The sequence below is a fragment of the Actinosynnema sp. NPDC020468 genome (assembly GCF_040642015.1).
Lineage (GTDB): Bacteria > Actinomycetota > Actinomycetes > Mycobacteriales > Pseudonocardiaceae > Actinosynnema.
Window position 1 is genome coordinate 1 of the sequence record NZ_JBFAEO010000042.1, and the last position, 56,045, is coordinate 56,045.

Genomic DNA, 56,045 nt, shown 5'->3' on the forward strand with positions numbered 1-56,045 from the left:
TTGACCTGCTTTCCGTCCCCGTCGTTTTTGTGATCTCGGGTGGGGAACCGGCGGGGTTGGGGGCGTCTTTCGTCGTGGTAATCCCCGGCCTGCGTAACCCGGCCTGCCTATGGTCGGCCTGCGAGTGCCTGACCTGCGAGTGCCCGACCTGCACTCCGAACTCCGTGTGCCCGGTGTGCCTGGCATGCCTGGCGTGCGCGACATACCCGACCTACCCGATGTGCGCGGTCAGGCGGGGACGGGCTCGTGGTGGGTGGGGTTCAGGAGAGGTGGGGTGCTGGGGGCGTTCAGGATGTCGTCGTCGATCAGGTTCTCGGTCCTGGCCACCACGACCGGCACGGTGATCTGGCCCGCCACGTTGGTGGCGGTGCGGACCATGTCCAGGATCGGGTCGATGGCGTAGACGACGGCCACGCCCGCCGCGATGGCCTCCGGGGGGAGGTTCACCGCTCCCAGGGTCAGCGTCAGCATCGTGTACCAGCCCGTCGTGCCCGCCGTCGCCAGCGCGCCGAACACCGCGACCGCCACGATCGCGACGTACTGCCACGCGCCCAGCTGCACCCCGAACAGGTTGGCGATGAAGATCGTCGCCACGGCCGGGTACACCGCCGCGCAGCCGTCCATCTTCGTCGTCGTGCCCAGCGGCACGGCGAAGCTCGCGTAGTCGTTGTCCACGCCCAGGTTCGCCGCCGTCTGCCGGCTCAACGGCAGCGTCGCGCCCGAGCTCCGCGACACGAACGCGAACTGGATGGCCGTCCACGCCTTCGCGAAGAACGTCACCGGGCTGACCTTGCCGACCGTGCGCAGCAGGATCGGGTACACCACGAACAGCACCAGCAGCGACCCCGCGTACACCACGGCGATCAGCGAGAACAGCGGTCGCACGAACGAGTTGCCGTACGTCGCGAACGCGTTCCCGATCAACCCGAACACACCGATCGGCGCCAGCAGCACGATCCAGCCGACGATCTTCTGGATGATGTCGAACACCGACCGCGTCAACCGCACGAACGGCTCCGCCCGCTCACCGAGCGCGTAAGCCGCGAACCCCACCAGGATCGACACGAACACGACCTGGAGCACCTCGCCCTCGGTGAAGGCGCTGAACAGGTTCGACGGGATCAACGTGTCGAGCAGCGTGCTCCACGACCCGCCCGGCCGGTCGGCGAGCTTCTTCAGCACGCTCTCCGCGGGCGTCACCTGCACGCCGCGCCCCGGCTGGAAGATCGACGCCAGCGCCAACCCGATCACCGACGCGATGAACGACGTGATCGCGAACCACAGCAGGGTTTTGCCGCCGAGCCGGGCCGCCTTCGTGGAACCGAGGCGGCGCAGGCTGGTGATGCCCACGACGATCGCGGTGAACACCAGCGGGATGACGGTGAACTGCAACAGGCTGGTGAACGCGCCGCCGATCTCGGACAGCGTGGTCGCCAACCACTTCAGGCCGGCCGACTTGGCCAGGTACCCGGCCAGCGCGCCCAGCACGAGGGCGGCCAGGACGGTGATCCCGAACACCTTCGGTTTCGTGTATGTGCGGACGAAGGACACGTGCTTCTCCTAACGGGTGCAGGGAAGGGCAGACTGGTCACCCGGAGTGACAAGCTGCGTTCGTCCTGCGCCCGTAGTCGATGTGCCTGCGGCGCGTGAGCAGTTCGTTCATCGGCTCCCCCAACGCTTACTGCCTGTAGGGAGCTTCCCGGATCAGGTGAATTGTGACAACGACTACCACAGGTCGGACACGGACACGTCCACCCGGCCCAGCAGCCTCCGGGTCAGCGGCAGGCTGATCCCGATCACGCTGGACGGGTCGCCGTCGACGCCGTCCACGAACCACCCGCCGAGCCCGTCGAGCGTGAAGCCGCCCGCGACCTCGAGCGGTTCGCCGCTGTCCAGGTACGCCTCGAGCTCCGCCTCGCCGGGCGTGCCGAACCGGACCCGGGTCTCCTCGTGGCCGACCGCGCGCAGTTCGCGCCCGTCGACCTTCCGGATCACCGCGTGCCCGGTGAGCAGCACCCCGGTCGTGCCCGCCATCCGCCGCCACCGCTCGCGCGCGACGTCCTTCGAGTGCGGCTTGCCCTGCAACTGCCCGTCGGCGGTGAACAGCATCGAGTCGCACCCCACGACCACGGCGTCGTCCTCGTCCGCCGCCACCACCTCGGCCTTGGCCAGGGCGAGCGCCGTCACCACCGAGGCGGGCGGCACGTCGCCGAGCCGCGCCGTCACCGCGTCCTCGTCCACCCCGGACACCCGGACCACGGCCGACACCCCCGCGGCCGTCAGCACGGCCAACCGGGCGGGGGACTGGGAAGCCAACACGAATCGCACGCCCCGCACCCTAATTACCCCTGTCTCGAGGCGTACCGCCGGTGGGTGCGTAGTACTACCGATGTGGCCCCGGCGACCGCGCGGGACGCTCGTGGGGTGGAGCGCAGGGCCTTGGTGGTCCGCCGGGTCGAGGCCGGGCGGAACCGGCGGCGGTGGTGGTGGTGGTGCGGTGCGGTGGCGGCGGTGGTCGGCTGCGCCGCGGTGGTGGGGGTGGTCGAAACCGATCCCGTGGCCTACGGCGTGGACTTCTGGCCCATCGCCGGCCGGGACGACGTGGTCGAGGGCCGGGCCATGGGCGTGGTGGAGGACGCGGCCCGCTCGGTCGCCGACCTGAACCGGGTGCCGGACGTGGTGGCCTCGGACGGGGTCCAGGTCGCCGACGCGAAGGTCGACGCCGGCCAGGGCGCGGTGTGGATGGTGGTGCGGGTGCCGGTGCCCGGCGGCGTCCGGTGCCGGGCGGTGATGGTGCTCGGCAGCGGCGGGGTGCAGGTCAACAGCCGACGGGTCGAGTGCTGACCGGCTAGCGGGGCAGGGTCGAGGCCCGCCACGCGCCCGGACCGGGCCGGAGCACGCCGCGGACCGCGCGCGAGCGGTCCGACCAGGTCGAACGGGCGGTCGTCGCGGGTTCGACGGCACCGGTCGAGCCCACCGCGGCGACCACGGCGGTCAGCGCGGCGAGTTCGACATCGGTCGGGTTGCCCCGGACCACGCGCAGGTACGGCCTCTCCGACGCGGCGCTCACAGCGGGATGTTCCCGTGCTTCTTGGGCGGCAGGGCCTCGCGCTTGTCGCGCAGCACCGCCAGCGCCCGCGCCACGTGCGCGCGGGTGTGCGACGGCGGGATCACCGCGTCCACGTACCCGCGCTCGGCGGCCACGTACGGGTTGCACAGCGCGTCCTCGTACTCCTGCTGCAACCGCGCCCGCAGCGCGTCCACGTCCTCGCCCGCCGACACCGCGTTCGCCAACGTCTTGCGGTGCACGATGTTCGCCGCGCCCTGCGCGCCCATGACCGCGATCTGCGCCGTCGGCCACGCGAGGTTCACGTCCGCGCCGAGGTGCTTGGACCCCATCACGTCGTACGCGCCGCCGTAGGCCTTGCGGGTGATCACGGTGACCAGCGGGACGGTCGCCTCGGCGTAGGCGTAGATCAGCTTCGCGCCGCGCCGGATGATGCCGTTCCACTCCTGGTCGGTGCCCGGCAGGAAGCCCGGCACGTCCACGAACGTCAGCACCGGGACGTTGAACGCGTCGCAGGTGCGCACGAACCGCGCCGCCTTCTCCGAGGCGTCGATGTCCAGGCAGCCCGCGAAGTGCGACGGCTGGTTCGCCACCACGCCGACCGACTGGCCGGCGACCCGGCCGAACCCGACCAGGATGTTGGGCGCGAACAGCGGCTGGACCTCGAGGAACTCGCCGTCGTCGAGGACTCGGGTGATCACCTCGTGCATGTCGTACGGCTGGTTCGCCGAGTCCGGCACCAGCGTGTCGAGCTCCAGGTCCTCGGCCGTCACCGAGTCCTCGATCGAGCCGTGCAGGACGTCGTCGGGCGCGTCCAGGACCGGCGCCTCGGACAGGTTGTTCGGCGGCAGGTAGGACAGCAGCTCCTTGACGTAGGAGATCGCGTCGTCCTCGTCGGCGCCCAGGTAGTGCGCGTTGCCGGACTTGGTGTTGTGCGTGCGACCGCCGCCCAGCTCCTCGAAGCCGACGTCCTCGCCCGTCACGGTCCGGATCACGTCCGGGCCGGTGATGAACATGTGCGAGGTCTGGTCGACCATCACCACGAAGTCGGTCAGCGCGGGCGAGTACACGTGGCCGCCCGCGTTCGCGCCCATGATCAGCGAGATCTGCGGGATCACGCCGGACGCGGCCACGTTGCGGCGGAAGATCTCGCCGTAGAGGCCGAGCGAGACGACGCCCTCCTGGATGCGCGCGCCGCCACCCTCGTTGATGCCGACGATCGGCCGGCCGGTCTTGAGCGCCAGGTCCATGACCTTGACGATCTTCTCGCCGTAGACCTCGCCGAGCGAGCCGCCGAACACCGTGACGTCCTGGGAGAACACGCACACCGGACGGCCGTCGACGGTGCCGTGCCCGGCCACCACGCCGTCGCCGTACGGGCGGTTGCGCTCCTGGCCGAAGTTGGTCGAGCGGTGCCGCGCGAACGCGTCCAGCTCCACGAACGAGCCCGGGTCCAGCAGCAGGTCGATGCGCTCGCGGGCGGTCTTCTTGCCCTTCGCGTGCTGCTTCTCGACCATCCGCGCGGAGCCGGCGTGCACCGCCTCGTCGGTGCGTCGGCGCAGGTCGGCGAGCTTGCCGGCCGTGGTGTGGACGTCCGGTTCCTCGCCGATCGGTGCCGTCGCGCTGCTCATAGCGAGGCAGCTTAACCAGACCGGACCGATCCGGATCGGAACGAGTAGCCCAGGTCACTGGACGCGGAGTTGACCTCCACCGCGCTGGAGGTTGCAACCTTGCACCCGAGCGGCCCGTCCCGCGTCCACACCCGCTCCGACAGCGAGCGGGACGGGTCGCTCCTACGCTGCACGGCGTGACACTGGACGCAGCGAAGCTCCGCGGCCGGCTGCCCGGCTACCCGCGGGTGGACGTGGTGGCGAGCACCGGATCGACCAACACCGACCTCGCGACGGCCGCCCGGGACGGCGCGCCGGACCGCACCGCGCTGGTCGCGGGCGAGCAGACGGCCGGTCAGGGCAGGCGGGGGCGCGAATGGCGCTCGCCGGGCGGCGGCCTCTACGTGAGCGTGCTGTTCCGGCCGGTGGGCGTGCCGGCGGGCCGGATACCGTGGTTGACCCTGATCGCCGGGCTCGCGCTGGTCCGCACCGCGCGGTCGGTCGGCGTCGAGGCCGCGCTGAAGTGGCCCAACGACCTGCTGATCGGGGACGACAAGGCGGCCGGCGTGCTGGCCGAGATCGCCGCGCCCGAGGCCGTCGTGGTCGGCATGGGGCTCAACGTGGCCCGGCTGCCCGCCGACGTGCGGCCCGGTCCGGGCGGGTTGGCGCCGACGAGCCTCGCGGAGCACGCGGGCGAGGTGGACCGGGAGGACCTGGCCGTCACGCTGCTGACCGAGTTGGACGCGATCGAGTCCGACTGGCGGTACGGGCACGGCGTCGTGGACGAGGTGCGGGCGGAGTACGTGCGGCACTGCGCGACGATCGGCGCGCCGGTCCGGGTCGAGTTGGCCAAGGGCGCGCCGCTGCTCGGCACGGCCGTCGACGTCACCGCCGACGGCACGTTGCTGGTGCGTGACGAGTCGGGGAACGACCACGTGGTTTCCGCCGGGGACGTGGTGCACCTGCGAGTACGGTGATCCCGACACCAGCCGGTTTGGCGAAAGGTACCGCCGTGGCCTACCCGGACGACCTGCTCAGCCCGAGCGAGCACGTCGTTATCCACAAGCACCCGCACTGGAAGATGCTCCTCGTCCCGGTGCTGGTCTTCCTCGTCGTGGTGGCCGGCGGCACGTACGCCGCCGCGCTGCTCTCCGACCAGTCGTGGCACGCGATCGCCTGGATCGTGCTGGCCGCCGTCGGACTGGCCCTCGTCCTGTGGCTGACCCTCGCGCCCGTGGTGCGCTGGCGCACCACGCACTTCATCGTCACCAGCGACCGCGTCATGTACCGCGAGGGCGTGCTCAAGCGCACCGGCCTCGACATCCCGCTGACCCGGATCAACAGCGTCCGGTTCGAGCACAGCCTGCTCGACCGGGTCCTGGGCTGCGGCACCCTCGTGATCGAGTCCGCGTCCGACGAGCCGCTGGAGTTCGACGACATCCCGGGTGTCGAGCGGGTCCACTCGCTGCTCTACCGCGAGATCAACGACAACCCCGAGGACGACTTCCACCCGGAGGGCAGGGCGATCGATGAGCGCGCGTGAGAACGGCCTGCCGGACGTGGTGACAGCGCCGAACCTGCCGGACCGCGTCACGATCTGGGAGGTCGGCCCGCGCGACGGCCTCCAGAACGAGGACTCCGTCGTGCCGGTGGAGGTGAAGCTCGAGTTCCTCGACCGGCTCGCCGACGCCGGCCTCACCGTGCTGGAGGCGACGAGCTTCGTGCACCCCAGGTGGGTGCCGCAGCTGGCCGACGCCGAGCAGCTGCTGGCCGGACTGGCCAAGCGGCCCGGTGTGGCGTACCCGGTGCTGGTGCCCAACGAGCGCGGACTCGATCGGGCGCTCGCGGCGGGCGTCGAGCACATCGCGATCTTCGCCTCGGCGACGGCGACGTTCGCCAGCCGCAACCTCAACAACACCCTGGACGACCAGTTCGGCATGTTCGAGCCCGTGGTGTCCCGGGCCAAGGCCGAGGGTCTCGCGGTGCGCGGCTACGTGTCGATGTGCTTCGGCGACCCGTGGGAGGGCGCCGTCCCGCGCGACCAGGTGATCGGCGTCGGCAAGAGGTTGCTGGACATGGGCTGCGACCAGCTCTCGCTCGGCGACACGATCGGCGTCGCGACCCCCGGCCAGGTGACCGCCCTGCTCGCCGGCTTCGACGACGTCGACCGGCTGGCCGTGCACTTCCACGACACCTACGGCCAGGCGCTGGCCAACACGCTGGCCGCGCTCCAGGCGGGCGTGCGCACGGTCGACTCGTCGGCGGGCGGCCTCGGCGGCTGCCCCTACGCCGAGTCCGCGACCGGCAACCTCGCCACCGAGGACCTGGTGTGGATGCTCGACGGCCTGGGCGTCGAGCACGGCGTGGACCTGGACAGGCTGTGCGACACGAGCGCCTGGATGGCCGACCGCCTGGGCCGCCCCAGCCCGTCGCGGGTGGTGCGGGCGCTGCGCGGCTGACCGACACCCGCCGGGGCACGTGTCCCGGCGGGCTCGAACGCGAGCCGGACTCGGGGTAGCGGGCCGGCGCCGCGTCCGGAAACCGCCCTGCGGTGGGATTTCCCGGGCAGACGGGTGGGTCCCGCGGTGCTCGTGCGGCATCCGCCCGAACCCTTCGTCGCGACGACTCGCCCGAACGGTCCGCGGACGCGATTCGCCGCGGAATTCCGGTGGAGCGAGCGGGAACCGGGCCGGTCGTCGTAACGTCCAACGCGCGACCGACGACCCTGTGCGGCGACGGCGAAGACCGGAGGTGGCCGTGACGACCGATCACCGCGCCCAGGTGGACGAGCTGCTCGCCGATTACCGGCGCAGCCGCGACCAGCTGGCGTCCGTGCACCGCGACCTCGCGCGGATCAGCGCGTCGGCGACGAGCCCGGACGGTTCGGTGACCGCGGTCGTGGGTCCGCAGGGCGGGTTGACCGACCTGGAGCTGACCCCCGACGCGTACCGGATGCGGCCCGAGCAGCTGGCCCAGGTGATCGTGCGGGTCACCCAGGAGGCCGCGGCGAAGGCCGCCGAACGCGCCTACAAGACGCTGACACCGGTGCTGCCCGCGGGCACCGACCCGGCGGCGCTGGTCAAGGGCACCGCCGACCTGCGTCCCGAGGAGATCGCGCCGCCCGCGCCCACCCGGGCCCGTCCGGTCGACGACGAGGACTTCGAACAGCGCGACTGGCTGAACGTCGAGGCCACCCCGAGGAGATCGAGATGAGCGGCTTCCAGTCCGACCTCAACAGGCTCACCCAGGGCGCCGGCGACTTCGACGCGTTCGCCGGGCGCGCCGGGAGGATCACCACCGAGCTGAGCACCTCGCTCGACGCCCTCGGCGAGTGCTGGGGCGACGACGCGGTCGGGCGCAGTTTCGCCGCCGGGCACGTGAAGCCGGCCGCGGACGCGCTCGGCGGCCTCGACGCGGTGCACCGGGGCTTCGGCGGGGTGAGCCGCAGGTTCGCCGAGACCGAGCGCACCTACCGGGGTGTCGAAGAGGGCAACACCACCGCGTTCGGTCAGATCTGACACAGGGGGCCGTCATGGGGATCGAGCTGCCGGCGGAACTCGCCGAGGTCGCCGCGAAAGCAGGCGTGACGTGGCCGAAGGCCGATGAGGACAAGCTCCGCGCGTCCGCCGTGGCGTGGCGCGAGGCGGGCACCAAGCTCACCACGCTGGCCGGCGAGTCGGACGGGTCCGCGGGCAAGGCCTTGAACGCCATGCACGGCTCCACCGCCGACGCCGCGCGCGGCCACTGGAACACGTTCGTCGCGCCGGACGGCCACCTGACCCGCGCCGCGCGCGGCTGCGCCGCCGCCGCCGACCGGCTCGACCACGCGGCCACCCAGGTGGGCGCGACGAAGGTCGAGCTGGTGCGCGAGCTGGTCAACCTGGCCAAGAACTCCGACGCCGCGAACCAGGCGGCGTCCGCCGGGCACCCGAACGCCTTGCTGGGCTTGGAAACCGCGATCCGCGGCGCGGCGGCGAACGCCACCCACCTGACCGACACGCTGACGTCGTCGGTGCGGCTGGACAGCGGCCTCGACGTGGGCGGCGTGCGTCCGCCGGTCGACGCGAACCCCGGCGCGCACGGCCACCACGGCTCGGTCCTGCCGGTGCCGGCCGGTCAGCACGGGTCCGGCCTGCCCGTCCTCGGTGGGCACGGGTCCGGCCTGCCGGTGTTGGTCGGCGGTTCGCCGACCGGGCTGCCGGTGGTGGACGGAGTGGTCGGCGGTCACCACGACGGTGGCGTGCCGACCGGTCAGCACGACACCGGCCAGGGCAACGGCGGTCAGGCACCGGGGCACGGTCCGGCGCAGGGCAACGGCGGGCGCACGCCCGGCGGCGGCCTGCTCGACGGCCTGCTTCCCGGTCAGGACTCCGGGTCCGGCCAGGGGCAGGGCCACGGTCAGGGCCAAGGTCAAGGGCAGGGTCAGGGCCAAGGGCAGGGCCAGGCGCCGGGCGGCAAGGCGCCTGGTGGAGGGTTGCTCGACCCGTTGCTGGGCGGCGGTCACGACGGTGGTCGGGACAGCGGTCCGGGTGCCGGGCAGGACACCGGCCAGGGTTCGGGGCAGGGCTCCGGCTCGGGGTCCGGTCAGCAGAAGAGCGGTGGGCTGCCGCTGATCCCGGCCGTGGTGGGCTCGGCCGAGCAGGCCGTCGGGAACGTCACCCACCAGGTGGTGGACCGGGTCGGCGACCTCGGTGGTCAGCAGCCGCACCCGTCCGCGCCGCAGCCCCAGGTCGGGCCGCAGGTCGTGGACCCCGGGCTGCGGCACGACGTCACCGCGCCGACGCCGAACCTGGTCGACCGGCTCACCGGCGTCACCCCGCAGGTCGTGACCGGGCACGTGGAGCCCCTGGTGCCGCACGCCGACACCACGGCCGCGTCGTCGGCCGCCGTGCTGGACCGGCCGGTGCTCCCCGTCGAGACCGCGCACGCCGCGCCCGCCCCGGTGGCCACCCCGACGGCACCGAGCGCTCCCGCGTTCGGCAACCAGACCGCCGCGCCCTCGGCGCCGGTGTCCTCGGCGCCGAGCGTGTCGACGCCGTCGGTGACCCCGGCCCCGTCCGCGCCGGCCGCGGCGCCGGCCGCGCAGGCGCAGGCCCAGGCGCAGGCTCAGCAGGCGGCGGCCGCGCAGGGTGCCCGCGGGCCGGAAAGCGTTGCGGGACAACGCACCGACGCGCCGCGCGGTGGTGCGCCGCTGCCCGGGACGCAGTCCGGTACCCCGGCCGGTTCGCCGACCGGCGGTCAGCCCGGCTCGTCGGGCCAGGGCGTGGCGTCCGGGCAGGGCCAGTCCGCCGGTCAGTCGTCCGGTCAGCCGTCCGGGCAGAACCCCGCCGGGCAGAACTCCGGCCAGCAGTCGTCGGGGCAGCAGTCGAGCCAGCAGCCGGGCCAGCCGGCCAAGGACGCGGGCGCACCGGGCAAGGACGCAGGCGCGCAGGCCAAGGAGGCCGTGCCCACCAAGGACGCCGCGGCGGCCAAGGACGCGAAGGCCAAGCAGGACGGCGTCTACGGGTTCGCGGTGCTGCCGCTGGGTTCCGGTGGTCGGGACACCCTGGTCAGGGACGGCCACCAGGTCGTCGGGCCGCTGATGTCCGGTCCGACCTCCGCCGTGGTGCCGACCGAGGTCGTTGACCGGGCGCCGGTGCGCGCCGCGTCGACCGCGCGGCCCTCGGACGAGACGACGGCGCTGTTCCTGATCGGCATGTTCCCCGGCGGCACGCTGCCCGAGCCCGCGTCCGCGCCGGCCCGCCAGCTGCCGCCCCGGTCGGCGGAGGAGGACTTCGCGGCCGGGTTGCGGTTCGAGCCGCAGGGTCACCCCGAGGGCGCGCTGGTCGACGCCTCCGCCGCCGAACGGCCCCGCTACCGGCACGGCGCGGGCGGCGACCCGGCCGCGCTGCTCGCCGGGTACGACCCGCAGGCGGGCATGCACGAGCGCGACTGGGACCGCCGGTTCCTGGTGCGGGAGAACCCGCCCGCCTACGCCTACCCGCCCGCCGAGATGTTCCCCGAGGGCGGTTACGAGGCCGGTCAGCCGGGCGTGCTGGGCGCGGGCACCGAGATCGACCGGTTCGGCGGCCCGGAGGGTCGGGTGCTGTCCGAGGCGGGCACCGCGTTCACCGCGCGCTCGCTGCCGCCGGCGCTGGCGTCGGCCGGCTACCACCGCTACCGCGTGGTCCGCGACCTGCCGGTGTGGTTCACGCTGTCCGCCGAGTGGTTCGGCCAGGCCGGTGGCGGCGTGCGCTACCGCACGACGTACCCGGTGGCCGAGCTGGTCGTGCTGGGCTACCTGGAGGAGATCCGTTGAACACCGAGTCGATCCAGGGGTGGCTGCTCGCCGTCGGCGTGCCGGCGGAGGTGGTGTCGTTCAACGAGGAGGTCGACAACACCTGGTGCCTGCGCGCGGACGCCGAGGGCTTCGAGGTCTTCTGGCTGGAGCAGGGCAACCGCTACGACTGGGCCAGGTTCACCAGCGAGGACGTGGCGTGCCACTACCTCTTCGGCCGCCTGGTCTGGTCGCAGGTGGTGCGCGGCGTGGTGGGCGTCCTGCCGACCGCGCCCGCCACCCCGGACCCGGCCACCGCGCCGCTCCCGGTCCCGACCGCCCCGACCCCGGAACTGGCGCCGGACCCGCTGGCCGTGCGACCGAACCAGGCGCCCGACCCGTCGGCCGTGCGACCGACCGCCGGACTTCCGGGTCGGGCCACGCAGCGCAGCGCGCCGCCCGGATCCTCGGGCCAGGTACCGGATTCGTCGGGCGCGGCGGCCGGACTTCCCGGCCGGGCACCGGATTCGCCGGTCGGGCAGCCGAGCGCTGTCGCCGGGGTCCCGGCCCAGGCGACCGATCCCGCGGCGCCCGCGCCGAAGTAGCCGCGGCTAGCGCGGGGTGACGTCCGGGCGCCAGGTCACGCCCACCACGTCCTCCGCCTTCGGCACGGGGAGGAAGACGGCGAAGGTCGCGGGGCGGGCGGCGGAGAGTTCCAGCCGGCCGCCGTCGGCGTCCACCAGGGCGCGGGCCAGGGCCAGACCCACGCCCGTCGAGCCGCCGCCCGACACGCCGCGTTCGAAGATGTGCCCGGCGAGTTCGTCCGGCACGCCCGAACCGGCGTCCGCGACCTCCACCACGACCGTGCCCTCGTCGCTGCGGGCCGACACGACCACCTGGCCCTCGCCGTGCCGGGCCGCGTTGTCCAGCAGCACCCCGATCGCCTCGCGCAACCGGGCGGGCGTCGCCCTGGCGAGCAGACCCTCCGGCACCCGGACCCGGATCGACCGGCCCTGGCTGCGCAGCGGTTCGCGCCACTCCTCGGCGATCGAGGTCAGCTCCACGGCCAGGTCCAGCGGTTCCGCGCCGACCGCACGGGCCGCGCGGGCCGCCGCCAGCAGTTCGTTCAGCACCTCGGCCAGGCGCTCGGCCTGCTCCAGCGCGGCACGGGCCTCGGCCGCGGTTTCCGGTTCGGGGTGCTCGGCCAGCGCCTCCAACCGCAGCTGCAACGCCGTCAGCCGGGACCTCAGCTGGTGCGACACGTCGCCCACCAGCTCCCGCTCCCGCTGCACGAGCTGCGCCAGCGCGCCCGCCGACCGGTCGAGCGCGTCCGCGACCAGGTCCAGCTCGGGCACGCCGTGCCGCCGCTCGTCGTGCCGGAAGTCGCCCGCGCCCAACCGCGCCGACCGCGCCGCCACGTGCCGCAGCGGACGGGCCAGCTTGCGCGCCGTCACGGTCGCCACGATCGTCCCGGTGCCCACCGACAGCGCGATCAGCAGCACCACCAGCGCCGCGACCTGGTACTGCGAGGTCCGCATGGGCGCCGACGACACCTCCAGCCGCACGGTGCCCTGCTGCGCGATCGGCACCTCCACCGACAGCGCGTCCTCGCCGGGCGACTGGCCGAGCTCGTGCGTGCCGTCCGCCGCCGTCACGACCAGGTGCCCGCCCACCGGCACACCCACCTCGACCGGGTCGAGGTCGATGGCCTGGCCGCCCGCGATCTGGTCGTCGATCGACGCCGCGATCCGCTGCGCGCGGGACGCCAGGTCGCCGCGCGCGCCGTCGTCCACCAGCCGCAGCGCCGCGTACCCCAGCGGGATGCCGAGGACGAACCCCGTGACGGCCACCGCGAGCAGGATGGCGCGCAGGATCCGGGAGCGCATCAGTCCGCGGTGTTGAAGCGGAAGCCGACGCCGCGCACCGTCGCGATGCGGCGTTCGACCGAGCGCACGTCGCCGAGCTTGCGGCGCAACCAGGACATGTGCATGTCCAACGTCTTGCTGCTCTTGAGCTCCGGGTCGTTCCACACCTCGGACAGGATCTCGTCCCGGTTCACCACCTGGCCCGCCCGTTGGATCAGCACGCGCAGCAGCTCGAACTCCTTGTTCGCCAACTGCACCTCCTGGCCGTCGACGGTGACCCGGCGCGCCGCGAGGTCCATCCGGACGCCGTTCACCTCCAGCGTGCCGGGTGCGCGGCGGCGCAGCAGGGCGCGGATCCGGGCCATCAGCTCGGCCAGCCGGAACGGCTTGGCCACGTAGTCGTCCGCGCCGGCGTCCAGCCCGACCACGAAGTCCACCTCGTCGGACCGGGCGGTCAGCATCAGCACGGGCACGCCGCGCCCGCCCGCGCGCAACCGCCGGCACACCTCCAGCCCGTCCATGCCGGGCAGCCCGAGGTCGAGCACGAGGAGGTCGATCCCTCCGTGCGCGGTGGCTTCGAGCGCGCCGGGGCCGTCACCGACCACCTGCACCTGGTAGCCCTCGCGCTGCAACGCGCGCGACAGCGGCTCCGCGATCGCCGGATCGTCCTCGGCCAGCAACACCACGCTCACGGGACCCAGCGTAGGCGTGGCACGATCCCCGCGTGTCCACGCCTGACCTCTCGCTCGCACTCCGCCTCGCCGACGCCGCCGACGCGATCACCACGGCCCGCTTCCTGGCCCGTGATCTCCGCGTCGAGCGCAAGCCCGACCGGACCCCCGTGACCGACGCCGACGTGGCCGTCGAGGACGCCATCCGGGCCGTGCTGGCAGCCGAACGCCCCGCCGACGAGGTCGCGGGCGAGGAGCGCGGCGGCACCGTCGGCGCAGGTAGGACGTGGGTCCTCGACCCGATCGACGGCACCAAGAACTTCCTGCGCGGCGTTCCGGTGTGGGCGACGCTGATCGCCCTGGTGGTCGACGGCACGCCGGTCGTCGGCGCGGTGAGCGCGCCCGCGCTCGGTCGCCGGTGGTGGGCCGCGAGCGGTGAGGGCGCGTTCACGTCCGACCCGAACGGCACGCGCCGGATCACCGTGTCGGGTGTGCACGAATTGGGTGATGCGTACCTTTCGACCACCCACCTGGGCTCGTGGGTCGAGCACCACTCGCGCGAGGCGTACCTGAAACTGGCCGACGCGGTGTGGGAGAACCGGGCGTTCGGCGACTTCTGGCAGCACTGCCTGGTCGCCGAGGGCGCGATCGACCTGGCCGCCGAGGCCATCGTGAACCCGTGGGACGTCGCGCCGTTCCAGGTGCTGGTGACCGAGGCGGGCGGCCGGTTCACCGACCTCGCGGGCGCGCCCCGGTTCGACGGCGGCAACGCGCTGTCCAGCAACGGCGTCCTGCACGACGAGGCCCTGGCCCTGCTGCGCGGTTAAGGGTTTGCCGGTCCCGGGATGATCGGGCCGTACGGATACCGCTGAACGCCCACCCGGTGCGCGGCCCCGGGCTGCTGCGCCGGGTGCTCGTGCCGAGCGCCGTGCTGCGGTCCACGTGGGTGCTGTCCACCGGGTTGCGCGACTACGGCCACCTCACCGCCGACCGCGCGGACCTGCTGCGGATCGGCGCCTGCGCCCGGTTGGCCGCGATCAGCCCGCACAGCGCGGTGCACGTCCCGCTGCGCGGCAACCCGGTGCCGGGCGAGCTCACCGGCTGGTTCGCCGACTGGCCGCCCGCCGACCTGCTGTTCGTGCGCGAGGACGTCGGGTTCCGGCCGTCCGCCTGGCCGACCGTGCGCACCGGGACGCGCCGCCGACCGCGGGCCGCCCGGGCGCACACCGCGCGCACCCCGCCCGCGCGGGAACCCGGGCGTCGGGAGTGGTCGGCACCTCTGGTGCGACTGGCCGAGCACGGCGGCACGCTCGTGGTGTCCTCGTCCGCGAGCGGCCTGCACGAGGTGGCGGACCTGATCACGGCGGCGGGCGAGGCGGTCGCGACGGCGCGGGACGTGCACCGGCACGGGCACGCGGTGCTCGCCTCGCTCACCCCGGTCCTGGACGACCGGCACGGGTTCCGCGAGTTCGACGTCTACGGCCTCGACCCGATCTTCCACAGGAGCCGCTGGGCGAAGGTCAGGAATGCCCGAGGGCTTCCTCGTCGTCCGGCGAGTCGTACGAGCGGGTGACCTTGCGCGGGCGGGCGTCGGCCTCCGGGAAGACCCACTTCTTGTAGCCGTACCAGCGGAAGGCCATCGCGATCAGGGTGCCGACGATCTGCGCGCTCACGAAGTCGGAGATCTCCTCGCCGAGCCGGCTGATGTGCGGCTCCTGGAGGTCGAGCAGGTAGCGCGACACGCCGAGCGGCAGCGAGTTCAGGGCGATGCCGATGCCGTTGACCAGGAAGAACAGCGCGGCCTCGTGGTGGCGTTCGCGGCCGCCCCTGGTCTTGAACGACCACTCGCGGTTCAGCACGTACGACACGATCGTGGCGACCAGGGTCGCGATCACCTTCGCGGTCACCGGCTTCTCGCTGAGCACGGTCGTCTTCAGCACGAAGAAGATGACCGTGTCGATCACGAAGCAGACGCCGCCGACCAGCGCGAACTTGAGCAGCTCTCTGTGCTTGAGGGCCAGCGAGCGCAGTGGTTCGGGCAGGCGCGCGACGACGTTCTCGACTGCGGACACCCCGGCAGTGTACGGAGAACGGGCGTGAAAGCCCTGTTCAGGCGACTTCGCGCTGGTCGGTGACGATCGGCACCACGGTCCGGTCCGGACGCGCGTCGGCCTGCGGGAACACGTACCGGCGCATCGCCCAGTACTTGAACGCGGTGGCCAGCAGCATGCCGATCACCGAGCCGCTGGCGAAGTCCGCGATCTCGTTGTGCAGGTCGAACACGTGCCGCGAGACGTACAGCGGCAGCAGGTTCACGCCGATGCCCAGGCCGCTGACCACGAAGAACAGCGCGGCCTCGTGGTGGCGCTCGCGACCGCCCCTGGTGTGGAACGACCACTCCCGGCTCAGCACGTAGGAGGCGATCACCGCGACCAGCACCGCGATGAACTTGGCCGTCACGACCTTGTCCTGGAGCACGGTCAGCTTGAGCGCGTACCAGACGCCGTTGTCGATCAGGAACGTCGTGCCGCCGACGACGGCGAACCTGATCAGCTCGCGGTGCTTGTGCACGAGGAAGCGGACCGGTTCCGGGAGGCGGCTCAGCAGCTTGCGCGCGAGGGGCAGCACGTCGGTCACCCTATCCACGGGTGACCGACGTGATCACGAAGGGGTGGCGCAGAAGGGTGGCAGCAGCCCGCCGAGCACCGGCGGCCACCACGTCTCGCAGGTCGGGGTGGTGGCCGGTGGCGTCGTGGTCTGCGGCGGGCTCGACGGCGGCGTGGTCGTGGTCGACGGCGGCGTGGTGGACGTCGGCTCCGGGGTCGACATCCGGGTCGGCGTCGTCGTGGTGGTCGGCGCCGGCTCGCTGGGCGGCGTCGTCGTGGTGGGGACCGTCGTCGGCGGTTCCGTCGTCGTCGGTGGCGTGGTCGGCGTGGTGGACGGCGGTTCGGTCGGCTTGTCGGGGCGGCCGTCGATGACCACCTCGACCGACTTCGTCGCGGTGCCCACCGTCGCCGTCACGGTGACCTTGCCGCCGATCAGCGGCAGCGCGACCGCCCACGCCGACGTGCGGTAGCTCGCGCCGCGCTCCAACGTCGTCTCGCACACGATCACGTGGTCGTCCCGCTTGCAGCCCTGGAACAGCGACAGCAGGACCACGTTCTCGTCCGCGGCCAGCGTCAGCCGCACGGGCGCGGAGCGGCCGCCGGTGTTGGTGACCGTGATGTCCAACCTGGGGTCCCAGAACACCTCGTCGTACCGGTCGACCACGAGCGTCAGCGAGTCCTCGGCCGGAGTCACGGCCACCTCGACCTCGATGTCGACCCGCACGGCCTCGCCCGCACCGACCGTGCCGGTGATCACGCCGGGTCCCGCGGTGTCGTCGGCGACCAGCCGGAACAGGAACGTGGCGGTGCCGTTCGGCGCGACGCCCAGCGTGGTGGCGCAGGTGATCGTGCCCTCGCCCGCGCCGCAGCCGACGGTCTGCTCCGGCGAGCCGCCGTCGGGTTGCAGCAGGCCCGCTCCGAGCAGCCGGTCCCCGGCGCCGACCGCGCGCACGCCCGGCGGCAGCACCAGGGTGGCGGTCGCGGGCTGCGAGGCCACCTCGCCGGTGTTGAGCACGGTGATCGGCAGGTCGAGCGGCGCGGCGCCGGGCGTCAGCGTGTACCCGGCGGGCACCGTCGGCACGAACACCGGCGGCTTCGGGTCCGGCTTGGGCGGCGTCGTGGTGGTCGTCGGCACCGTCGTGGTGACGGTCGTCGTCGTGGGCTCGGTCGTGGACTGGGTGGTCGTGGGCTGGGTGGTCGTGGGCTGGGTGGTCGTCGGCTGGGTCGTCGTGGGCTGGGTGGTGGTGGGCTGGGTCGTGGTCGGCTCGGTGGTGGTCGGAGTCGTCGTGGTGGTGATCGTCGTCGGCGCCGTGGTCGACTCGGTCGTCGTCGGCGCGGTCGTGGTGGGCGCGGTCGTGGTGACCGGCGCGGTCGTGGTGGCGGGCGCGTCGGTCAGGCTCGCGCCGCCGGGCGAGTCGGGCGCGCCGGTGGGCGACTCGGAGGTGGGCGCGGTCGCCGACGGGGGCGAGGTCTGGGTGGCGGCCGGCGGCAGCGTCGGCACCCGCTGACCGGGCGCGGTCGCCGTCGGGCCGGCCGCGGCCGTCTGCGCCGCCGGGATCTCCTGGTCGCCGCCGCCGGAGGCCATGCCGACCGCGACCGCCACCACGAGCGCCGCCGCCGACGCCGCGGTCACCACGAGCTGGCGGGGCGCGGAGGTCAGCACGGTCGCCAGACCACCCTTGGCGCCGGCCGCGCCCGCCTTGGCCGCGGCCGCTCCCGCGACACCGGCCTGCACCGCGCCCGCCGCCACGACGGCGCCCTTCGCGGCGGTCGCGGTGGTGGCCAGGTAGCCCGCCGCGCCGGCGCCGAGCACCAGCGGCGCCACGACCGCGCGCAGCGCGCCGTTCACATCGGCCAGTTCGGCGGCCAGCAGCCGGCAGTCGGCGCACTCGTCCAGGTGCGCCTCGACCTGGGTGGTCTCGCGCTTGGACAGGCCGCCGCGGGTCCACGCGCCGAGCTTGTCGACCGTGGCGCGGCAGCGGTCCTGGGTGTTCTCGGCGAGGTGCACCTGGAGGTAGGCCTGCTTGAGGCCCTCGCGGGCGCGGTAGGCCAGCGCCGACACGCCGTTCGCGGTGAGACCCAGGATCGGCGCGACCTCGGCGGGCGACTGGCCCTCGATCTCGGTGTGCCACAGCACGGTCTGCCAGCGTTCGGGCAGCCGGGCGAACGCCTTCGCGGCGAGCGAGCGCTCGAGCCCCGCGACCGCGGTGTCCTTGAACGGCACGCTGGTCGCCTCGGGCGCGACCTCGGAGACGTCCTCCGACAGCTCGACCTTCTTGTCCCGCCGGGTCTTGTCGTAGGCCGTGTGGCGCAACGCGGTCAGCAGGTAGGCGCGGAAGGCGGCGTCGGGCCCGCGGCCCGCGCGCAACGTGTCGAGGACCTTCGCGAACGCGTCGGACACCAGGTCGTCGGCCTCGGCCTGGGACCGCGCCAACTGCCGCGCCAGGTTGTGGGCCGCACCCACGTGGCGCTGGTAGAGCTGCCCGTAGGCCTCGATGTCCCCGCCGCGAACGGACTCGATGAGTTCCGCGTCGCTCGGTCCCTGGACGTCGGCAGGAACGGTCGCCACGTGATTTCCCTCCCTCGCGCGGAACAGTCTGGCCTACCGGGTCCTCGACCGTCATCCCGAGCCCCCCGACTGTGTCCGGGTTTCAACGTCATGGACGAGCGGTCCGGACGTCCCGTAGGCGTAAACCCTGCGTGAGGAGGCATCCGGGTGCGTGTGCGGGAAGTGGTGCCACGGCGGTCGAACGTCGACGGTGCGCGTGCGCTGAGATCGAGGTGGCGCACCGCGACCGTGACGGCGGGCTGGGCCTACCCGGCCGACTGGTCGGTGCCGGAGGTGGACGAGGTGTGCCGGGCCGTGCTGGGCGCGGACGACCCGGACGGTCCCCTCTACCGGTTGGGCTCGGCGCGCGCGTCGGCGGGCATCGGGCTGGCCGAGACCCTGCTCGACCTGGCCGCGCTGCACGCCGTGGTGGACGAGCCCGCCGGGTCGACCGGGATCGTGTCGGCGAACGTCGACGCGATCCCCACCCGCGCGCTGCGGGTGACGGCACTGGGCTGGGGCGACGTGATGAGCAGGCACGCCGCCGACCGCCCGGCCGACAACCCGCTGACCGGGCTCGCGACGTCGGCCTACCTGCTGACCCGGCTGCGCGAGGTGTACGCGGAAACCCGCGCGTGCGGCCACTCCTACGTGCTGGTGTTCGTCTCGCTCGACCTGTCGAAGGTGTCCGGCTGGTCCCGGGTCGTCGCGATGACCCTGCTCGCCGACGCGCTGCGCGAGGTCTTCGACGCGGGCGAGACGCTGGCCACCACCTCCCGGTCGACGGCGGTCGTGCTGCTCCGGCAGGACCCCGACCTGCGCCGCCGGCTGACCAACCTGCGCTTCCTCGCCGCCGACCGGCTGGCCGTCGACCCGCACGTGGCGCCGACCGGTCCGGTCCGGTTGCGGGTGGTGCCGCTTCCCGCGACCTACGAGGAAGCGACCACCCTGCTGGCACCCTGAACCCTCTCCTCCCTCCCCCGAGCGCCCGCGGCCTCCCGCCGCGGGCGCTCCTTTTTCGCACTCCCGACCCGCACGCGCGGGTTGCGGTGACGAGGTGACCACGCGCTGTTGACACCCGGTAGGCGTTCTGGTCTTCTAGTGTCTTAGTTGAGTAGAACACTGGAGGCGCAGGGGATGGAGTTCCGCATCGATCGCGGCAGTGGCCTCCCCGCCTACCTACAGCTGGTCCGACAGGTCCGGGAGGGGCTGCGGCTCGGGTGGTTGAAGCCGGGAGACCGGTTGCCGACCGTGCGCGAGGTGGTCGCGACCAGCGGGGTCAACGCGAACACCGTGCTGAAGGCGTACCGGGAGCTGGAGCTGTCCGGGCTGGTCGAGGCGCGGCAGGGGTCGGGGACGTTCGTGAAGGCCGGGCTCGGCTCGGCGGACCCGGAGTTGATGGTGGCGCTGCGGGTGCGGCTCGCCGAGTGGGTCCGCGACGCGCGCGCGGCGGGGTTGGACAACGAGGACGTGGACGCGCTGGTGCGCGCCGTCCTCTCGGGCGACGGAAATGGGGTGGCGGTCGGATGACGGCCGTGGTCGAACCCGTGGGCGACACCGCGATCGCGGTGCGCGCCGAGGGACTGGGGAAGCGGTACCGGGACAACTGGGCGTTGCGGGAGTGCTCGTTCGAGCTGCCCGCGGGTCGGGTCGCGGCGCTCGTCGGCGCGAACGGCGCCGGCAAGACCACGCTGATGAGCGTGCTCGTCGGTCTCCTCCAGGCCGACGAGGGCCGGGCGGACGCGGAGGGCCGGGTCGCCTTCGTGTCGCAGGACAAGCCCGTGTACCGGAACTTCAGCCCGGCGGAGGTGCTCGACCTCGGCGCGCGGCTGAACGTGGTCTGGGACCGGCAGCGCGCGTTGCGCTGGCTGGACCGGTTCGAGATCCCGCTGAAGCGGGCGTGCGGCAAGCTGTCCGGCGGACAGCAGGCCCAGGTGGCGTTCGCGCTGGCGCTCGGCTCGCGGCCGGCCGTGCTGATGCTCGACGAGCCGCTGGCCAACCTCGACCCGCTGGCCAGGCGCGAGGTCGCCGCGCAGCTGCTGACCGAGGTCGCCGACACCGGCATGACCGTGCTGCTGTCCACCCACGTGGTGACCGAGTTGGCCGGCGTCGCGGACCACCTGCTGCTGCTCGCGCACGGCCGGCTGCTGGCGGGCGGCGATCTGGACGCGTTGTTGGAGCGGCACGTGCACTACACCGGGCCGACCTCGGCGCAGGCGCCCGTGCCGGGGGAGGTGCTGGAGGCCAAGCACGTCGGCGGCCAGTCCTCGTTCCTGGTCGCGCTGCCGGACGGGGCGAAACCGGCGACACCGGACCAGTGGGTCGCCCGCGACGTGACGCTGGAGGACTACGTGCTGACGCAGCTCGCCGCCACCCGGAAGGGACCGATCGCATGACCACGGCGACCTCCGCGCCGCCCGTCACCCGCGCCGCCGTCACCTGGCGGGACCTGCTGTGGCTGACCTGGCGGCAGCACCGCCTGTCGATCGCCGTGATGGCGGGCTTCGCGGCCGTCCTGGCGGCCGTCGCCCTGGCGATGGCGGCGATCGTCCGCTCGTCCGGGTCGGCGGACCACGAGCTCCCGGACGGGTCGGGCTTCGTCGGCACCACCCAGATGCTCACCCTCACCCCGATGCTGGTCGGCGCGGTCGTGGCGGTGTTCTGGGCCGCGCCGCTGGTGTCGCGCGAGTTCGAGCAGCGCACGCACCTGGTGGTGTGGAGCCAGGACGTGTCGCCGTCCCGCTGGCTGGTCGGCAAGGTCGGGCTCCTGCTCGTGCCCGCGCTGCTGATCGGCTGCCTGTACCCGCTCGCGGTGCGCGCGCTCGTGCTCGCCGTGATGGCCGTCCAGGGCGAGTTCCAGCTGTTCAACCTGTTCCGGGACGAGCTGTTCGAGCTGTCGCCCGCGACGCAGGCGGGCTACGTCGTGTTCGGCTTCGGCCTCGGGTTGGCGGCGAGCGTGCTCACCCGACGCACGGTGGTGTCGATGGGTGTGACGATCGGCCTGTACCTGGTGACCAGGGTGCTGGTGGCGAACTCGTGGCGGCCGTACTTCGTGCCGCCGCTGCGCCGGCTGGTGCAGTTCAGGCCGTACTCCGACCCGGGCTCGTTCCCGCCGGACATCCCGGACAACTCCTACCTCGTGAAGGCCGGTGTCGCCGACGCGGCGGGCAACGAGCTGCCCACACCCGAGGTGTGCAACGGCAACTCCGGGGGCTCGTACCTGGACTGCGTGCGCGACCAGGGCGTGGTCAACCGGTTCGTGGACTTCCAGCCGCCGTCGCGGTTGGTCGGGTTCCAGCTGTTCGAGGGCGCGGTGTTCCTCGTGCTGGGTCTCGTGCTGCTGTACGTCGCGTACTCGCGGGTCCGGCGACTGCACCGCCTCTGACCCGTTGCCGAGCGGGGTCCCGTGCGCCATCGGGGGCGTGCGGGACCCCGCTGTTTCCCCAGGTAGAATCCACGGACCGTGGACTCCCGAACCCGTCTCCCCGCCGTCGGCATGATCGGCGGCGGCCAACTCGCCCGCATGACGCACCAGGCCGCGATCCCGCTCGGCCAGTCGCTGCGGGTGCTCGCCGAGTCGGACTCCGACCCCGCCGCGCTGGTGGCGCGGGACGTCGAGTTCGGCAAGCACACCGACCTGGACGCCTTGCGCGCGTTCGCGAAGTCCTGCGACGTCCTGACGTTCGACCACGAGCACGTGCCGCAGGAGCACCTGCGCGCGCTGGTGGCCGACGGGGTGAAGGTGCACCCCGGCCCGGACGCCCTGGTGCACGCGCAGGACAAGCTGGTGATGCGCGAGCGGCTGGCCGGGCTCGGCCTGCCCGTGCCGCCGTTCGCGGCGGTCGCGGACACCGGCGACGTGCTGCGGTTCGGCGCGGCGCACGGGTGGCCGTGCGTGCTGAAGGCGGTGCGCGGCGGGTACGACGGGCGCGGCGTGTGGATGTTGAACACCCCGGAGAGCGCGCAGCGGGTGGTGCCCGAGCTGCTGGCCGCCGGCACCCCGCTGATGGTCGAGCAGTGCGTGCCGATGCGCCGCGAGCTGGCCGCGCTGGTGGCGCGGTCGCCGTTCGGCCAGGGCGCGGCGTGGCCGCTGGTGCAGACCGTGCAGCGGGAGGGGATCTGCGTCGAGGTGCTGGCGCCCGCCCCGGACGCGGACGGCGCGCAGGCCCAGGAGCTGGCGCTGCGGATCGCGGACGAGCTGGGCGTGGTGGGCCTGCTGGCCGTGGAGCTGTTCGAGACGGCGGACGGGCTGGTGGTCAACGAGCTGGCCATGCGCCCGCACAACTCGGGGCACTGGACCATCGAGGGCGCGCGCACCTCGCAGTTCGAGCAGCACCTGCGCGCCGTGCTGGACTACCCGCTCGGCGCGACCGACCTGGTGGCCCCCGCCGTGGTGATGGCGAACGTGCTCGGCGCGGACGAGGCGCCCGCGATGGGCCCGGACGAGCGGTTGCACCACCTGTTCGCCCGGTTCCCCGACGCGCGCGTGCACCTGTACGGCAAGGCGGAGCGGCCGGGTCGCAAGATCGGGCACGTGACGCTGCTGGGGGAGCGGATGGCGGAGGTGCGGGAGCGGGCGAGGCTCGCCGCGCACTGGCTGTCCGCGGGCGTGTGGCCCGACGGGTACGACATCCACGGCGCGGACGCGCCGCGATCGCATGGAGGACGGCAGTGACGCAGGTCGGCGTGATCATGGGCAGCGACTCGGACTGGCCGGTGATGAAGGCCGCGGCCGAGGCGCTCGCCGAGTTCGACGTGGCCTACGAGGTCGGCGTCTACTCGGCGCACCGCACGCCGCAGCGGATGCTGGACTACGCCACGTCGGCGGCCGGGCGCGGGCTGAAGGTGATCATCGCGGGCGCGGGCGGCGCGGCGCACCTGCCGGGCATGGTGGCGTCGGCGACGGTGCTGCCGGTGATCGGCGTGCCGGTGCCGTTGAAGTACCTCGACGGGTTGGACTCGCTGCTGTCGATCGTGCAGATGCCGGCGGGCATCCCGGTGGCGACGGTGTCGGTGGGCGGCGCGCGCAACGCGGGGCTGCTGGCGGTGCGGGTGCTGGCGGCGGGCGACGTCGGGTTGCAGAAGCGGCTGGTGGCGTTCCAGGAGTCGCTGGAGCGGATGGTCCTGGACAAGGACGCGGCCCTTCGGGCTGTTGCGGACCGCACAGCGGACAACTGAGTGAACGCGCGCTAACATCCTGGGAGGATTCCTACCCGGAGGTAACTTGACGTGGACCCGAGCTTCGGTACCTACCAGCTCGCCGAAGAGCACGTGGCTCTGCGCGAGGCTGTCCGCTCGTTGACCGACAAGGAGATCGCGCCGTACGCGGCGGAGGTCGACGAGAACGAGCGTTTCCCGGTCGAGGCGCGCGACGCGCTGGTCAAGGCGGGCTTCGCGGCCGTCCACGTGCCGGAGGTCTACGACGGTCAGGGCGCCGACTCGGTGGCCACCTGCATCGTGATCGAGGAGGTCGCGCGCGCCTGCGCGTCCTCCTCGCTCATCCCGGCGGTGAACAAGCTGGGCACGATGCCGATCCTGCTGGCCGCCTCCGAGGAGCTGAAGGCGCAGGTCCTGCCCTCGATCGCGTCCGGCGAGGCGATGGCGTCCTACGCCCTGTCCGAGCGCGAGGCGGGTTCGGACACCGCCTCGATGCGCACCCGCGCGCGGCTCGACGGCGACCACTGGGTGCTCAACGGCACGAAGTGCTGGATCACCAACGCGGGCGAGTCGACCTGGTACACCGTCATGGCGGTGACCGACCCGGACGCGCCGAAGAAGTCGCAGGGCATCTCGGCGTTCGTGGTGCACAAGGACGACCCCGGCTTCGTGGTCGGCTCGAAGGAGCGCAAGCTCGGCATCAAGGGCTCGCCGACCCGCGAGATCCACTTCGAGAACTGCACGATCCCGGAGGACCGGATCATCGGCGAGCCCGGCACCGGCCTGAAGACGGCGCTGCGCACGCTGGACCACACGCGGCCGACCATCGGCGCGCAGGCGGTGGGCATCGCGCAGGGCGCGCTGGAGGCCGCGATCGCCTACGTGAAGGACCGCAAGCAGTTCGGCAAGGCGATCTCGGAGTTCCAGGGCGTCCAGTTCATGCTGGCCGACATGGCGATGAAGGTCGAGGCGGCCCGGCACATGATCTACGTGGCGGCGGCGAGGGCCGAGCGCGGCGAGCCGAACCTGGGCTTCATCACGGCCGCCGCGAAGTGCTTCGCCTCCGACGTGGCGATGGAGGTGACGACGGACGCCGTCCAGCTGTTCGGCGGCGCCGGCTACACCCGCGACTTCCCGGTCGAGCGCATGATGCGGGATGCGAAGATCACTCAGATCTATGAAGGCACGAACCAGATCCAGCGCGTCGTGATGTCGCGCGCGCTGCTGGGCTAGGCCGTTCCCGCGTCGGCCCCGGGCGCGTCCGCCCGGGGCCGGTGCGCGGTCAGAGGGTGGCCAGGTAGCCGGCGAGGCGGGTGTAGGAGGCCTCGGCGCCGGCGCGCAGGGACGGTGTCGACGCCGCGTCCCTGGCCTCCGGTGTCGGATAGCGCGTCACGTGGGTGACCCGGGTCCGGTCGCCCTCCCGGGTGAACGTCGTGGTGTTCGTCGTGGTGGGCCACGGGTCTCCCCACGACTCCGTCTGCACCGTCCTGGTCGGCGGGGTCACCTCCAGGTAGGCGCCGTGCATGTCCAGCGTGGTGCCGTCGGGCCGGATCCAGGCCAGGTACCAGGTGCCGCCCGGGCGGAGGTCCATCTCGCAGGCCGACATCGACCAGCCGTCCGGGCCGAGCATCCAGTGCGTCACGTGGTCCGGTCTGGTGAACGCGGCGAAGACCTGTTCCGGTGGCGCGTCGAACAGCCTGGTGAACGCCGCCTCGGTCGGTGACGGGGTCGACCAGACGAGGTGTTCGACCATCAGGGGCCTCCTTCGGGTGACAACCGGTCGGGTGTGGAACGTACCTGTCGACTGGCTGTCGAGATCGGTGTGATCGTTGAAACTTCCACTAGCGTCGGGCGCCGGAAGGATCGACCAAAGGAGGGCACCGAATGCTCAAGGACGTTGCCGCACTCGTCGGCCGGATCGGCGTGGGTGTCGTGTTCTTCGCCCACGGACTCCAGAAGCTCACCGAGTTCGGGATCGCCGGCACCGCGCAGGCGTTCGGCGGCATGGGCGTGCCGATGCCGACCGTGTCGGCCTGGTACTCCACGATCGTCGAGCTGGTCGGCGGCGCCGCGCTGATCCTCGGCGTCGGCCTGCCCGTCGTGGGACTGCTGCTGGCGGTGGACATGATCGGCGCGCTGCTGTTCGTGCACCTGCCCAACGGCCTGATCGGTCCGAACGGCTACGAACTCGTGCTGGCGCTCGCCGTCGCCTCGATCGCGCTGGGCTTCAACGGCGGCGCGTTCGCGCTGGACCGGGTGCTGCGCTCGCGGCGGGTCCGACAGCCCGCCTAGGCGCGGAACGCGATCATCCGGTCGGGCTCGATCCGCGCCCACGGGATCGCGCCCATCCACGAGCGCCACGCGTCGGCCCCGTAGACGCCGACCAGGAACGCCTCCAGCTCACCCTCCGGCCGCACCTCGTGCGCGCGGCCGTGCACGGTGACCTGGAGGCGTTCGCCGTCGATCACCGACGCCGACACCGCGGGCCGGGCCCGGACGTGCCGGAACCGCGCCGAGTCCGGGCCCGAGCCGAAGTGCAGCCGACCGCGGAAGAACAGGCCGTCGACCGGGCCGACCCGCGGTTCGCCGCGCGCGGTCGTGGTGGCCAGGGCCATCACCCGCATCGCGCCCAGCTCCGCCACCACGCCCTCGGCGTGCAGCCTGCGCTCCGGCGTGACGACCGACCGCAGGTGGGCGCCGGCACGCGCGTAGGAGCTGTCCAGCAGGCGCTGCAACCACTCCAGGTCGGCGGCGGTCTCGTGCATCAGCCGACGAGGTCCAGGGTGGTGTGCTCGCTCGCCCGCCGCGCGGCCAGCCGCGCCGGGTCCGGGTTGCTCACGTGCACCAGCGAGCCGCCGCCCGCCAGCACGGCGAGGAATCCGGTGAGCAGCCCGTCCGGGAAGTCCCAGTCCACAGTGGACAGCACGCGCGAGGACGAGGTCACGCCGAGCACCCCGGCCCGGTGCGCCGCCTCGGCCACCAGTTCGTCCACAGTGGACGTCCCGAGCGCGGGGGTGTCGCCGGGAACCTTGCCGTAGGGCGAGAAGTGGTCGCCGAACAGCCGCACGTCGTCCAGGTAGTCGACCGGGTACCCGCCGCCGAGACCCATGGGGTGCAACGAGGCCGTCGCCACCACGCCCGCGCCGGGCGCCTCGACGCCGGGCGCCACCACGGCCACCGCCGCGCCCTCGGACCGCGCCGTCACGGCCGCGCCGCACCACCACGCGCCCAGCAGCACGCCGGCGGTCTGCCAGTGCGCGGGCATCAGCACGGCGACCGGGTCGCCCGGCTCCACGTCGTGCTCGTCGCGCAGCCAGTTCGCGGTCTTGGCGGCCCAGTTCACCAGCGTCGCCACGGACAACTCGACCCGCGAGCCGGTCGCGTCGTCGTAGTGGGTGACCAGGGGCGCGCCCGGGTTGGCCAGGTGCGGCGCCAGCAGTGCTTCCGTGACGGACAAGGCGGTGCTCCCTAGGCAGGACGAAGTCCGCACCAACCTAGTCGACGCACGGCGGTCCCTGCGCCAGGACCCGACGCGCGCCGGCGAACGCCTGCCCGGCGGCCGCGGTGCCGGCGCCGCGGGTGCCCTCGCCCGGGAACGAGGTCGCGCCGTCCGGACGTGTCGGCGGCACGGCGGCGACACCGTCGAGGTCCAGGGCGCCCCGGGCGGCGAATCCCGCGCCGGTGGTGGCCGGTGGCACGGCGGTCGGCGGCGCGATGGTGGTGGCGGGCGGCGCGGTGCCGGTCACGGGCGCGGAGGTGGTCGTCGGCGTCGGCACGACGGTGGTCTTCTTGTCGCCCATCACCTGCGCCACGAACGCCTTCACCGCCGCCGGGTCCGCGGTCACGACCATCTGGCCGCGGTCGTTGACCACGTCGACGGCGGTCACCGGGATGGTGGCGAACTCCACGTTGCCGCCCGCGAGGCCCTGCGCCTGGCCCGCCAGCGTGGTCAGGTCGAAGCCCTCGTCCACCACGACCGACTTGCTGACCGCGTCCAGCAGCCCGGACAGCTTCGTCGGGTCGGCGAACGTGCCCGCGGACATCAGCTTCGACATCGCGGCCGACATGAACACCTGCTGCCGCACGATCCGGCCGAGGTCGCCGTTGGGGATGTTCTTGCGCTGCCGCACGAACGCCAGCGCGTCGCCGCCCGCGATGTTCTGCACGCCCGCCGGGAAGTCCGCGCCCGACGACGGGTCGTAGGTCGCGTTCTTCAGGCACACCTCGACGCCGCCGATGACCTTGGTCAGCAGGTAGAACCCGTACAGGTTCACCTCGGCGTAGTGGTCGACCCGCACGCCGGTCAGGTCCTGCACCACCTGCACCAGCGCCCGCCGGCCCGCCTGGTCGCCGCGCTGGGAGCGCTCGTCCAGGTCGGTGACACCCTCGGCCTGGAGGCGCTCCATCGTGTAGAACTTCGTGACGCCGTAAGCGGAATTGATCTTCTCGTCGTGTCGGCCGTCGGGCATCGGCACGTACGTGTCGCGCGGGATGGACACCGCGTGCGCCCGGCCGCCGTTCTTCGGCACCCGCAGCACGATGATCGTGTCCGTGTTCAGCGTGTCGGTCGCCTCGGTGCGCAGCTCGCGCAGCACGCTGTCCGGCAGCGGCCTGCCCTGCGCGTCGGTGCGGCTGTCACTGCCGACGAGCAGGATGTCCGTCGCGCCGTCCTCGACCGGCGGCGCGTTGGGGATGTCGTTGAGCTGCGCCAGCACGTCCGTGGTGTTCACGCTCTGCTCGACCCGCTGGAGGGTCGACCACCCGTAGCCGGACACCGCGAGCACGGCCGCGGACAGCAGCGCGACCAGCGCGCGCAGCGAGACGCGGACCGCCTTCACCACTGCCTCCTCGGAACTTCGCGGACGACCGGGCGAAGCCGGGAGCACGCCTAGTAGACGCAGACCACGCCGTCTGCCGTGATCGGAGGGGTCGTGGTGGTCGGCGCCGCGACGCCGGTGCCGGCCGCCGGGTCCGGGCGGTCGGTGGTCGCCGGGAGCGCGTAGTCCGCGCCGACGTACACCTTGACCTGGCCCCTCTGCACCGTGTCGTCCTCCTGGGCCGTCGCGTTACCGCCCAGGACGGAGATCACGTTGTCGGCCGCGGCGCGCTCACCCGGGGCGTAGGACACCACGGTGCTCGGCCGGAATTCGCCGGTCTCCGCGGTGCCGCGGGTGAAGCCCTTCCCGGTCAACAGGTCCAACACCTGCCCGGCGATCCCGCCGATGCCGGAGGAGTTGTACACCTGCACGGTCACCGCGGAGTTGGCCGGACCGGACGCGGTCGGCGCGGTCGAGGTCGACGTGGTCCTGGGGGTGTCCACCGCGAGCCCCTTGACGAACGCGCGCACCGCGTCCGGGTCGACCGGCACCACGTTGCCGTCCTCACCCCACGTGTCGTAGGCGTCGCCCACCGGGATGGTGCGGAACTGGATCCTGTCCGACACCAGGCCCTGCATCTGCTCGGCGAACTCGGTGATGTTCCACCGGTCGCTCAGCACGACCGACTTGGTGATCGCCGACACCAGGGCGTCGAGCTTGCCCAGGTCGGTGAGCGTGCCGGTGGACAGCACCTTGCGGGCCAGTGCGCTGATGAACGCCTGCTGGCGCACGATCCGGCCCAGGTCCTCGCCGGGCAGCCCGTGCCGCTGGCGGACGAACGAGAGCGCCTGCGCGCCGGAGATGGTCTGCACGCCCGCCTGGAAGTTCGCGCCGGACTCCTCGTCCTGCGTGGGCTCCTTGAGGCACACCTCCACGCCCCCGACGGCCTGGGTCACCTCGTAGAAGCTCGCCAGGTTGACCTCGGCGTAGCGGTCGATGGTGACCGCGCCGCCGGTCAGGTTCTCGATCGTGCGGATGAGCGTCTTGCGGCCGGCGAGCGTGGACTCCTTGTCGATGCGCGCCTCGTCCGTCACGCCCTCGGCGCGCAGCTTCTCCGACGTCTCGGTCTTCTGCCGCAGCAGCGCGGAGTTCAGCTTGTGCTTGCCGAACCCGTCGGCGATCTCCACGTAGGAGTCGCGCGGGAACGAGATGCCGACCGCGCGGGTGCCGTCCTGGGGGATGTGCACCAGGATCATCGTGTCGGTGTTGAGCGGGCCGTCCGCCTTGCCGCCGTTGAGCAGGCGCAGCATGTCCTCGGAGAGCGGGTTGCCCTGGGCGTCGGTGCGGCTGTCGACGCCGACCAGGAGGATGTCGATCGCGCCGTCGAGCGGCTTGCGCGCCGCGCCCTGCTCGTCGACGGAGGAGGGGATGACGTCGGTGGTGGCGATCTGCCGGTCGATCTGGCGGAGGTAGCTCCAGCCGTACCACGTGACCACGAGCACGGCGGCCGACACGAGTGCCAGGATCGAACGCCCGCTGACCAACAAGACACGCAAAGCCACCGGTCTCGGCGGACTCCCGTCCACGGCTGCTGCCTCCCCCGTAGGTACTGCTCAGTCTTTCCAGGTTAACCGCGCGCGGGTGAACGGCGCGCGATGTTCTTCCTTATACGGGAGACGCTGTAACAACCGAGTGGGTTGCACGGCATAGACACCGTGACAGACTGCGATGGGTCGTCTGCTGCGGAGAGGGTTGGGCATGCGGGTACTGGTGACAGGTGGGGCCGGCTTCATCGGCTCGCACTACGTGCGGGAGCTGGTGGGCGGTGCCTACCCGGCCTACTCCGACGCCGAGGTGGTGGTGCTCGACAAGCTGACCTACGCGGGCAACGAGGCGAACCTCGCCCCGGTCGCGGACGACCCGCGGCTGACGTTCGTGCGCGGCGACATCTGCGACCGCGAACTGGTGGTCGACCTGATGGGCCGGACGGACGTGGTGGTGCACTTCGCCGCCGAGTCCCATGTGGACCGTTCGATCTCCGGTTCGGCCGACTTCGTGCTGACCAACGTGCTCGGCACCCAGGTGCTGCTCCAGGCGGCACTGGAGGCGGGCGTGGCGAAGTTCGTCCACGTGTCCACCGACGAGGTGTACGGCACGATCGAGGAGGGTTCCTGGACCGAGGACCACATCCTCGAGCCGAACTCGCCGTACTCGGCGTCCAAGGCGTCCTCGGACCTGCTGGCGCGGTCGTTCTTCCGCACCCACGGGCTGCCGGTCAGCATCACCCGGTGCTCGAACAACTACGGTCCGTACCAGTTCCCGGAGAAGGTCGTCCCGCTGTTCGTGACGAACCTGGTGGACGGGAAGAACGTGCCGCTGTACGGCGACGGGCTCAACGTCCGCGACTGGCTGCACGTGGACGACCACTGCCGGGGCATCCAGCTGGTGCTGGAGGGCGGCCGCGGCGGTGAGATCTACAACATCGGCGGCGGCACCGAGCTGACCAACCGGGAGCTGACCGAGCGCCTGCTCGAGGCGACCGGCCGCGACTGGTCCGCGGTGGAGCCGGTGGCCGACCGCTTGGGCCACGACCGGCGCTACTCGGTCGACATCACCAAGATCGCGACCGAACTCGGCTACGCGCCGCGGGTGGACTTCGCCTCCGGCCTCGCGGCCACCGTCGAGTGGTACCGCGACAACCGCGCGTGGTGGGAGCCCCTCAAGCAGCGCGCGGCGTTGGCGCGCTGATGTCGATCGCACTGCTGGTGCCCGGCGGACGCGGGCAGCTGGGGCACGACCTGGTGGCGGCGGCGGGCGACGGGCTCGTGCACGCGCCGTCGTCGGCGGAGCTGGACCTGACCGACGCGGGCGCGGTCGCCGACGCGGTGGCCTCGTTCGCGGACACCGCGCGGGACTCGGGGCTGCGGCCGGTCGTGGTGAACGCGGCCGCCTACACGGCGGTCGACCAGGCCGAGACGGACGAGGACCGGGCGTTCGCGGTCAACGCGGAGGGCCCGGGGCTGCTCGCCGCCCGGTGCGCGGAGCACGACGTGCCGCTGCTGCACGTCTCGACGGACTACGTGTTCCCCGGTGACGGCACGCGGCCCTACGAGCCCGGTGACCCGACCGGGCCGCGGTCGGCGTACGGGCGCACCAAGCTCGCGGGCGAGGAGCGCGTGCTGGCGGCCGGCGAGCGGTCGTGGGTGGTGCGCACGGCGTGGGTGTACGGCGCGTCCGGCGGCAACTTCGTGAAGACCATCGCCCGGTTGGCGGGCGAGCGGGAGACGCTGTCCGTCGTGGACGACCAGGTCGGCTCGCCGACGTGGTCGCTGGACCTGGCGCACGGGCTCGTGGCGCTGGCCGGCGTGGTGGCCGGCGGAGGCCACCCGGAGCGGGTGCTGCACGCGACCGGCGGCGGCGAGACGACGTGGTGCGGCTTCGCGCGGGCGATCTTCGCCGAGCTGGGCCTGGACCCCGAGCGGGTGCGGCCCTGCGGCACGGCGGACTTCCCCCGTCCCGCGCCGCGCCCGGCGTACTCGGTGCTGTCCGGCGCGGCGTGGGCGCGGGCGGGGCTCACCCCGTTGCGGGACTGGCGGGAGGCGTTGGCGGCCGCGTTCGCGACGCACGCGGTGCCGTAGCCCGAAGATCCACTGTGGACGGTCAGGGCGTCGACCAGTCGCCCTCCGGCCGTCGCCCCGTGACGAGGAATTCCTTCAGGGCCGCGGCGAGGACGTCGGGCGCGACACCGGATCCGGCCGGGAAGTCGACGTACTCGCTGCGGTAGTCCGGCGACGCCGGGTCGCCCGCGAGCACCGCCTGGTCGTGCTCCGGGTCGGCGTGGGTCAGGTACCCGAAGCCGTCACGGAGCGCGACCACGACGTCGTGGTCGGGGATCTTGGTCACACCGGGCTCGCCGAGCAGGCCCTCGGTGTCCTCCAGCAGCGGCCGGTCCTGGTGCTCGATCACCGCCGGTCCCGCGCCGGGCTCGGACAGCCTGGTCAGGAGGGCGTCGACGGCCTCGGGCGCGTCCACGGTCATCTCGTCGGCGGCGTCGGTGTCGTCCTGGTCGCCGATCGGCCACACTGCGGTGAAGCTCATGAGCCGGGATTCTCCCAGCGGACGCGGTGAGTGACCAGCCGGACCGGAGTATTGGGCCGTTGGGGTGGACTAACCTTGACGCACTGGTTTTGCAGACAACCAGTGCGAGAACCTTTCCGCCATGTCCGACCACGGGCGTCTCCCCGAAGCGACCGCACCTCGCCCGGACGGCGAGCGTCAGCGGTTCCTGCGCCGCGTCTGTGCCGTGACGGAGTCGCGGCAGATCTCCTGGTCAGTCCTCACGAAGCCGACCAACACCCCCGTCCGGGGCTCGTAGCCCCGAGCGGTGGGAGCGCGCCGTGCCCGGGGCACGAGGAAGCCGCCGGGCCACGCGTCCGACAACGTGCAGCGTCTCAATTGGTGCGGGCACGGGGAAGCGTTCACTCCCGAGTGGAATCCCGCGCCCGTCCGACCGCGAGGAGTGACCGCCGGTCAGCGCCGTGCGGCCCGGCGGTACGCCTCCAGGGTCAGCTCCGCGGTGCGCCGCCAGGTGAACCCGGCGGCCCTCGTCCGGCGGCCGGCCTGGTCGTCCGCCGACGCGGTGCCCTCCACGGCCGCCACGAGCGCGGCCGACAGCGCCTCCACGTCGCCGAACGGCACGTGCGCGGCCAACCCGCCCGCCACCTCGCGCAGCGCGGGCAGGTCCGAGCACACCACCGGCACGTTGCAGGCCAGCGCCTCCAGCACCGGCAGCCCGAAACCCTCGTCCCGGGACGGCATCACCAGCACCGACGCCCCCGCCACCACGCTGCGCAGGTCGACGTCGTTGAGGTAGCCGGTGCGCCGCACCCGACCGTCCACACCGGACTGGCCGGGGCCCGCCAGCACCAGCGGCGGCAACGACGGCGCGACCGCGTGGGCGTCCAGCAGCGTCGCCAGGCCCTTGCGCGGCCCGCCCGCGCCGACGAACAGCACGTACTCGGCCGGCAGCCCCAGCCGCGACCTCAGGGCGGGCGACGGCGGTCGGGCGGCGAACCACGCCGGGTCCACGCCCAGCGGGGTCACCACGATCTTCTCCGGCGCCACCCCGAACCGCTCCTGCACCACGCCCGCGACGGCCTGCGTCGGCGTGCACACCACGGCGGCCCGGTGCGCGGACTGACGTACCAGCTCGGGCAGCCTGCGGTCGGACGGCGGCAGGTCGCCCGGCGAGTCCAGGAACGCCAGGTCGTGGATCGTCACCACGCCACCGGCGCGCAACGTCGGCGGCAGCACGAAGTTCGTCGCGTGCATCACGTCGGTCAACCCGGCCAGCAGCTCCACCGGCGGGAACCGCGACCGCAGCCAGAACTGGCGCAGCAGCCGCGCCGACACCGGCAGCCCGCGCGCCAGCACGTCGTGCGGCAGCACCGTCCGCAGCGCCCGCCACCCGCGCAGCGTGAACGCCACCGCGCGCACGTCCACCTCGTCCGGCATCGACGCCAGCTCCTCGGCCAGCGCCGCGGTGTAGCGGCCGATGCCCGTGCGGTGGCCCAGCAGCGGGGTGCCGTCGATCAGCACCTTCAGGGGCTTAACCATTGCCGCGCAACTTCTTCAGCACCCGGCCGGTCGCCCGCCGCGCCACCTCGCCCGCGCCGCCCGCGTCCAGGTACTCCTTCACCAGCCGCACGTCGCGCTGCAACTTCTCGCGCGGACCGAGCGGCCGGTTGCGCACCATCGGCGCCGAGCCGGGCAGCCGGTCGGCGGCAGGCCTCGGGTTGCGGCAGAACTCGACCAGCGGTGCCAGCGCGACCTCCCAGGTGAACCGCTCGCGCACGACCGCGATCCGGGCCGCGCACTCCGCCGCGAACTCCTCGTCGTACAGGGCTTTCTCCAGCGCGGCGGCCAGCGCGTCCGGGTCCTCCGACGGCACCACCACCCCGAGGCCCTCGCGCCGCACGAGGTCGGCGAACGAGTCGCCGTCCGTGGTCACGATCGGCAGCCCGGCCCACAGGTAGTCCAGCACCCTGGTGCGGAAGGCGAAGGTCGTCTCCACGTGCTCGTAGTGCGTGGTGACGCCGCAGTCCGCGTCCAGCAGCCAGTTCTGCCGGTCCTGGTAGGGCACCCAGGTCTCGTTGAAGAACACGTGCGAGTCGGTCAGGTCCAGCCGCGCGGCCAGCGCCCGGGTGCGCGCCGCGACGTCCATGTCCGGCACCTCGGGGTTGGGGTGCTTCATGCCGAGGAACACCAACCGCACGTCCGACCGCCGCGCGCGCAACCGGTCCACCGCGCGCACCAGCGTCAACGGGTCGAACCAGCTGTACACGCCGCCCGCCCACAGCACGACCTTGTCCGACCCGGCCAGCCCGAGCGTGGTCCGCAGGCCGGGACCGGTGCGCTGCGGCGGTTTGCCGGACAGCCCGAACGGCGCGATCGCGAGCAGCGACCGGACCGTCGGGTCGTGGTCGTAGAGCGACGGGGTCAACCGGCCGAGCGAGGCCAGGTGGCCCAACCAGAAGTGCCGCTGGCGCTCCGAGGCGCACAGGAAGAAGTCGCCGCGCGCCAACTGGTTGTTGAGCACCTTCGTCACGCCGAGCAGGTCCTTCTCGCGCTGCTCGTCGGTGGCGTCCTTGCCCTGCTCCAGCAGTTCCAGGTGCATCGGGTCGTACACGTCGCAGACCACGATCTTGGTGGAGGAGGCCGACTTCAGCGCCGGCACCAGTTCCAGCGCGTGCCCCTGGAGCACCACCACGTCCGCCCAGTGCACCTGCTCGGGCAGCTCGCGCGGGCGCACGCCGAGCACCGGGAACGGCGCCTCCGGCGGCGCGCACAGCGGGTTCGTGGTGACCAGCCGCACCTCGTGCTCGCCGGACAGCACGTCCGCCATGTGCCACGCCCGGATCGCCGGGCCCGCCATCTTCGGCGAGATCGCGTCGCCGGTCAGCACCAGCACCCGGCGCGGCCGGCCGAACACCTCCTCCAGCCCGAAGACGTCCACCAGCACGTCGTGCGCGGCCAGGTAGCGGGGCAGCGGGTAGGCGGGCTCCATCGCCTTGCGCATCAACGGGAGCAGGTCCGCGTCGGTGCGCCTGCGGGCGGCCTGCTCGGCCTTGCGCGACTCGGCGAGCGACGGCAGCAGCTCCACGAACTGGTCGATCGCGAGGAACCCGGCCAGCGCCTGCCGGGGCACCGGCACCGGCGCGGCGTCGTCGGCGGGGTCCTCCGGCCGGCGGGTGATCTCGAGCTGGGTCGCGTCCAGCTCGCCGCGCGCGGTGGCCCGGCGCACCACCAGCGCCAGCGCCGCGGGCAGCACCCTGGCCAGCGTCTCGTCGGAGAAGTTCTTGTAGAGCGACAGGAGTGCGTTGCGCTCCAACAGGTACAGCTCGCGCGAGGAGTCCACTGTGGACATCGAGGCGTGGTGCTTGTGATAGGTCAGGGAGGACGGCTCGTAGCGCACCCGCCAGCCGCGCAGGTTCAGCCGCCAGCCGAGGTCGACGTCCTCGTAGAACATGAAGAAGCGCTCGTCGAACCCGCCGACCGAGCGGAACACCGAGGTCCGCGCCACCAGGGCCGAGCCGGTGCCGAACAGCACGTCGCGCGGCGCGTCGTGGGCGCCGTCGTCCGGTCGGCCCGCGTGCCGCTTGTAGCCCATGCCGAACCAGGTCAGGCCGCCGTCCACGAAGTCGATCACCCGGCCGTCCCAGTCCAGGACCTTGGAGGCGACCGCCGCCACCGACGGCTCGGCCACCAGCACCCCGACCGCGGCGCGCAGCCAGTCCCGGTGCGGGCGGGCGTCGTTGTTCAGGAAGGCGACGACCGCGCCGGTCGCGTGCTCGACGCCGAGGTTGCAGCCGCCCGCGAAGCCCAGGTTGTCCGGCGCCTCGACCACCACCGCGCGCGGCGCGGCGGCCCGGATCCGGTCCGCGCTCCCGTCGCCTGAGGCGTTGTCGACCACCACGACCTGGAGCTTGTCCGCCGGGTAGTCGAGTTCGTCGTACACCGCGCGCAGGCAGGTTGTCGTGTCGTCGGCGCCGCGGTAGTTGACCACGACGACCGACACGTCAGGCAGGCTCCCTCGCTCCACGCGGACAGCCTGCCTCATCACGCTCCGCAGTGTGAGGTGAAGGTGTTCTAACCCTCCTCGGTGGCGGCCGATCCCCGGTGCGCGCCCGGCCGGCTCAGCGGCCGGCCCACTCCCGCCACACCGCGTCGCGCGACACCGCGGCGCGCCGGCCGATCGCGACCCGGTGGACCAGCGCGGCCGGCAGTGCCGCCAGCACCTCGGCCAGCACCCGCAGCCGCAGCCCGAGCCGGAAGTTCGCCGCGTCCGGGCGGTCGCGGCGCAGCGGCAGCACGGCGGTGAGCGCGGCGAACCGGGCCAGCTGGCCCAGCGCCACCGACGCCGGCGCGCAGCGGACCAGCATCACCAGCCGGTTGCGCTCGTTCCACCGGTGGAACCGCGCCGAGCCCGGCTTCGTGCTCGCACCGTGCCGGTGCCGCACCCGCGCCGGGCCGACCGACACCACCCGACCGCCGGCCAACCGCAGCCGCCACGCGGTGTCGGTGTCCTCGTAGTAGCAGAAGAAGGACGCCGGCACCCCGCCGCACGCCCGCAGCGCGTCCGTCCGGACCAGCGCCGCCCCGCCGCAGAACCCGAACACCTCGCGCCCGGAGAGCACCAGGTCGGCGCCGTGCCCGTCGGCGGTCAGCCGCACGCCGACGGACTGGGTCGAGCCGTCCGCGAGCAGCACCGAGGACGTGGCGGCGACCGCGCCGTCCGCGTCCAGCGCGTCCTCCAGCGCCGCCAACCACCCGTCCTCGGGCGCCGCGTCGTCGTTGAGCCAGGCCACGAACTCGGTGTCGACCCGCGGCAACGCCGCCGCCAACCCGCCCGCGTACCCGGCGTTGCGCGGCAACCGCAGCACCTCGGGCGCGCTCGGGTGGGCGGCGAGGATCGCGGCCGTGCCGTCGTCGGAGGCGTTGTCCACCACGAGTGTCCTTTGTGGACGTTGCCGGGCGAGGGCGTCCAGGCAGGCCGCGATGTGCTCGCGGCCACGCCACGTCACGACGACCACCGTGCTGCGCGTCGACACGGCCCGAGACGCTACGCGATGGCGGGGAACCGACCGAGGAGCGGCCGTGGTGTTGCTCCGGTGCGGCCGGCGGGTCGCCTTGTCGGGTCGGTGGCGCCGCCTGCGGCATGCCGAGCGGCGGAGCCCCGGCGTGGGCTGTGGTGCGGCCGGAGGGGGCGCCCTGTCGGGTCGGCAGCGCGGGTCTGTGGCGCGGCGAGCGGCGGAGCGCCGGCGGGAGGACGGCCGTGGTGCGGCCGGATGGCAGAGGGCCTGTCGGATCGGCGGTGCCGGTCTGCGGTGCGCCGAGCGGTGGAGCGCCGGAGGGGGATGGCCGTGGTGCGGCCGGCCGGCGGGTCGCCTGCGGCACGCCGAGCGGGGAAAGGCCGGCGGGGAAATGGTTGCCGTGCGGCCGGATGGCGGGCGGCCTGTCGGGTCGGCGGCGCGGACCTGCGACACCGCGAGCGGCGAAGCGCCGGCGGGGGAATGGCTGTGGCGCCGCCGAACGGCGCGCCGTCGGTGTGGCCGGTGCCGCGGTTCGGGCGAGTCGGCCGGTGGTGTCCGCTCGCGGCGGTGGCTCGTCGGTGGTTCGGGTGCCGGCGGGTCGGTGGTGCCGGGTGTGGGCGATCGGTGGCGGTTCGTCGCGCGGTCGCCGCGGGTGTGTCGCGGCTCGGTCGGGGTGGCTCGGTCGGGTTCGTCCGCCCGGTGTGCCAGGGTGCCGCTGTGCCGAACCTCGTCGTGCTGACCGAGCAGTTGCTGGCCCCCGTACCCGGTGGCACCGGGCGGTACACCCGTGAGCTGGCCGCCGCGCTCGCCCGCACCGCCCCCGCCGGCTGGACGGTCGAGGGGGTGGTGTCGCGGCGGTCGGACGTGGCGGGCGCGGAGGTGCCCGGTGTGCTCGGGCCGCGGGTGCTGGCCTTGCCCCGGCGGGCGTTGATCGGGGCTTGGGAGTACGGGGCGCCGATCCCGGTCGGCGGTGACGCGGTGCACGCGCCGACGCCGTTGGCACCGCCGCGTGGCGCGGTGGTGACCGTGCACGACACGGTGCCGTGGTCGCACCCCGAGACGTTGACCCCGCGCGGCGCGGCGTGGCACCGGAAGGTGATCGGGCGGGCGATGCGGCACGCCAAGGCGGTCGTGGTGCCCACGCGAGCGGTCGCCGACGAACTCGCGCGGTGCGCGCCCGGGCCCGCCCCGGTGCACGTCGTCGGGCACGGTGTCACCGAGTTCCCGCCGGAGCGCGAGGTCGAGGTGCCCGCGCGGTACGTGCTGGCGGTCGGCACGGTCGAGCCGCGCAAGGGGTTCGGCGACCTCGTCCGCGCCACCGCCGCGCTGGGCGTGCCGCTGGTCGTGGTCGGACCGCCCGGCTGGGGCGCGGTCGACCTGCGCGCGCCGCACGTCCGGCTGCTGGGCCGGCTGACCGACGCGGAGTTGGCGTTCGTGCTGCGGCGGGCCGCGGTGCTGGCCGCGCCGAGCCTGTCCGAGGGCTTCGGGCTGCCCGTGCTGGAGGCCATGGCGGCCGGTGTCCCGGTGGTGCACTCCGACGCGCCGGCGCTCGTGGAGGTGGCCGGAGGAGCGGGGCTGGCGGTGTCACGCGGGTCGGTGCCGGCCTTGGCGGAGGCCCTGCGCGCGGTCCTCTCGGATGAGTCTCTTTCGGGTCGAATGGTGACGGAAGGTCGTCTTCGCGCCCAGGCCTTCACCTGGGAGAACGCAGCCGAAACCGTCTGGGCGATCCACCTCACCCGTCCAGGTGAGACGAGTATTCGGCAATAGTGCGGCGTCCGCCCGCCGGGCCGCCGTACTCTTCACAGCGTGTCACCCGTCGAACCCAGCGTGCTGATCGACGCCACCGCCGTTCCCTCCGACCGGGGTGGTGTCGGCCGGTACGTCGATTCGCTCGTGGCGGCGCTCGACGCCGACGGTGCCCGGCTCAGCGTGGTGTGCCAACCGCGGGACGCCGACCTCTACACCGCGCTCGCGCCGCGCTCGCGGGTCGTCGCGGCCAGCGAGGCCGTCGCCACCCGCACCGCCCGGCTCACCTGGGAGCAGGCGACGCTGCCCCGGCTCGCGGCCCGCCTCGGCGTCAGGGTGATCCACTCGCCGCACTACACGGTGCCCCTGGCGAGCCGCGTCGCGTCGGTCGTGACGCTGCACGACGCCACGTTCTTCACCGACCCGGTGCTGCACTCCTCGGTCAAGGCGCGGTTCTTCCGGGCCTGGACGCGCGCCTCCCTGCGCCGTGCCGCGCTGTGCGTGGTGCCCTCCCGGGCCACCGCCGACGAGCTGGCCCGGGTCGCGGGCGCGGACCGGCGGACGCTGCACATCGCCCAGCACGGCGTCGAACCCGAGCGGTTCCACCCGCCGTCGGTCGAGGAGGTCGCGGTCGTCCGGCGCGAGTTGGCCCTGGGCAACGCGCCGTACGTGGCGTTCCTGGGCGCGCTGGAGCCGCGCAAGAACGTGCCGGCGCTGATCCGCGGTTTCGCCCAGGCGTGCCGCAACCGGGTCGACCCGCCGGCGCTCGTGCTGGCCGGGCAACCCGGCTGGGACGGCCAGGTCGAGCGCGCGCTGGACGCGGTGCCGCACCGGATCCGGGTGATCCGCGCCGGCTACCTGCCGTTCCACCGGCTCGCCGGTTTCCTCGGCGGCGCCGAGGCGGTGGCCTACCCGTCGCTCGGCGAGGGGTTCGGGCTGCCGGTGCTGGAGGCCATGGCGTGCGGCTCGGCGGTGCTGACCACCCGGCGGCTGTCGCTGCCTGAGGTCGGCGGCGACGCGGTCGCGTACTGCGGCGTCGGCGCGGGCGACATCGCGGCCGGCCTCGCCGAGCTGCTGGACGACCCGGCCCGGCGCGCGGCGCTGGCGTCGGCGGCCCTGGTGCGGGCCAAGGACTTCTCCTGGGCCACCTCCGCGGCCCGCCACCGGCTGGCCTACGAGCGGGCCGTCCGGGTGCACCGGCGCTGATCCCCTTCGGGTGACCTCGGCCTCGACGCTTGCCCGGTGCATACCCCCAGGGGGTATAGTTACCGGCATGAACGAGAGTTGGCGGACCGCGGCGTCCGCGACGCTGCACTGCCTCACCGGCTGCGCGATCGGCGAGGTGCTCGGCATGGTGGTCGGCACGGCGCTGAACCTGCCGAACTGGGGCACGGTCGTGCTGTCGGTCGCACTGGCCTTCTTCTTCGGCTACGCCCTGACGCTGCGCGGCGTGCTGAAGGCGGGCGTCGGCCTCGGCGCGGCGGTCAAGCTCGCGCTGGCCGCGGACACCGTGTCGATCCTGGTCATGGAGGTCGTGGACAACGGCGTCATGGTCGTCGTGCCGGGCGCGATGACGGCCGGGCTCGCGAGCGCGCTGTTCTGGGCGTCGCTCGTGCTGTCGCTCGCGGTGGCGTTCGTGCTGACCGTGCCGGTGAACCGGTGGCTGATCGCGCGCGGCAAGGGGCACGCCGTGGTGCACCACGTCCACCACCATCACTAGGGTGGCGCGCGTGACGCGCTACGGAGACGACCTGGCGGTCGTGACCGTCACCTACTCGCCCGGTGACACCCTCGACCGCTTCCTGGCGACCCTGGCCGAGGCCACCACCCGACCCGTCGAGGTCGTGCTGGCCGACAACGGCTCGACCGACGGCGTGCCCGAGGCCGCCGCGCGGACCCACGAGCACGTGACGTTCCTCGACACCGGCGGCAACCTGGGCTACGGCGGCGGCGCCAACCGCGGTGTCGCCGCGCTGCCCGGGTCGGTCGGCTGGGTCGTGGTCGCGAACCCGGACCTGGAATGGGCGCCCGGCAGCCTGGATGCGTTGCTGGAGGCGGCGAAGCGGCACCCGCGCGGCGGCGCGTTCGGCCCGCTGATCCGCGAGCCCTCCGGCGAGGTCTACCCGTCGGCCCGGCTGCTGCCCTCGCTCGGTCGCGGCCTCGGGCACGCGGTGTTCGCCAAGGTGTGGCCGGGCAACCCGTGGACCCGCGAGTACCGGCAGGAGAAGACGTCGGTCGCCGAGCGCACCGCCGGCTGGCTCTCCGGCTCGTGCCTGCTGCTGCGCCGCGAGGCGTTCGACTCGGTGGACGGGTTCGACCCCCGGTACTTCATGTACTTCGAGGACGTCGACCTCGGCGACCGGCTGGCCCGCGCCGGCTGGCTGAACGTGTACGTGCCCGAGGCCGAGGTGGTGCACATCGGCGGCGTGTCCACGGCCAAGGCGTCGAACCGCATGCTCGCCGCGCACCACAGCAGCGCCTACCGCTACCTCGCCGACCGGCACCGCGGGCCGCAGTGGGCGCCCGTGCTGCTGGCCGTGCGGCTGGGCCTGGGGTTGCGGCTGCGCCTGCTGACCCGCCGGGGCTGACCGCCCGGAGGGCGTGCGCCTGGACCGGGTGATCGCCCGCCGGGACTGCGGCCTAGGCGAGGTGATCGCCCGGCCGGCCGCGTCGGTCCTCGCCGGGCCGGTCCGGTCACATCGCGCGGTAGTCGCGCGGCGAGAAGCGCGGCGCGAAGCGGGGTTTGCGGAAGCCGCTCGCCTCGACGTAGCGGACCGCGCGGTGCCGTTGCGGCGCGTAGACGGCCAGTTCCTCGGCCATCCCCGCGTCGTCGATCCGCTTGCCCAGCAACGCGAACCCGACCAGCGCCGCCAGGTGGAAGTCGCCGAAGCTGACCGCGTCCGGGTCCGCCCACGCCCGTTGCGCGACCTCGGCCGCGGTCCACACGCCGATGCCCGGCACCTTGCGCAGCAGCGCCCGGCCGGCCTCGCCCTTCAACCCGACCGCCGCCTCCAGCCGGTGCGCGACCCGCGCCGCGGCGATCAGCGTGCGCCGCCGCGCGCCGTCCACCCCCGCCCGGTGCCACTCCCAGTCGGTGATCGACAGCACCGCCTCCGGCGTCGGCGGCACGCGCATCCGGTCGTTGCCGGGCGCCGTCGCGCCGAACCGGTGGCACAGCTGCGCCCACGAGCGGTGCGCCTCGGTGGAGGTGACCTTCTGCTCCAGCACGGCCGGCAGCAGCACGTCCCACACCCGACCGGTCGCGCCCAGCCGGAGCCCGGGCCTGGCCCGGCGGGTCCGCTCGATCAACGGGTGGTGCGCCACGAACGCCGAATCGTCGTCGTCCGCGCCCAGCAGCGCGGGCAGCCCGTCGAGCAGCCACTCCGCGCCCGGGCCCCAGGCCTCCGCGAGGACCTCGTCCGCACGTCGCACGTGCAGGGTGCCCGGACCGGACGGGGTGCGGGCGGTGAGCCACACCCCGTCGGCCGCGGTGAAGGTCGGGTCGCCCGGCCCCCGGCGGAGGGGGCCGAGCACGGCGCCGACGTCCAGGGCGGACGTCGGCCGCCAGGTCCTGCTAGGCATCCGCCGAGAATCGCACCCCGGCCTCGGGCAGCACCACTCCGGGCCACACCCGGGCGCCGCCGATCAGCTCGCACCGCGCGCCCACGACCGCCGAGTCGCCGATCACCGAGTCCCGGATCACCGCGCCCGCCTGCACCAGCGACCCCGCGCCCAGCACGCTGCGCTCGATCACCGCGCCCTCGCCGACGACCGCGCCGTCGAACAGCACCGCGCCGTCCAGCCGCGCGCCGGCGGCCACCGTGGCGCCCGCGCCGACCGTCGTGCCACCGGTGAGCACCGCCGAGGCGTCCACCGTCGCGCCCGGCAGCACGATCGCGTCGCCGGGCGTCGGCACGGCCGCCGACGGCGCGACACCGCGCACCAGGTCCGCCGAGCCCTGCACGAACGCGGCGGGCGTGCCCAGGTCGAGCCAGTACGACGTGTCGACGTGACCCTGGAGCCGGGCGCCGGATTCCAGCAGACCCGGGAACGTCTCGCGCTCCACCGACACCGGCCGGCCCGCCGGGATCGCCTCGATCACCTCGCGCCGGAACACGTAGCAGCCGGCGTTGATCTGGTCGGTCGGCGGGTTCTCGGTCTTCTCCAGGAACGCCGTGACGCGGCCCTCGGCGTCGGTCGGCACGCACCCGAAGCGACGCGGGTCGTCCACCTTGACCAGGTGCAGCGTCACGTCGGCGCGCGATTCCCGGTGGGTGGTCAACACGCCGCGCAGGTCCACACCGGACAGGATGTCGCCGTTGAACACCATCACGTCGGGCTCGCGCAGCTTGTGGGCGACGTTGCGGATCGCGCCCGCGGTGTCCAGCGGCACCTCCTCGACCACGTACTCCAGGTCGAGGCCCAGGTCGGCGCCGTCGCCGAAGTGCTCCTGGAACACCTCGGCCTTGTAGGAGGTGCCGAGGACCACGTGGGTGATGCCCACCTCGCGGATCCGGGACAGCAGGTGGGTGAGGAACGGCACCCCGGCTGTCGGCAGCATGGGCTTGGGGGCGGACAGGGTCAGTGGTCGCAGCCGGGTTCCCTTGCCCCCGACCAGAACCACGGCCTCGGCGCCTTGCAGCTCCGACATACCGTATTTTCCTCCTCCGCTTACGTCATCCCGTGGATGCGAATACTCTGGCAGAAGCACTCCGGCGACATGGGCGGTGGTCCCGTTGTCGGCGAGCGCCACACCATCGGCACCGCCGGCGTCCCAGGCCGGCCCGCGCAACGCAGGGAGACGATCCGGATGGACCCCCGCGCCAGGGCCGACGCAGCACTGGCCCGCGCCCGAGCCCGCGGCGCGCACGTCGTGACGCCGGACAACATGACCTCGCCGATGGACGCCTCGGCGACCCAGCAGATCCCGCGCACCGTGGTCAACGCGATGGACCAGCGCAACCAGCTGGACCCGGAGTCGACCATGATCCTCTCGGGACCGCTGGCCGCCGGTCGCCCGCCCGCGCACCACCAGCCGCCGCCGTTGCCCGAACCCGAACTCCGGGTCGGCCCGGGTCCGGTGCCGACCGTGCAGCAGGTGGCCAACGGCCGCCCGTCGCTCACCCAGCGCCTGTCCGGCAACCAGGACCCGCACCGGCCGCCGGGCCTGTCCGGCCGCCTCAACGGCGACTGAACCCGCCCGGCGACCGGAACCCGCTCAGCGCAGGTGCGCGGCGGTCAGCAGGGGGTGCAGGTCGTCGACGTTGGACGGCAGCGCGTCCAGCGGCCACCACTGGAGGTCCAGCGACTCCGAGCTGCGCACCGGCGCCGCGCCCGCCGGCGCGCGGACCAGGAACCGCACGTCGAAGTGCCGGGTCGGCACGCCGAGCGAGCACGTGATCGGGTGCACGTCCAGGTGGATCGGCACGGGGTCCAGGCGCAGCCCCCGGATGCCCGACTCCTCCGCGGCCTCGCGCAGCGCCGCCCCCGAGAGCGTCTCGTCGGTCGGCTCGCAGTGCCCGCCCAGTTGCAGCCACCGGCCGACGCGCGGGTGCAGCGTCAGCAGCACGTGGCTGCCCTCGGCGTCCAGCACCAGCGCCGACGCGGTCAGGTGGCCCGGCACGCAGGCGCGCAGGCAGGCGTCCTCCCGGGCGGCCAGGAAGGCCAGGAACGCCTGCTGCAACGCCTCCTGGCCCGGGTCCTCGAACGACGCCGAGGTCAGCGTGGACACGGCGTCCGCGTACAGGCTCACAGCTCCAGGAACCCTTCTCCGACCGGCGGGCGGACCTCCAGCGGCTCGACCGGGTGGCCGACGGCGATCGCGCCGAGCGGCTCCCACGCCGAGGGCAGCGCCAGCGCCGACCGCACCACGTCCGCGCAGAACAGCGTCGAGGACACCCAGCACGACCCCAGCCCGACGGCCGCGAGCGACACCAGGAACCCCTGCACCGCCGCGCCGCCCGCGATGGTGAACATCGTCCGCTCGGCCCGCGACCGGCGTTCGTCCGGGTAGCCGTGCGCGCCGTCGCGCACCAGGAACGGCACCACGATCTCCGGCGCGTCCCGCAGGAAGTCGCCCCGCGCCACCCGGCGCGCGATCGCCTCGGCGGAGAACCCGTCCGCGGCCAGGTCGGCCTCCCAGCGCTCGCGCATCGCCGTCACCAGCGCCTCGCGGGCCTGGCGGACGTGCACGAACCGGACCGGCCGGGTGTGGTGCGGCGCCGGCGCGGTCAGCGCCTCGCCCGCCGCCCGGCGCAGCGCGGCCGGGTCGACGGGGTCCGCGGTGAACGCCCGCACCGACCGCCGCCGCAGCACCGCCTCGGACCGGCCTTGCGCCAGCGCCTCCTCGACGCCGAGCCGGAACAGGTCGTCCTCGACCGGCCGGACCAGGTCGCGCGCCGACGAGCCGTCGTCCACCACGGTCAGCCCGCGCACCACCGCGACCGGCACCGCGCCGAGCTTGCCCTTCACCAGGTCCGCCGCGGCCGCGATCTCGTCGGCCACCGCGACCTCGGTGACGACCAGCTCGTTGCCCTGCCCGTCGACCGTGCCCGCGTACCGGTGCAGCACGGTCAACCCGGCCGCCCCGATCGCCGCGTCGATCTGGCCGACGCGCCAGGCCCGGCCCATCGTGTCGGTCACCACGACCGCCACGTCCACGCCCAGCAGCCCGGCCAGCGCCGACCGCAGCGCCGAGGCCGACCCGTCCGGGTCCACCGGCAGCAGCGCGATCTCGTCGCCGTTGACGTTGGACGCGTCGATGCCCGACGCGGCCTGCACGACGCCCAGCTTGTTCGCGGTGATCAACGTCCGGCCGCGCCGGGCGATCACCTTGACCGCCTCCGCCTCGACCCACTGCCGGCGCACCGTGTCGCGCTGCTCGGGGTCGGCGGGCACGGACACCAGCCGTCCCTCCACTTTGGACATCACCTTGCTGGTCACCACGACGACGTCGCCGTCGCGCAACCAGGGCGCGGCGGACGCGATCGCGCCCGCCAGGTCGTCGCCGGGCCGGAACTCCGGCAACCCCGGAACGGCCAGCACCGTGAACGACGGCGCGGCGTGGTCAGCCAACGTCGACTCCCGCGAGTTCGAGCGCGGCGCGCGCCATGGCGGCCGTCGCGTCCACATCGGACATCAGCAGCGGCACCGCGCGCACCGCGACACCGGGCACGTCGCACCGGTCGCCGGTGTGCACCAGCCACCCGTCGAGGATCCCCTTCTCGGAGGTGCGCCGCGACCCGTGGTACCGGCCGACCGCCTCGGCGGAGGTCTCCACGCCGATCGCGGTCAGGCACGCGTCCGCCATGCCGCGCAGCGGCTTGCCGCCCACGATCGGGGACAACCCCACCACGCCCGCCTCGGTCTTGCGCAGCGCCTCGCGGACGCCCGGCACGGCCAGGATCGGGCCGACGCTCACCACCGGGTTCGACGGCGCGATCAGCACCGCGTCGGCCTCGAGCAGCGCGTCCTCCACGCCGGGCGCGGCCTTCGCGGTGTCCGCGCCCACCGAGGCGAACGAACTCGCGGGCAGCCCGGCCCGGTGCTTGACCCACCACTCCTGGAAGTGGATCGCCCGCGACTCGCCGTCCTCCTCCACGACCACGTGGGTCTCCACCCGGTCGTCGGACATGGGCAGCAGCCGCACGCCCGGCTGCCACCGGTCGCACAGCGCCTCCACGACCGCCGACAGCGGGTAGCCCGCGCGCAGCATCCGGGTCCGCACGAGGTGCGTGGCGATGTCCCGGTCGCCGAGCCCGAACCACGTCGGCTCCGCGCCGTAGGCGGCCAACTCCTCCTTGACGGTCCACGACTCGTCCGCCCGGCCCCAGCCGCGCTCGCCGTCGATGCCGCCACCCAGGGTGTACATGCAGGTGTCCAGGTCCGGGGTGATCCGCAACCCGTGCATCCACACGTCGTCACCCGTGTTCACCACGGCCGTGATCACGTGTTCGGGACGTCCTCCCAGGAGGGCCTTCAACCCCACCAGGAACCGCGCCCCGCCGACCCCGCCAACCAGTACGACGACCTTCACGGTGTCCGAGTCTCCCACCGCGCCTCAGCGCCAGAACATGAAGGTGCGTTGTCCGATGCCGGCGAACAGCGGCTCGCCCCCGACCAGTCCGAACACCGCGTCGGCCAGGTCGAAGAACAACCGGGCCACGGTCGGGAAGCCGATCAGCACCGCGAAGAGCACGAACGGCGCCCACTGCCGGGCCTTCGCGCCGAACTGCTGTGCCGAGTACGACATGTAGGGCTCGATCACACCCCAGCCGTCCAGCCCGGGGATCGGCAGGATGTTCAGCACGAACGCCAGGATCTGCAACAACGCCAGGTAGGACAGGGCGGCGGCGAGCCCGACCGGCGGCGAGAACAGCACCACGGCCAGGCTCAGCAGCGCGCCGACCACCAGGTTGCTCACCGGTCCGGCCAGCGACACGAGCGATTCCACCCGCTTGTCCCGCAACGCGTGGTGGTTGATCCACACCGCGCCGCCGGGCAGCGGGATTCCGCCGAACACCAGCAGCACCAGCGGCAGCACGACGCTGAGCACCGGGTCGGTGTAGCGGCGGATGTCCAGCGTCAGGTAGCCCTTGGACTTCACCGCGTAGTCGCCGCCGCGGTAGGCCACGATCGCGTGACCGAATTCGTGCAGGCACAGCGAAACCGCCCACCCGCCCAGGACGAACAGCACGGTGCCGCCGGTCCGCGCGGCGTCGGGCTCGAACAGCGTCAGCACGGCGCCCACGACGGTGGCGGCCAGCAGACCCAGGAACAGTGGACTCGGTCGCACCGCTGATCTCTTCACCCTTCCAGTGTGGCCTGACGTCGGCGGTGGCTCATAGGCCGTTCGCGCAGGCGTTATCGCACCGCGCGTTCCGGCAATCACCGTCAGTGCAGCCAGTCAAGGGTTTTGCGCCCATCCGCGCGAATATCCCCCGTCCTGTGGACTCCGCTTGACCGGGTGTTGTGACACAGGTGTAATCACATCGGTGTCATTCGTCGTTGTGGGGACGGCGCGTGGTGTCCGCCAACCGGGGAGAGCGGAAGGCGAGGAGGCGGACGGTATGCAGGAAATCGACGGGGGTCGCAGCGTGGACGGGGACGTCCCGGCACGGGAGCCGGTCGGGTTCGCCGACCTGTTCGACGCGACCGACGAGCAGGACTGGCAGGAGCGCGCCCTGTGCGCGCAGACCGACCCGGAGGCGTTCTTCCCCGAGAAGGGCGGTTCCACCAGGGAGGCCAAGCGGATCTGTCTGGGTTGCGAGGTGCGCTCCGAGTGCCTGGAGTACGCGTTGCAGCACGACGAGCGCTTCGGCATCTGGGGCGGTTTGTCCGAACGGGAGCGGAGGAAGCTCAAAAAGCGCGCGGTGTGATCGCGGTGGTCACGTCACCGTGATCGGCCTGGCTTACCGTGGGGTGCCCGCGGTGCAGTCGGACCAACGAGGAGCGGCACTTGACGAGCGGCGCCACTCCACGGCTGCGCACCGCGCCCGTGCTCGCGATCCTGGTGTGCCACGACGGCGAGCAGTGGCTGGGCACCGCGCTGTCGGCGCTGCGCCGTCAGCGCACCCGGCCGCGGCACGTGGTGGCGGTCGACACGGGGTCGGTCGACCGCACCGCGAAGATCCTGGCGCAGGCCGCCGAAGGTACCGATCGGGTGATCGACGGAATCGTCACCCTCGGCCGCGGCACCGGCTTCGCGGAGGCCGTGCACGCCGCCGTCGAGCACGCGGTGGCGCGCTGGGGCGACCCCGGATCGTGGTTGTGGCTGCTGCACGACGACTGCGCGCCCGAACCCGACTGCCTGTTCTCGTTGGTGACCGCGGCCGAGGTGTCGCCGTCGGCGGCGGTGCTGGGTCCGCTGTCGGTCGACTGGGTCGACCCGCGCCGGGTGGTCGAGGCCGGGGTGTCGACCGACGCGTCCGGGCACCGGCAGACCGGCATCGGTGACGCGGAGACCGTCGGCGGGTTCGAGCAGAGCACCGAGGCGCTGGCCGTGTCCTCGGCCGGGTCGCTGGTGCGGCGCGCGGTGTGGGACGAGGTCGGCGGGTACGACCGGCGGCTGCCGCTGCTGCGCGAGGACGTGGACTTCGGCTGGCGGGTGAACAACGCCGGGCACCTGGTGCTGTGCGTGCCGGTGGCGCGGATCCGGCACGCGTGCGCGGTGTCGCGGGGTGCGCGCCGGCTCGACGCGGTGGCGGCGCGGCCCGGTCCCTCGTTGCGCGGTGTCGACCGGGCGCACGGGTTGCGGACCTTCCTGGTCAACTGCGGCACGGTGTCGTTCGTGCTCGGGGTGCCCCGGGTGGTGGCGCTGTGCCTGCTGCGGGCGTCGGGATTCCTGGTCGGGCGGCGGTTCGCGGACGCGCACGCCGAGATCGGGGCGGCGCGGTACCTGGTCGGCGGGCGCGGCGGGTTGCTCGCGGCCCGGCGGGCCCGGCCGCGGCGCGGGGTGGTGCGCGGGTTGTTCACCTCGCGGATCACCCGGTTGCGCAACGGGGTGCACGGCGTCGTGGGGTACCTCGTGCGGCGACGGGTCGAGGCGGACGCCGTGTTGGGGCGGTTGCCGGAGGACGGGCGCGGGGTGTGGTCGCTTCCGTCCGAAGAGGACGGTCCGCGACCGGTCGGGCCGGCGGCGCTGCCGGCCGGGGTGCTCACGCGGCGGCGGCCGGTGCGGGCCACCGGGGGGTTGCGGCGGCCCTCCCGGGTGGTGCGGGTGGAGGCGGTGCTGCCGGGGACGTTGCGGCCCTCGCCCCGGCCTCGGCCCTCGCCGGTTCGGCGTGGGGCGGCTGTGCCGGGAGCGTCGGGCGCGTCGGCGGGTGCCGTGTTCGTGGAGGTCGATCGGGCCCGGGTGTTGCGGTCGTTGGTGTTGGGCCCGCCGCTGGTGCTGGTGCTCGGGTTGGCGGTGTTCGGGATCCTGGCCAACTCCGGGCGGATCGGGCTCGGGTTGAGCGGTGGGCGGTTGTTGCCCGTCGGGGACCTGGCGTCGACGTGGGGTGCGTACCTGTCGGCGTGGCAGCCGGTGGCGGGTGGGACGACCTCGCCTGCGCCGGCCGCGTTGGCGGTGCTGGGGACGCTGGGCGTGCTCGTCGGCGGGCCGCAGGTCGTGGTGGCGCTGTTGTTGTTGTGCGAGTTGCCGTTGGCCGGGTTGGCGGCGTACCTGGGCTCGCGGTCGTTGCCCGTGCGGCGGCCGGTGCGGGCGGTCGTGGCGGCGGCGTACGCGCTGTTGCCGGTGGCGTCGTTCTCGGTGGGCGACGGGCGGCTGGACGTCGTGGTGGTGCACCTGCTCGCGCCGCTGGTGTTCGCCGGGGTGGCGGCGGTGTTGCGCGGCGGGGCCGGGCCGGCCTGGTTGCCGGTGGCGTCGGGTACCGCGCTCGCGGTGGCGGCGGTCGGGGCGTTCTCGCCGTTGACGCACGTGCTGGTGGTGCTGGGTGCGTTGGTCGGGTTCGTCGTGGTGCCCGGGAGGGGCGGGGACGGGCGGCGGCGTGGGGCCGGGTTGTTCATGGTCGTGCTGCTGCCGTTGGCGTTGTTGCTGCCCTGGCCCGCCGTGGTGCTCCAGCATCCCTCCGTGGTGCTGCACGGGGTCGGGGCCGCTGTCGCCTCGCCCGCGTTCGGGTGGGGGGAGTTGGTCGGCCTCGGGCCCGGGTGGGTGGGGGTTCTGGTCGTGGTGTTCGCCGCCGGGGCGGCCGTGGTGCGGCCCTCCCGGGGGATGTTGCCCGGGTTCGTGCTGGTGGTGGTGGCCGGGCTCGCGGTGATCGTGTTGCGGACGGTGCCGGCTACGCCGTTGACCGGTGGGGTGGCGTTCACCGGGTTTGTCGGTGCTCCGCTGGTGGTGGCCGGGTGGGGGCTGTTGTGGGTGGTGTTGGTGGCGTGGCGGCGGGAGGTGGGGGTGCCTCCCGTGCCGTGGCGGCGTGGGGTGGCCGTGGCCGGGGTCGTCGGGGTGTTGGGGTTGGCGGGGTACGCGTTCGTGGGGTTGAAGGCCGGGGTGGTGGGGGTTTCCGGGGGGCGGTTGCCTTCTACGGTGGCTGAGGAGGTGGCTCGGACCGGGCGGGGGGTGCTGGTTGTCGGGGCTCCCACTCGGCAGGTCGGGGGGCGGTTGCCCGGGTTCGGGGATGACGATCTTGTTCCCACGTTGACGTCCAATGCCCGGTTGGAGAGGTGGGGGCGGGATTTGACCTCCTCGTCGGCTTCGGCTGCTTCTGGGGCGTTGGCTTCTGCGGCGGCGGCCGGGGTGGGGTTTGTGGTGTTGCCCACTCGGGAGGACGGGCTGCGGTTGCGCGGGTTGGTGGGTGGGTTGGTGGGGGAGGCGCCTTCGACGTCCGATGGGCGGCCGGTGTTGCGGGTGCAGTTGGCCGGGGGGAACGCGGTGTTGTTGTCGCCCGAGTTGGCTCGGCAGGCTCGGACCGGTGGGGAGCCGCCGGCTGTGTTGGGGACGCCGGGGATTGCTCCCGTGGAGGCTGGGGTGGGGGCGGTGGCTGTTCGGGTTTCGGAGGGGCCTGAGGGGCGGTTGTTGGTGGTGGGGGCGGAGGAGGAGCCCGGGTGGGAGGCCACTGTCGATGGGCGGGCGGTGGCTGTGGTTCGGGCTTGGGGGCACCTGGTGGGGGTTGCGTTGCCGGTGGGGGCTTCTGAGGTTCGGGTGCAGCCAGGGGGTGGGGTTCGGGAGTTGTTGTTGCTGGTGCAGGCGGCTGCGGCGCTGTTCACCGGGTTGACTGCGGTTCCCACTTGGCGTCGGTGAGCGTGTGGGTGCGTCTGTTCGGGTGTTGGCCTGCGTTTAGGGCGTCCTCGCCGGACGGGCAGCGCCTCCGGGGAGGTAGGGCGTCGTGTTCTCCCCGTATGGCCTGCCGGAGGCAACCACATGCGTCAAGGGGGCAGTCGCGTCTTTGGCTGACGGTCGTGCGTGTAAGAGCCCCCTTGACACATGCGGTTGGGCTGCGCCCAGGCCATACGGGGAGAACACGCAGCCCCTGGCTTGGTCGGCGCGACCGTGGCGCTTGGGTGTGGGGCTAGTCGCCGTCTACTACGTCCGGGTCGAGGCCCAGGTAGTTCGCCACCTGCTCTACCAGGACGTCGTGTACCAGGTCGGCCAGGTCTGCGCCGTCTTTTGCCCTGGCTTCCAGGGGGCGGCGGTACAGGACGATTCTTGCCCTGCGGTCTTCGCCTGCGGGGAGTAGGCGGGCCAGGGGGACGTTTCCGTCTTCCACCACGTCGCCGTCGTCCGTCGACTGGACGTCGGGGACGTCGTCCACCGCCACGTCCAGTTGGGTCAGTTCGGTGCGCCAGCGGGCCTCTATGGGCTCCAGGGCTTCCAGGACCAAGGCGTCGAAGCGTTCCGCCCTCGAGCGGGCCGCGGGGAGGGAGGCCGGGTACAGGGGACCCCGCAGGCCTCGGCCGTGTCGGTCGCGGCTGCGTCGTCCTGGCGCGCCCTGTCGTCGCGAACCCCTGGCCATCACCACGGGGCAAGCCTAGTCGGAGGGTGGGCGGTGGTTGTGGGAGTGCTCCATCCGGGCGCTTCGACCTGCGGTGATGACGTTCGCGGACGCCGCGCCGGAGGTAATCCAACACAGGTACCGCGCGACGCGATATCGTCCCCGCCGTGCGGAGCGTGAGACGGTGCTCGCGATCCGGGTGCGCTAACCCGGCAGTCGCCACGCTCACGTACGCCTATGCGGACTCCACGGCGGTCGTCGGGCCGCTCGCCACGTACTCCGAACCGCACAGCTACGACCTGTGCGAGGAGCACGCGTTGCGGCTCACGGCGCCGCGCGGCTGGGAGGTCGTCCGGCACCAGGGGGAGTTCCTGGCGCCCGAACCCACCGTCGACGACCTCACGGCGCTGGCCGAGGCGGTCCGGGAGGCCGGGCGCGCGGACCGGCCCGTCGAGCCGCCCGAGATGCCCGCCGGCACCATCAGGCGTGGCCACCTGCGCGTTCTGCCCGATCCGCACGAAGACTGAACGACCGAACACGACGCCGACACCCGCGCCGGTAGGCTTCTGAACGCAGTGTCAAGAGCCGAAATCTCGGGAGTGTGGCCGTGCGCGATCTGTCCGGCATCGTCAAGGCTTACGACATCCGCGGTGTCGTCGGGGAACAGCTCGACGCCGAGGTGGTCCGCGAGTTCGGCGCCGCCTTCGCGCGGCTGGTGGGCGGTGAGGCCGTCGTCATCGGGCACGACATGCGCGATTCGTCACCCGGCCTGGCCGCCGCGTTCGCCGCCGGCGTCACGGCGCAGGGCGTCGACGTGATCAACATCGGCCTGGCCAGCACCGACATGCTCTACTTCGCGTCCGGCAAGCTCGACCTGCCCGGCGCGATGTTCACCGCCAGCCACAACCCGGCGAAGTACAACGGCATCAAGCTGTGCCGCGCGGGCGCCGCGCCGGTCGGGCAGGACACCGGTCTCGGGCAGATCCGCGCCGACGTCGAGCAGGGCGTGCCGGACGCCGAGGGTGTGGCGAAGGGCACCGTCACCGAGCGGGACCTGCTCGTCGACTACGCCGCCTACCTGCGGGAACTGGTCGACCTCAAGAACATCCGGCCGCTGCGGATCGTGGTCGACGCGGGCAACGGCATGGGCGGTCACACGGTGCCCAGCGTGTTCGACGGGTTGCCCATCGAGGTGATCCCGATGTACTTCGAGCTGGACGGCAGCTTCCCCAACCACGAGGCCAACCCGCTCGACCCGAAGAACATCGTGGACCTCCAGGAGCGGGTGCGCGCCGAGGGCGTGGACGCCGGTGTCGCGTTCGACGGCGACGCCGACCGCTGCTTCGTGGTGGACGAGCGCGGTGAGCCGGTGTCGCCGAGCGCCATCACGGCCCTGGTTGCGGTGCGCGAGCTGGCCAAGGACCCGGGCAGCACGATCATCCACAACCTGATCACCTCGCACGCCGTGCCGGAGATCGTCCGCGAGCACGGCGGCGTGCCGGTGCGCACCCGCGTCGGCCACTCGTTCATCAAGGAGGAGATGGCCCGCACCGGCGCCATCTTCGGCGGCGAGCACTCCGCGCACTACTACTTCCGGGACTTCTGGCGCGCCGACACGGGCATGCTGGCCGCACTGCACGTGCTGGCCGCGCTCGGGGGTCAGGACGGCCCGCTCAGCGCCCTGACCAGCGACTACGCCCGGTACGCCGCGTCCGGCGAGGTCAACTCGACGGTGGCCGACCAGGCCGGTCGGCTGGCCGCGATCAAGGCCGAGTTCGGCGGGCGCGAGGGCGTCGAGCTGGACGAGCTGGACGGGCTCACGGTCGCCCTGCCGGACGGCTCGTGGTTCAACCTGCGCGCGTCCAACACCGAGCCGCTGCTGCGGCTGAACGTCGAAGCCGCCGACGCGGCCTCCGTCGCGGAACTCCGCGACGAGGTCCTGGCGATCGTGAGGGGGTAGCGCCGTGGTCGTCCGACTCGATGCCCGTCTGCTGGAGGTCCTGGCCTGCCCGTGCCCCGAGCACGCACCGCTGGTCGTCGGCAGGCCCGACGACCCGCAGGCCGACTTCCTCACCTGCACGTCGTGCGGCCGGTCGTTCCCGGTGAAGGACGGGATCCCGGTGCTGCTGCTCGACGAGGCCGTGTGACCTCGTGCTGGACGACAGCCTGCTCGACGACCAGTCGCGCCTGACCGACGCCGACGCCGGCGGCCTGCTCCGGGCCGCCGCGCGGGCGGGCGCCCAGGTCAGGGCCACCGCCGAGGCAGCGGCGGAACTCGGGGTCGACCGCGTGTTCCGGGACCGGCCGCGCGCGCTCGTGCTGCTCACCAGACCGGGCGTCGCGCCCGCGGTGGCGGGGTTGGTGACCGCGCTGCTCGGGCCGCGCTGCCCGGTGCCGGTGGTCGTGGTGGACGACGTGCCGGGGTGGGTGGGCGCGCTGGACGTGGTGCTCGCGCACACCGAGGACCCCGGCGACATCCTGTTGGCCGAGGCCGTCGACCGGGCGGCCCGGCGGGGCGCGCGGGTGCTGCTCACCGCCGAGCCGGACGGTCCGGTGGCCGCCTCGGCCGCGCGGCACGCGCTCCTGGTGCCGCCGCGGGTGCCGGTGCCCCAGGGCTTCGGCTTCGTCCGCGCGTTCGCCGCGTGGGTCGTGGCGCTCAACGCGCTCGGCCTGCTGGAGGCCGACATCGGGCGGGTCGCGGACGAGTTGGACCGCGAGGCCGAGCGGGCGCACCCGGCGCACGAGTCGTTCGTCAACCCGGCGAAGTCGCTCGCGCTGCGGGTCGCCGACCGGACCCCGCTGCTGTGGGGCCTGGACGACGTCGCCACCGCGGTGGCCGCGCACGGCGCCGCGTCGCTGGCCCGCTACTCGGGCGTGGTGGCCGACGTGGCCGGGTACCCGCAGGCGCAGACGCGGTCGGTGCTGCACCGGCGGGCCGTGCAGTCGACGTCGGGCGCGGACATCTTCGCCGACCCGGAGGACGAGCAGGGCGGTCTGGTCCGGGTTTTCCTGCTGGCCGTGCGCCAGGGAGGGCAGGCGGAGTTCACCCGCCGGTCGGCCGTGGAATCCTTGCCGGGAGCCGACGTGCTCGAACCGGCGGAGGAAGTGGGCGGCGGCGACGTCGTGTGCAGCGCACTGCTCGCCCTGAGGTTCGAGCTCGCCGCGCTGTACCTGGGCCTCGCC

General features: G+C 73.4%; 55 protein-coding genes and 1 pseudogene (1 of these 56 running past the window's edge). 31 read left to right on the top strand and 25 right to left on the bottom strand.

The genetic code is table 11. The features are described from left to right. Window positions 1–228 precede the first annotated feature (228 nt). Window positions 229–1,551 carry a dicarboxylate/amino acid:cation symporter gene (locus AB0G50_RS26425; RefSeq protein WP_360113312.1) on the bottom strand — a complete coding sequence of 441 codons (1,323 nt, stop codon included), beginning with the start codon at window positions 1,549–1,551 and terminating at the stop codon, window positions 229–231. Between the two features lie 174 nt (window positions 1,552–1,725). Further along, entirely contained in the window at window positions 1,726–2,328 is a 603-nt protein-coding gene (locus AB0G50_RS26430; protein WP_360113314.1) for a Maf family protein, read from the bottom strand. Between the two features lie 96 nt (window positions 2,329–2,424). On the opposite strand from AB0G50_RS26430, the gene AB0G50_RS26435 reads away from it, so the two are divergent. After that, the gene (locus AB0G50_RS26435) at window positions 2,425–2,844 is read left to right on the top strand and encodes a hypothetical protein (RefSeq protein ID WP_360113316.1); all 420 of its coding nucleotides are present in this window, start codon (window positions 2,425–2,427) and stop codon (window positions 2,842–2,844) included. 4 nt (window positions 2,845–2,848) lie between these two features. Here the strand turns inward: AB0G50_RS26435 and AB0G50_RS26440 are convergent, their stop codons facing one another. Beyond that, the gene (locus AB0G50_RS26440) at window positions 2,849–3,070 is read right to left on the bottom strand and encodes an acyl-CoA carboxylase subunit epsilon (protein WP_360113318.1); all 222 of its coding nucleotides are present in this window, start codon (window positions 3,068–3,070) and stop codon (window positions 2,849–2,851) included. Continuing rightward, window positions 3,067–4,698, bottom strand: a complete 1,632-nt coding sequence (locus tag AB0G50_RS26445; protein WP_360113320.1) for an acyl-CoA carboxylase subunit beta — start codon at window positions 4,696–4,698, stop codon at window positions 3,067–3,069. Before AB0G50_RS26445 ends, AB0G50_RS26440 begins: the two co-directional genes overlap by 4 nt. A gap of 176 nt (window positions 4,699–4,874) precedes the next feature. On the opposite strand from AB0G50_RS26445, the gene AB0G50_RS26450 reads away from it, so the two are divergent. From AB0G50_RS26450 to AB0G50_RS26480, 7 genes and pseudogenes are all read left to right on the top strand, one after another. After that, window positions 4,875–5,654: a biotin--[acetyl-CoA-carboxylase] ligase gene (locus AB0G50_RS26450; protein WP_360113322.1), complete on the top strand. Its 780-nt coding sequence runs from the start codon at window positions 4,875–4,877 to the stop codon at window positions 5,652–5,654. A gap of 35 nt (window positions 5,655–5,689) precedes the next feature. Beyond that, window positions 5,690–6,220 (top strand): PH domain-containing protein, encoded by a 531-nt coding sequence (locus AB0G50_RS26455; RefSeq protein WP_360113324.1) that lies wholly within the window; start codon window positions 5,690–5,692, stop codon window positions 6,218–6,220. Next, window positions 6,207–7,136 carry a hydroxymethylglutaryl-CoA lyase gene (locus AB0G50_RS26460; protein WP_360113326.1) on the top strand — a complete coding sequence of 310 codons (930 nt, stop codon included), beginning with the start codon at window positions 6,207–6,209 and terminating at the stop codon, window positions 7,134–7,136. The genes AB0G50_RS26455 and AB0G50_RS26460 overlap by 14 nt, the downstream gene beginning before the upstream one ends. 298 nt (window positions 7,137–7,434) lie before the next feature. Continuing rightward, window positions 7,435–7,890 (top strand): YbaB/EbfC family nucleoid-associated protein, encoded by a 456-nt coding sequence (locus AB0G50_RS26465; RefSeq protein ID WP_360113328.1) that lies wholly within the window; start codon window positions 7,435–7,437, stop codon window positions 7,888–7,890. Further along, window positions 7,887–8,195 (top strand): hypothetical protein, encoded by a 309-nt coding sequence (locus AB0G50_RS26470; protein ID WP_360113330.1) that lies wholly within the window; start codon window positions 7,887–7,889, stop codon window positions 8,193–8,195. The genes AB0G50_RS26465 and AB0G50_RS26470 overlap by 4 nt, the downstream gene beginning before the upstream one ends. A gap of 14 nt (window positions 8,196–8,209) precedes the next feature. Continuing rightward, entirely contained in the window at window positions 8,210–10,975 is a 2,766-nt protein-coding gene (locus tag AB0G50_RS26475) for a glycohydrolase toxin TNT-related protein (RefSeq protein WP_360113332.1), read from the top strand. After that, window positions 10,972–11,226: pseudogene (locus AB0G50_RS26480) on the top strand (hypothetical protein); the annotation flags it as partial. The gene AB0G50_RS26475 and the pseudogene AB0G50_RS26480, both read left to right, overlap by 4 nt. Before the next feature lie 318 nt (window positions 11,227–11,544). Here AB0G50_RS26480 and AB0G50_RS26485 read toward each other — a convergent pair. Both AB0G50_RS26485 and AB0G50_RS26490 read right to left on the bottom strand, forming a co-directional pair. Then, complete coding sequence (locus tag AB0G50_RS26485) at window positions 11,545–12,819, bottom strand: ATP-binding protein (RefSeq protein WP_360113334.1); 1,275 nt, start codon at window positions 12,817–12,819, stop codon at window positions 11,545–11,547. Beyond that, window positions 12,819–13,484: a response regulator transcription factor gene (locus AB0G50_RS26490; RefSeq protein WP_360113440.1), complete on the bottom strand. Its 666-nt coding sequence runs from the start codon at window positions 13,482–13,484 to the stop codon at window positions 12,819–12,821. Before AB0G50_RS26490 ends, AB0G50_RS26485 begins: the two co-directional genes overlap by 1 nt. Window positions 13,485–13,522: 38 nt before the next feature. On the opposite strand from AB0G50_RS26490, the gene hisN reads away from it, so the two are divergent. Continuing rightward, a complete protein-coding gene (hisN, locus tag AB0G50_RS26495; protein ID WP_360113336.1) occupies window positions 13,523–14,296 on the top strand; it encodes a histidinol-phosphatase in 774 nt (257 codons plus the stop codon). Window positions 14,297–14,352: 56 nt separating this feature from the next. After that, window positions 14,353–15,042 carry a hypothetical protein gene (locus tag AB0G50_RS26500; RefSeq protein ID WP_360113338.1) on the top strand — a complete coding sequence of 230 codons (690 nt, stop codon included), beginning with the start codon at window positions 14,353–14,355 and terminating at the stop codon, window positions 15,040–15,042. On the opposite strand, the gene AB0G50_RS26505 is transcribed toward AB0G50_RS26500, so the two are convergent. The 3 genes from AB0G50_RS26505 to AB0G50_RS26515 are packed head-to-tail and all read right to left on the bottom strand — an operon-like array spanning window position 14,990 to window position 18,644. Continuing rightward, window positions 14,990–15,541 carry a GtrA family protein gene (locus AB0G50_RS26505; RefSeq protein WP_360113340.1) on the bottom strand — a complete coding sequence of 184 codons (552 nt, stop codon included), beginning with the start codon at window positions 15,539–15,541 and terminating at the stop codon, window positions 14,990–14,992. The two genes, AB0G50_RS26500 and AB0G50_RS26505, sit on opposite strands and share 53 nt — an antisense overlap. Window positions 15,542–15,578: 37 nt before the next feature. Further along, complete coding sequence (locus AB0G50_RS26510) at window positions 15,579–16,106, bottom strand: GtrA family protein (protein ID WP_360113342.1); 528 nt, start codon at window positions 16,104–16,106, stop codon at window positions 15,579–15,581. 24 nt (window positions 16,107–16,130) lie between these two features. Next, the gene (locus tag AB0G50_RS26515) at window positions 16,131–18,644 is read right to left on the bottom strand and encodes a sigma-70 family RNA polymerase sigma factor (protein WP_360113344.1); all 2,514 of its coding nucleotides are present in this window, start codon (window positions 18,642–18,644) and stop codon (window positions 16,131–16,133) included. Window positions 18,645–18,872: 228 nt separating this feature from the next. On the opposite strand from AB0G50_RS26515, the gene AB0G50_RS26520 reads away from it, so the two are divergent. The 7 genes from AB0G50_RS26520 to AB0G50_RS26550 all read left to right on the top strand — a co-directional run bounded on the left by AB0G50_RS26520 (window position 18,873) and on the right by AB0G50_RS26550 (window position 25,013). Further along, window positions 18,873–19,586, top strand: coding sequence for a GGDEF domain-containing protein (locus AB0G50_RS26520; RefSeq protein ID WP_360113346.1), 714 nt, complete (start codon window positions 18,873–18,875; stop codon window positions 19,584–19,586). 174 nt (window positions 19,587–19,760) lie between these two features. Next, entirely contained in the window at window positions 19,761–20,153 is a 393-nt protein-coding gene (locus AB0G50_RS26525; RefSeq protein WP_360113442.1) for a GntR family transcriptional regulator, read from the top strand. Continuing rightward, window positions 20,150–21,019: an ABC transporter ATP-binding protein gene (locus tag AB0G50_RS26530; protein ID WP_360113348.1), complete on the top strand. Its 870-nt coding sequence runs from the start codon at window positions 20,150–20,152 to the stop codon at window positions 21,017–21,019. The genes AB0G50_RS26525 and AB0G50_RS26530 overlap by 4 nt, the downstream gene beginning before the upstream one ends. After that, entirely contained in the window at window positions 21,016–22,008 is a 993-nt protein-coding gene (locus AB0G50_RS26535) for a hypothetical protein (RefSeq protein ID WP_360113350.1), read from the top strand. Before AB0G50_RS26530 ends, AB0G50_RS26535 begins: the two co-directional genes overlap by 4 nt. Window positions 22,009–22,086: 78 nt before the next feature. After that, window positions 22,087–23,298, top strand: a complete 1,212-nt coding sequence (locus AB0G50_RS26540) for a 5-(carboxyamino)imidazole ribonucleotide synthase (protein ID WP_360113352.1) — start codon at window positions 22,087–22,089, stop codon at window positions 23,296–23,298. Further along, window positions 23,295–23,801 carry a 5-(carboxyamino)imidazole ribonucleotide mutase gene (gene purE / locus AB0G50_RS26545; RefSeq protein WP_360113354.1) on the top strand — a complete coding sequence of 169 codons (507 nt, stop codon included), beginning with the start codon at window positions 23,295–23,297 and terminating at the stop codon, window positions 23,799–23,801. The genes AB0G50_RS26540 and purE overlap by 4 nt, the downstream gene beginning before the upstream one ends. 51 nt (window positions 23,802–23,852) lie before the next feature. Continuing rightward, window positions 23,853–25,013 carry an acyl-CoA dehydrogenase family protein gene (locus AB0G50_RS26550; protein ID WP_360113356.1) on the top strand — a complete coding sequence of 387 codons (1,161 nt, stop codon included), beginning with the start codon at window positions 23,853–23,855 and terminating at the stop codon, window positions 25,011–25,013. Between the two features lie 49 nt (window positions 25,014–25,062). On the opposite strand, the gene AB0G50_RS26555 is transcribed toward AB0G50_RS26550, so the two are convergent. Beyond that, complete coding sequence (locus AB0G50_RS26555) at window positions 25,063–25,533, bottom strand: SRPBCC domain-containing protein (RefSeq protein WP_360113358.1); 471 nt, start codon at window positions 25,531–25,533, stop codon at window positions 25,063–25,065. Between the two features lie 131 nt (window positions 25,534–25,664). Here AB0G50_RS26555 and AB0G50_RS26560 point away from each other — a divergent pair, with 131 nt between their 5' ends. After that, window positions 25,665–26,072, top strand: a complete 408-nt coding sequence (locus tag AB0G50_RS26560; protein ID WP_360113360.1) for a DoxX family protein — start codon at window positions 25,665–25,667, stop codon at window positions 26,070–26,072. On the opposite strand, the gene AB0G50_RS26565 is transcribed toward AB0G50_RS26560, so the two are convergent. Genes AB0G50_RS26565 through AB0G50_RS26580 form a run of 4 tightly spaced genes read right to left on the bottom strand, consistent with a single transcriptional unit; the run spans window position 26,069 to window position 30,111 of the window. After that, window positions 26,069–26,545, bottom strand: a complete 477-nt coding sequence (locus AB0G50_RS26565; protein WP_360113362.1) for a pyridoxamine 5'-phosphate oxidase family protein — start codon at window positions 26,543–26,545, stop codon at window positions 26,069–26,071. The two genes, AB0G50_RS26560 and AB0G50_RS26565, sit on opposite strands and share 4 nt — an antisense overlap. Next, window positions 26,545–27,237 carry a TIGR03089 family protein gene (locus tag AB0G50_RS26570; protein WP_360113364.1) on the bottom strand — a complete coding sequence of 231 codons (693 nt, stop codon included), beginning with the start codon at window positions 27,235–27,237 and terminating at the stop codon, window positions 26,545–26,547. The genes AB0G50_RS26565 and AB0G50_RS26570 overlap by 1 nt, the downstream gene beginning before the upstream one ends. Window positions 27,238–27,274: 37 nt before the next feature. After that, entirely contained in the window at window positions 27,275–28,618 is a 1,344-nt protein-coding gene (locus tag AB0G50_RS26575; RefSeq protein ID WP_360113366.1) for an LCP family protein, read from the bottom strand. A gap of 50 nt (window positions 28,619–28,668) precedes the next feature. Continuing rightward, window positions 28,669–30,111, bottom strand: a complete 1,443-nt coding sequence (locus tag AB0G50_RS26580; protein ID WP_360113368.1) for an LCP family protein — start codon at window positions 30,109–30,111, stop codon at window positions 28,669–28,671. A 244-nt stretch (window positions 30,112–30,355) separates the two neighbouring features. On the opposite strand from AB0G50_RS26580, the gene rfbB reads away from it, so the two are divergent. Both rfbB and rfbD read left to right on the top strand, forming a co-directional pair. Next, the gene (gene rfbB / locus AB0G50_RS26585) at window positions 30,356–31,345 is read left to right on the top strand and encodes a dTDP-glucose 4,6-dehydratase (RefSeq protein ID WP_360113370.1); all 990 of its coding nucleotides are present in this window, start codon (window positions 30,356–30,358) and stop codon (window positions 31,343–31,345) included. Beyond that, complete coding sequence (gene rfbD / locus AB0G50_RS26590; protein ID WP_360113372.1) at window positions 31,345–32,235, top strand: dTDP-4-dehydrorhamnose reductase; 891 nt, start codon at window positions 31,345–31,347, stop codon at window positions 32,233–32,235. Before rfbB ends, rfbD begins: the two co-directional genes overlap by 1 nt. Window positions 32,236–32,257: 22 nt before the next feature. Here rfbD and AB0G50_RS26595 read toward each other — a convergent pair whose 3' ends face one another. The 4 genes from AB0G50_RS26595 to AB0G50_RS26610 all read right to left on the bottom strand — a co-directional run bounded on the left by AB0G50_RS26595 (window position 32,258) and on the right by AB0G50_RS26610 (window position 37,707). Then, a complete protein-coding gene (locus AB0G50_RS26595; RefSeq protein ID WP_360113374.1) occupies window positions 32,258–32,695 on the bottom strand; it encodes an Imm1 family immunity protein in 438 nt (145 codons plus the stop codon). A gap of 432 nt (window positions 32,696–33,127) precedes the next feature. Next, window positions 33,128–34,213: a glycosyltransferase family 1 protein gene (locus AB0G50_RS26600; RefSeq protein ID WP_360113376.1), complete on the bottom strand. Its 1,086-nt coding sequence runs from the start codon at window positions 34,211–34,213 to the stop codon at window positions 33,128–33,130. After that, window positions 34,206–36,716, bottom strand: coding sequence for a glycosyltransferase (locus AB0G50_RS26605; RefSeq protein WP_360113444.1), 2,511 nt, complete (start codon window positions 36,714–36,716; stop codon window positions 34,206–34,208). Before AB0G50_RS26605 ends, AB0G50_RS26600 begins: the two co-directional genes overlap by 8 nt. 76 nt (window positions 36,717–36,792) lie before the next feature. Then, window positions 36,793–37,707, bottom strand: coding sequence for a glycosyltransferase (locus AB0G50_RS26610; protein ID WP_360113378.1), 915 nt, complete (start codon window positions 37,705–37,707; stop codon window positions 36,793–36,795). 699 nt (window positions 37,708–38,406) lie between these two features. Here AB0G50_RS26610 and AB0G50_RS26615 point away from each other — a divergent pair. From AB0G50_RS26615 to AB0G50_RS26630, 4 genes are all read left to right on the top strand, one after another. Beyond that, on the top strand, window positions 38,407–39,456 hold the full coding sequence (locus AB0G50_RS26615; RefSeq protein WP_360113380.1) for a glycosyltransferase family 1 protein: 1,050 nt from the start codon (window positions 38,407–38,409) through the stop codon (window positions 39,454–39,456). Window positions 39,457–39,516: 60 nt separating this feature from the next. Then, a complete protein-coding gene (locus AB0G50_RS26620) occupies window positions 39,517–40,641 on the top strand; it encodes a glycosyltransferase family 1 protein (RefSeq protein ID WP_360113446.1) in 1,125 nt (374 codons plus the stop codon). Window positions 40,642–40,708: 67 nt separating this feature from the next. Beyond that, window positions 40,709–41,155: a DUF4396 domain-containing protein gene (locus AB0G50_RS26625; RefSeq protein WP_360113382.1), complete on the top strand. Its 447-nt coding sequence runs from the start codon at window positions 40,709–40,711 to the stop codon at window positions 41,153–41,155. 10 nt (window positions 41,156–41,165) lie between these two features. Further along, a complete protein-coding gene (locus tag AB0G50_RS26630; RefSeq protein ID WP_360113384.1) occupies window positions 41,166–42,023 on the top strand; it encodes a glycosyltransferase family 2 protein in 858 nt (285 codons plus the stop codon). Window positions 42,024–42,129: 106 nt separating this feature from the next. On the opposite strand, the gene AB0G50_RS26635 is transcribed toward AB0G50_RS26630, so the two are convergent. After that, window positions 42,130–43,017, bottom strand: coding sequence for a DNA-3-methyladenine glycosylase 2 family protein (locus tag AB0G50_RS26635; RefSeq protein ID WP_360113386.1), 888 nt, complete (start codon window positions 43,015–43,017; stop codon window positions 42,130–42,132). Next, entirely contained in the window at window positions 43,010–44,086 is a 1,077-nt protein-coding gene (locus tag AB0G50_RS26640; RefSeq protein WP_360113388.1) for an NDP-sugar synthase, read from the bottom strand. Before AB0G50_RS26640 ends, AB0G50_RS26635 begins: the two co-directional genes overlap by 8 nt. Before the next feature lie 159 nt (window positions 44,087–44,245). Between AB0G50_RS26640 and AB0G50_RS26645 the strand changes: the two genes are divergently transcribed. Further along, window positions 44,246–44,629, top strand: coding sequence for a hypothetical protein (locus AB0G50_RS26645; protein ID WP_360113448.1), 384 nt, complete (start codon window positions 44,246–44,248; stop codon window positions 44,627–44,629). A 24-nt stretch (window positions 44,630–44,653) separates the two neighbouring features. On the opposite strand, the gene AB0G50_RS26650 is transcribed toward AB0G50_RS26645, so the two are convergent. Genes AB0G50_RS26650 through AB0G50_RS26665 form a run of 4 tightly spaced genes read right to left on the bottom strand, consistent with a single transcriptional unit; the run spans window position 44,654 to window position 48,244 of the window. Further along, the gene (locus tag AB0G50_RS26650) at window positions 44,654–45,187 is read right to left on the bottom strand and encodes an NUDIX hydrolase (RefSeq protein ID WP_360113390.1); all 534 of its coding nucleotides are present in this window, start codon (window positions 45,185–45,187) and stop codon (window positions 44,654–44,656) included. Continuing rightward, complete coding sequence (locus tag AB0G50_RS26655; protein WP_360113392.1) at window positions 45,184–46,509, bottom strand: coenzyme F420-0:L-glutamate ligase; 1,326 nt, start codon at window positions 46,507–46,509, stop codon at window positions 45,184–45,186. The genes AB0G50_RS26650 and AB0G50_RS26655 overlap by 4 nt, the downstream gene beginning before the upstream one ends. Next, window positions 46,502–47,470, bottom strand: coding sequence for a 2-phospho-L-lactate transferase (cofD, locus tag AB0G50_RS26660; protein ID WP_360113394.1), 969 nt, complete (start codon window positions 47,468–47,470; stop codon window positions 46,502–46,504). Before cofD ends, AB0G50_RS26655 begins: the two co-directional genes overlap by 8 nt. A gap of 24 nt (window positions 47,471–47,494) precedes the next feature. Further along, window positions 47,495–48,244, bottom strand: a complete 750-nt coding sequence (locus AB0G50_RS26665; protein WP_360113396.1) for a site-2 protease family protein — start codon at window positions 48,242–48,244, stop codon at window positions 47,495–47,497. 259 nt (window positions 48,245–48,503) lie between these two features. Here AB0G50_RS26665 and AB0G50_RS26670 point away from each other — a divergent pair, with 259 nt between their 5' ends. Further along, window positions 48,504–48,812 (top strand): WhiB family transcriptional regulator, encoded by a 309-nt coding sequence (locus AB0G50_RS26670; RefSeq protein ID WP_360113398.1) that lies wholly within the window; start codon window positions 48,504–48,506, stop codon window positions 48,810–48,812. A gap of 80 nt (window positions 48,813–48,892) precedes the next feature. Beyond that, complete coding sequence (locus AB0G50_RS26675; protein WP_360113400.1) at window positions 48,893–52,171, top strand: glycosyltransferase family 2 protein; 3,279 nt, start codon at window positions 48,893–48,895, stop codon at window positions 52,169–52,171. A 268-nt stretch (window positions 52,172–52,439) separates the two neighbouring features. On the opposite strand, the gene AB0G50_RS26680 is transcribed toward AB0G50_RS26675, so the two are convergent. Further along, a complete protein-coding gene (locus AB0G50_RS26680; protein ID WP_360113450.1) occupies window positions 52,440–52,883 on the bottom strand; it encodes a metallopeptidase family protein in 444 nt (147 codons plus the stop codon). A 146-nt stretch (window positions 52,884–53,029) separates the two neighbouring features. Here AB0G50_RS26680 and AB0G50_RS26685 point away from each other — a divergent pair, with 146 nt between their 5' ends. The 4 genes from AB0G50_RS26685 to AB0G50_RS26700 all read left to right on the top strand — a co-directional run. After that, complete coding sequence (locus AB0G50_RS26685) at window positions 53,030–53,389, top strand: DUF3499 domain-containing protein (protein ID WP_360113402.1); 360 nt, start codon at window positions 53,030–53,032, stop codon at window positions 53,387–53,389. An 80-nt stretch (window positions 53,390–53,469) separates the two neighbouring features. After that, window positions 53,470–54,822, top strand: coding sequence for a phosphomannomutase/phosphoglucomutase (locus AB0G50_RS26690; protein ID WP_360113404.1), 1,353 nt, complete (start codon window positions 53,470–53,472; stop codon window positions 54,820–54,822). A gap of 4 nt (window positions 54,823–54,826) precedes the next feature. Beyond that, window positions 54,827–55,009, top strand: a complete 183-nt coding sequence (locus AB0G50_RS26695; protein WP_360113406.1) for a Trm112 family protein — start codon at window positions 54,827–54,829, stop codon at window positions 55,007–55,009. Window positions 55,010–55,013: 4 nt separating this feature from the next. Next, on the top strand, window positions 55,014–56,045 hold the 5' portion of the coding sequence (locus tag AB0G50_RS26700; protein WP_360113408.1) for an SIS domain-containing protein. 45 nt of this gene lie beyond the right edge of the window; 1,032 of the gene's 1,077 nt are visible here — the first part of the coding sequence; its start codon is at window positions 55,014–55,016; its stop codon lies off the right edge, out of view.

What these genes read in the sequence shown, in the direction of transcription:
- AB0G50_RS26475 (WP_360113332.1), top strand. Translation starts at nt 8,210, where the DNA reads ATGGGGATCGAGCTGCCGGCGGAACTCGCCGAGGTCGCCGCGAAAGCA.
- AB0G50_RS26535 (WP_360113350.1), top strand. Translation starts at nt 21,016, where the DNA reads ATGACCACGGCGACCTCCGCGCCGCCCGTCACCCGCGCCGCCGTCACC.
- AB0G50_RS26485 (WP_360113334.1), bottom strand. Translation starts at nt 12,819, where the DNA reads ATGCGCTCCCGGATCCTGCGCGCCATCCTGCTCGCGGTGGCCGTCACG.
- AB0G50_RS26635 (WP_360113386.1), bottom strand. Translation starts at nt 43,017, where the DNA reads ATGCCTAGCAGGACCTGGCGGCCGACGTCCGCCCTGGACGTCGGCGCC.
- AB0G50_RS26460 (WP_360113326.1), top strand. Translation starts at nt 6,207, where the DNA reads ATGAGCGCGCGTGAGAACGGCCTGCCGGACGTGGTGACAGCGCCGAAC.
- AB0G50_RS26555 (WP_360113358.1), bottom strand. Translation starts at nt 25,533, where the DNA reads ATGGTCGAACACCTCGTCTGGTCGACCCCGTCACCGACCGAGGCGGCG.
- AB0G50_RS26530 (WP_360113348.1), top strand. Translation starts at nt 20,150, where the DNA reads ATGACGGCCGTGGTCGAACCCGTGGGCGACACCGCGATCGCGGTGCGC.
- AB0G50_RS26565 (WP_360113362.1), bottom strand. Translation starts at nt 26,545, where the DNA reads ATGCACGAGACCGCCGCCGACCTGGAGTGGTTGCAGCGCCTGCTGGAC.
- rfbD (WP_360113372.1), top strand. Translation starts at nt 31,345, where the DNA reads ATGTCGATCGCACTGCTGGTGCCCGGCGGACGCGGGCAGCTGGGGCAC.
- AB0G50_RS26625 (WP_360113382.1), top strand. Translation starts at nt 40,709, where the DNA reads ATGAACGAGAGTTGGCGGACCGCGGCGTCCGCGACGCTGCACTGCCTC.
- AB0G50_RS26640 (WP_360113388.1), bottom strand. Translation starts at nt 44,086, where the DNA reads ATGTCGGAGCTGCAAGGCGCCGAGGCCGTGGTTCTGGTCGGGGGCAAG.
- AB0G50_RS26560 (WP_360113360.1), top strand. Translation starts at nt 25,665, where the DNA reads ATGCTCAAGGACGTTGCCGCACTCGTCGGCCGGATCGGCGTGGGTGTC.
- AB0G50_RS26600 (WP_360113376.1), bottom strand. Translation starts at nt 34,213, where the DNA reads ATGGTTAAGCCCCTGAAGGTGCTGATCGACGGCACCCCGCTGCTGGGC.
- AB0G50_RS26605 (WP_360113444.1), bottom strand. Translation starts at nt 36,716, where the DNA reads ATGAGGCAGGCTGTCCGCGTGGAGCGAGGGAGCCTGCCTGACGTGTCG.
- rfbB (WP_360113370.1), top strand. Translation starts at nt 30,356, where the DNA reads ATGCGGGTACTGGTGACAGGTGGGGCCGGCTTCATCGGCTCGCACTAC.
- AB0G50_RS26525 (WP_360113442.1), top strand. Translation starts at nt 19,761, where the DNA reads ATGGAGTTCCGCATCGATCGCGGCAGTGGCCTCCCCGCCTACCTACAG.
- AB0G50_RS26595 (WP_360113374.1), bottom strand. Translation starts at nt 32,695, where the DNA reads ATGAGCTTCACCGCAGTGTGGCCGATCGGCGACCAGGACGACACCGAC.
- AB0G50_RS26680 (WP_360113450.1), bottom strand. Translation starts at nt 52,883, where the DNA reads ATGGCCAGGGGTTCGCGACGACAGGGCGCGCCAGGACGACGCAGCCGC.
- AB0G50_RS26470 (WP_360113330.1), top strand. Translation starts at nt 7,887, where the DNA reads ATGAGCGGCTTCCAGTCCGACCTCAACAGGCTCACCCAGGGCGCCGGC.
- AB0G50_RS26670 (WP_360113398.1), top strand. Translation starts at nt 48,504, where the DNA reads ATGCAGGAAATCGACGGGGGTCGCAGCGTGGACGGGGACGTCCCGGCA.
- AB0G50_RS26645 (WP_360113448.1), top strand. Translation starts at nt 44,246, where the DNA reads ATGGACCCCCGCGCCAGGGCCGACGCAGCACTGGCCCGCGCCCGAGCC.
- AB0G50_RS26445 (WP_360113320.1), bottom strand. Translation starts at nt 4,698, where the DNA reads ATGAGCAGCGCGACGGCACCGATCGGCGAGGAACCGGACGTCCACACC.